The 57,272-nt window shown below is 35.9% G+C and carries 60 protein-coding genes and 1 pseudogene; 48 read left to right on the plus strand and 13 right to left on the minus strand.

The window, feature by feature from the left end:
- A pseudogene (locus FFS26_RS22490) lies at positions 1–201 on the plus strand (hypothetical protein); the annotation flags it as partial.
- A 109-nt stretch (positions 202–310) separates the two neighbouring features.
- Here FFS26_RS22490 and rplI read toward each other — a convergent pair.
- From rplI to FFS26_RS09500, 8 genes are all read right to left on the minus strand, one after another.
- Positions 311–808: a 50S ribosomal protein L9 gene (gene rplI, locus FFS26_RS09465; RefSeq protein ID WP_047429787.1), complete on the minus strand. Its 498-nt coding sequence runs from the start codon at positions 806–808 to the stop codon at positions 311–313.
- Between the two features lie 110 nt (positions 809–918).
- Positions 919–1,221: a 30S ribosomal protein S18 gene (gene rpsR, locus FFS26_RS09470; protein WP_002979091.1), complete on the minus strand. Its 303-nt coding sequence runs from the start codon at positions 1,219–1,221 to the stop codon at positions 919–921.
- A gap of 32 nt (positions 1,222–1,253) precedes the next feature.
- Positions 1,254–1,595, minus strand: coding sequence for a 30S ribosomal protein S6 (gene rpsF / locus FFS26_RS09475; RefSeq protein WP_034695444.1), 342 nt, complete (start codon positions 1,593–1,595; stop codon positions 1,254–1,256).
- Positions 1,596–1,708: 113 nt separating this feature from the next.
- Positions 1,709–3,082, minus strand: a complete 1,374-nt coding sequence (locus FFS26_RS09480; protein ID WP_110010280.1) for a chloride channel protein — start codon at positions 3,080–3,082, stop codon at positions 1,709–1,711.
- A 42-nt stretch (positions 3,083–3,124) separates the two neighbouring features.
- Positions 3,125–3,733 (minus strand): hypothetical protein, encoded by a 609-nt coding sequence (locus tag FFS26_RS09485; RefSeq protein WP_137904914.1) that lies wholly within the window; start codon positions 3,731–3,733, stop codon positions 3,125–3,127.
- 262 nt (positions 3,734–3,995) lie between these two features.
- Positions 3,996–5,429 (minus strand): serine hydrolase domain-containing protein, encoded by a 1,434-nt coding sequence (locus FFS26_RS09490; protein ID WP_110010278.1) that lies wholly within the window; start codon positions 5,427–5,429, stop codon positions 3,996–3,998.
- A 179-nt stretch (positions 5,430–5,608) separates the two neighbouring features.
- Positions 5,609–6,916 carry a dihydrolipoamide acetyltransferase family protein gene (locus FFS26_RS09495; RefSeq protein ID WP_110010277.1) on the minus strand — a complete coding sequence of 436 codons (1,308 nt, stop codon included), beginning with the start codon at positions 6,914–6,916 and terminating at the stop codon, positions 5,609–5,611.
- Between the two features lie 63 nt (positions 6,917–6,979).
- Entirely contained in the window at positions 6,980–7,807 is an 828-nt protein-coding gene (locus FFS26_RS09500; RefSeq protein ID WP_062675025.1) for an S-adenosyl-l-methionine hydroxide adenosyltransferase family protein, read from the minus strand.
- A gap of 133 nt (positions 7,808–7,940) precedes the next feature.
- On the opposite strand from FFS26_RS09500, the gene FFS26_RS09505 reads away from it, so the two are divergent.
- The 5 genes from FFS26_RS09505 to FFS26_RS09525 all read left to right on the plus strand — a co-directional run bounded on the left by FFS26_RS09505 (position 7,941) and on the right by FFS26_RS09525 (position 12,173).
- Positions 7,941–8,900, plus strand: coding sequence for a PhoH family protein (locus FFS26_RS09505; RefSeq protein WP_002979097.1), 960 nt, complete (start codon positions 7,941–7,943; stop codon positions 8,898–8,900).
- A gap of 117 nt (positions 8,901–9,017) precedes the next feature.
- On the plus strand, positions 9,018–9,680 hold the full coding sequence (locus FFS26_RS09510; RefSeq protein WP_110010276.1) for a porin family protein: 663 nt from the start codon (positions 9,018–9,020) through the stop codon (positions 9,678–9,680).
- Between the two features lie 132 nt (positions 9,681–9,812).
- Complete coding sequence (locus tag FFS26_RS09515; RefSeq protein ID WP_110010275.1) at positions 9,813–10,310, plus strand: hypothetical protein; 498 nt, start codon at positions 9,813–9,815, stop codon at positions 10,308–10,310.
- A 460-nt stretch (positions 10,311–10,770) separates the two neighbouring features.
- Positions 10,771–11,427, plus strand: a complete 657-nt coding sequence (locus FFS26_RS09520) for an outer membrane beta-barrel protein (RefSeq protein ID WP_110010274.1) — start codon at positions 10,771–10,773, stop codon at positions 11,425–11,427.
- Between the two features lie 83 nt (positions 11,428–11,510).
- Positions 11,511–12,173 (plus strand): OmpW family outer membrane protein, encoded by a 663-nt coding sequence (locus FFS26_RS09525; RefSeq protein WP_110010273.1) that lies wholly within the window; start codon positions 11,511–11,513, stop codon positions 12,171–12,173.
- A gap of 82 nt (positions 12,174–12,255) precedes the next feature.
- On the opposite strand, the gene ffh is transcribed toward FFS26_RS09525, so the two are convergent.
- Positions 12,256–13,617 carry a signal recognition particle protein gene (gene ffh / locus FFS26_RS09530; RefSeq protein ID WP_110010272.1) on the minus strand — a complete coding sequence of 454 codons (1,362 nt, stop codon included), beginning with the start codon at positions 13,615–13,617 and terminating at the stop codon, positions 12,256–12,258.
- A gap of 175 nt (positions 13,618–13,792) precedes the next feature.
- On the opposite strand from ffh, the gene FFS26_RS09535 reads away from it, so the two are divergent.
- The 31 genes from FFS26_RS09535 (at position 13,793) to FFS26_RS09685 (ending at position 42,406) form a co-directional block, all read left to right on the plus strand.
- The gene (locus tag FFS26_RS09535; RefSeq protein WP_137904915.1) at positions 13,793–14,164 is read left to right on the plus strand and encodes a hypothetical protein; all 372 of its coding nucleotides are present in this window, start codon (positions 13,793–13,795) and stop codon (positions 14,162–14,164) included.
- A 59-nt stretch (positions 14,165–14,223) separates the two neighbouring features.
- A complete protein-coding gene (atpB, locus tag FFS26_RS09540) occupies positions 14,224–15,321 on the plus strand; it encodes a F0F1 ATP synthase subunit A (RefSeq protein WP_110010270.1) in 1,098 nt (365 codons plus the stop codon).
- A 47-nt stretch (positions 15,322–15,368) separates the two neighbouring features.
- Positions 15,369–15,563 (plus strand): ATP synthase F0 subunit C, encoded by a 195-nt coding sequence (atpE, locus tag FFS26_RS09545; RefSeq protein ID WP_002979108.1) that lies wholly within the window; start codon positions 15,369–15,371, stop codon positions 15,561–15,563.
- An 83-nt stretch (positions 15,564–15,646) separates the two neighbouring features.
- Positions 15,647–16,144, plus strand: coding sequence for a F0F1 ATP synthase subunit B (locus tag FFS26_RS09550; RefSeq protein ID WP_047429825.1), 498 nt, complete (start codon positions 15,647–15,649; stop codon positions 16,142–16,144).
- Between the two features lie 2 nt (positions 16,145–16,146).
- Positions 16,147–16,686, plus strand: a complete 540-nt coding sequence (gene atpH, locus FFS26_RS09555) for an ATP synthase F1 subunit delta (RefSeq protein ID WP_110010269.1) — start codon at positions 16,147–16,149, stop codon at positions 16,684–16,686.
- 16 nt (positions 16,687–16,702) lie between these two features.
- Entirely contained in the window at positions 16,703–18,280 is a 1,578-nt protein-coding gene (gene atpA / locus FFS26_RS09560) for a F0F1 ATP synthase subunit alpha (protein ID WP_110010268.1), read from the plus strand.
- Positions 18,281–18,356: 76 nt separating this feature from the next.
- Positions 18,357–19,220 (plus strand): ATP synthase F1 subunit gamma, encoded by an 864-nt coding sequence (gene atpG, locus FFS26_RS09565; RefSeq protein WP_110010267.1) that lies wholly within the window; start codon positions 18,357–18,359, stop codon positions 19,218–19,220.
- Between the two features lie 269 nt (positions 19,221–19,489).
- Entirely contained in the window at positions 19,490–20,848 is a 1,359-nt protein-coding gene (locus FFS26_RS09570; protein WP_110010266.1) for a hemolysin family protein, read from the plus strand.
- Positions 20,849–20,858: 10 nt separating this feature from the next.
- The gene (locus FFS26_RS09575; RefSeq protein WP_099049883.1) at positions 20,859–21,164 is read left to right on the plus strand and encodes an ATP-dependent Clp protease adaptor ClpS; all 306 of its coding nucleotides are present in this window, start codon (positions 20,859–20,861) and stop codon (positions 21,162–21,164) included.
- A gap of 210 nt (positions 21,165–21,374) precedes the next feature.
- Positions 21,375–21,989: a uridine kinase gene (udk, locus tag FFS26_RS09580; protein WP_002979122.1), complete on the plus strand. Its 615-nt coding sequence runs from the start codon at positions 21,375–21,377 to the stop codon at positions 21,987–21,989.
- A gap of 3 nt (positions 21,990–21,992) precedes the next feature.
- A complete protein-coding gene (locus tag FFS26_RS09585) occupies positions 21,993–22,349 on the plus strand; it encodes an FtsB family cell division protein (RefSeq protein ID WP_002979124.1) in 357 nt (118 codons plus the stop codon).
- 104 nt (positions 22,350–22,453) lie between these two features.
- On the plus strand, positions 22,454–23,617 hold the full coding sequence (locus tag FFS26_RS09590; protein WP_137904916.1) for a methylmalonyl-CoA mutase family protein: 1,164 nt from the start codon (positions 22,454–22,456) through the stop codon (positions 23,615–23,617).
- Positions 23,617–24,057 carry a DinB family protein gene (locus tag FFS26_RS09595; protein ID WP_110010264.1) on the plus strand — a complete coding sequence of 147 codons (441 nt, stop codon included), beginning with the start codon at positions 23,617–23,619 and terminating at the stop codon, positions 24,055–24,057. The genes FFS26_RS09590 and FFS26_RS09595 overlap by 1 nt, the downstream gene beginning before the upstream one ends.
- A 57-nt stretch (positions 24,058–24,114) precedes the next feature.
- Complete coding sequence (locus tag FFS26_RS09600; RefSeq protein WP_110010263.1) at positions 24,115–24,498, plus strand: GxxExxY protein; 384 nt, start codon at positions 24,115–24,117, stop codon at positions 24,496–24,498.
- A gap of 191 nt (positions 24,499–24,689) precedes the next feature.
- Complete coding sequence (locus FFS26_RS09605) at positions 24,690–25,835, plus strand: class I SAM-dependent methyltransferase (protein WP_110010262.1); 1,146 nt, start codon at positions 24,690–24,692, stop codon at positions 25,833–25,835.
- A 140-nt stretch (positions 25,836–25,975) separates the two neighbouring features.
- Positions 25,976–26,251, plus strand: a complete 276-nt coding sequence (locus FFS26_RS09610) for a hypothetical protein (RefSeq protein WP_110010261.1) — start codon at positions 25,976–25,978, stop codon at positions 26,249–26,251.
- 157 nt (positions 26,252–26,408) lie between these two features.
- Complete coding sequence (locus tag FFS26_RS09615; protein ID WP_110010260.1) at positions 26,409–27,788, plus strand: dipeptidase; 1,380 nt, start codon at positions 26,409–26,411, stop codon at positions 27,786–27,788.
- A gap of 210 nt (positions 27,789–27,998) precedes the next feature.
- On the plus strand, positions 27,999–28,919 hold the full coding sequence (locus FFS26_RS09620) for a T9SS type A sorting domain-containing protein (RefSeq protein ID WP_110010259.1): 921 nt from the start codon (positions 27,999–28,001) through the stop codon (positions 28,917–28,919).
- 211 nt (positions 28,920–29,130) lie between these two features.
- Positions 29,131–30,054 (plus strand): T9SS type A sorting domain-containing protein, encoded by a 924-nt coding sequence (locus FFS26_RS09625; protein ID WP_110010258.1) that lies wholly within the window; start codon positions 29,131–29,133, stop codon positions 30,052–30,054.
- An 80-nt stretch (positions 30,055–30,134) separates the two neighbouring features.
- Positions 30,135–30,842 (plus strand): SDR family oxidoreductase, encoded by a 708-nt coding sequence (locus FFS26_RS09630; protein ID WP_137904917.1) that lies wholly within the window; start codon positions 30,135–30,137, stop codon positions 30,840–30,842.
- 198 nt (positions 30,843–31,040) lie between these two features.
- Entirely contained in the window at positions 31,041–31,787 is a 747-nt protein-coding gene (locus tag FFS26_RS09635; protein ID WP_047429867.1) for an electron transfer flavoprotein subunit beta/FixA family protein, read from the plus strand.
- A 40-nt stretch (positions 31,788–31,827) separates the two neighbouring features.
- Positions 31,828–32,775 carry an electron transfer flavoprotein subunit alpha/FixB family protein gene (locus tag FFS26_RS09640; protein WP_110010256.1) on the plus strand — a complete coding sequence of 316 codons (948 nt, stop codon included), beginning with the start codon at positions 31,828–31,830 and terminating at the stop codon, positions 32,773–32,775.
- Between the two features lie 190 nt (positions 32,776–32,965).
- Positions 32,966–33,565, plus strand: a complete 600-nt coding sequence (locus tag FFS26_RS09645) for a bifunctional nuclease family protein (protein WP_137904918.1) — start codon at positions 32,966–32,968, stop codon at positions 33,563–33,565.
- A gap of 22 nt (positions 33,566–33,587) precedes the next feature.
- A complete protein-coding gene (locus FFS26_RS09650; RefSeq protein WP_137904919.1) occupies positions 33,588–34,970 on the plus strand; it encodes a nucleoside permease in 1,383 nt (460 codons plus the stop codon).
- 299 nt (positions 34,971–35,269) lie between these two features.
- On the plus strand, positions 35,270–35,674 hold the full coding sequence (locus tag FFS26_RS09655) for a hypothetical protein (RefSeq protein WP_137904920.1): 405 nt from the start codon (positions 35,270–35,272) through the stop codon (positions 35,672–35,674).
- Position 35,675: 1 nt separating this feature from the next.
- The gene (locus tag FFS26_RS09660) at positions 35,676–36,086 is read left to right on the plus strand and encodes a hypothetical protein (RefSeq protein ID WP_110010252.1); all 411 of its coding nucleotides are present in this window, start codon (positions 35,676–35,678) and stop codon (positions 36,084–36,086) included.
- Positions 36,087–36,143: 57 nt separating this feature from the next.
- Positions 36,144–37,322, plus strand: a complete 1,179-nt coding sequence (locus FFS26_RS09665) for an acetyl-CoA C-acyltransferase (protein WP_110010251.1) — start codon at positions 36,144–36,146, stop codon at positions 37,320–37,322.
- 294 nt (positions 37,323–37,616) lie between these two features.
- Complete coding sequence (locus tag FFS26_RS09670) at positions 37,617–39,107, plus strand: MFS transporter (protein ID WP_110010250.1); 1,491 nt, start codon at positions 37,617–37,619, stop codon at positions 39,105–39,107.
- A 202-nt stretch (positions 39,108–39,309) separates the two neighbouring features.
- On the plus strand, positions 39,310–40,236 hold the full coding sequence (locus tag FFS26_RS09675) for a mevalonate kinase (RefSeq protein ID WP_110010249.1): 927 nt from the start codon (positions 39,310–39,312) through the stop codon (positions 40,234–40,236).
- 10 nt (positions 40,237–40,246) lie between these two features.
- Complete coding sequence (locus tag FFS26_RS09680) at positions 40,247–41,176, plus strand: UbiA family prenyltransferase (RefSeq protein WP_110010248.1); 930 nt, start codon at positions 40,247–40,249, stop codon at positions 41,174–41,176.
- Positions 41,177–41,239: 63 nt separating this feature from the next.
- Positions 41,240–42,406 carry a proline dehydrogenase family protein gene (locus tag FFS26_RS09685; RefSeq protein WP_137904921.1) on the plus strand — a complete coding sequence of 389 codons (1,167 nt, stop codon included), beginning with the start codon at positions 41,240–41,242 and terminating at the stop codon, positions 42,404–42,406.
- 433 nt (positions 42,407–42,839) lie between these two features.
- On the opposite strand, the gene FFS26_RS09690 is transcribed toward FFS26_RS09685, so the two are convergent.
- On the minus strand, positions 42,840–43,376 hold the full coding sequence (locus FFS26_RS09690) for a helix-turn-helix domain-containing protein (protein WP_137904922.1): 537 nt from the start codon (positions 43,374–43,376) through the stop codon (positions 42,840–42,842).
- Between the two features lie 969 nt (positions 43,377–44,345).
- Between FFS26_RS09690 and FFS26_RS09695 the strand changes: the two genes are divergently transcribed.
- Entirely contained in the window at positions 44,346–45,455 is a 1,110-nt protein-coding gene (locus FFS26_RS09695) for a M14 family zinc carboxypeptidase (protein WP_137904923.1), read from the plus strand.
- 212 nt (positions 45,456–45,667) lie between these two features.
- On the opposite strand, the gene FFS26_RS09700 is transcribed toward FFS26_RS09695, so the two are convergent.
- A complete protein-coding gene (locus tag FFS26_RS09700) occupies positions 45,668–46,165 on the minus strand; it encodes a DUF4920 domain-containing protein (RefSeq protein ID WP_110010244.1) in 498 nt (165 codons plus the stop codon).
- A 142-nt stretch (positions 46,166–46,307) separates the two neighbouring features.
- Here FFS26_RS09700 and FFS26_RS09705 point away from each other — a divergent pair, with 142 nt between their 5' ends.
- The 6 genes from FFS26_RS09705 to FFS26_RS09730 all read left to right on the plus strand — a co-directional run bounded on the left by FFS26_RS09705 (position 46,308) and on the right by FFS26_RS09730 (position 54,333).
- A complete protein-coding gene (locus tag FFS26_RS09705; protein ID WP_137904924.1) occupies positions 46,308–47,720 on the plus strand; it encodes an APC family permease in 1,413 nt (470 codons plus the stop codon).
- A gap of 157 nt (positions 47,721–47,877) precedes the next feature.
- Positions 47,878–48,318, plus strand: coding sequence for a GPW/gp25 family protein (locus FFS26_RS09710; protein WP_002979175.1), 441 nt, complete (start codon positions 47,878–47,880; stop codon positions 48,316–48,318).
- Positions 48,319–48,342: 24 nt separating this feature from the next.
- Complete coding sequence (locus tag FFS26_RS09715; RefSeq protein ID WP_137904925.1) at positions 48,343–50,226, plus strand: type VI secretion system baseplate subunit TssF; 1,884 nt, start codon at positions 48,343–48,345, stop codon at positions 50,224–50,226.
- 303 nt (positions 50,227–50,529) lie between these two features.
- Complete coding sequence (uvrA, locus tag FFS26_RS09720) at positions 50,530–53,361, plus strand: excinuclease ABC subunit UvrA (protein WP_137904926.1); 2,832 nt, start codon at positions 50,530–50,532, stop codon at positions 53,359–53,361.
- Positions 53,362–53,679: 318 nt separating this feature from the next.
- Positions 53,680–54,084, plus strand: a complete 405-nt coding sequence (locus FFS26_RS09725; RefSeq protein ID WP_137904927.1) for a hypothetical protein — start codon at positions 53,680–53,682, stop codon at positions 54,082–54,084.
- A gap of 114 nt (positions 54,085–54,198) precedes the next feature.
- Entirely contained in the window at positions 54,199–54,333 is a 135-nt protein-coding gene (locus FFS26_RS09730; protein WP_082798797.1) for a bacteriocin-like protein, read from the plus strand.
- Positions 54,334–54,363: 30 nt separating this feature from the next.
- On the opposite strand, the gene FFS26_RS09735 is transcribed toward FFS26_RS09730, so the two are convergent.
- Positions 54,364–54,909, minus strand: coding sequence for a DUF3828 domain-containing protein (locus FFS26_RS09735; protein ID WP_137904928.1), 546 nt, complete (start codon positions 54,907–54,909; stop codon positions 54,364–54,366).
- A gap of 116 nt (positions 54,910–55,025) precedes the next feature.
- Between FFS26_RS09735 and FFS26_RS09740 the strand changes: the two genes are divergently transcribed.
- The 4 genes from FFS26_RS09740 (at position 55,026) to FFS26_RS09755 (ending at position 56,787) form a co-directional block, all read left to right on the plus strand.
- Positions 55,026–55,538 carry a DUF421 domain-containing protein gene (locus FFS26_RS09740; protein ID WP_137904929.1) on the plus strand — a complete coding sequence of 171 codons (513 nt, stop codon included), beginning with the start codon at positions 55,026–55,028 and terminating at the stop codon, positions 55,536–55,538.
- A 5-nt stretch (positions 55,539–55,543) separates the two neighbouring features.
- Positions 55,544–56,035: a GNAT family N-acetyltransferase gene (locus FFS26_RS09745; protein ID WP_110010237.1), complete on the plus strand. Its 492-nt coding sequence runs from the start codon at positions 55,544–55,546 to the stop codon at positions 56,033–56,035.
- A gap of 274 nt (positions 56,036–56,309) precedes the next feature.
- Positions 56,310–56,444: a quinol oxidase subunit 4 gene (locus FFS26_RS09750; protein WP_394361450.1), complete on the plus strand. Its 135-nt coding sequence runs from the start codon at positions 56,310–56,312 to the stop codon at positions 56,442–56,444.
- Between the two features lie 115 nt (positions 56,445–56,559).
- A complete protein-coding gene (locus FFS26_RS09755; protein WP_171006281.1) occupies positions 56,560–56,787 on the plus strand; it encodes a hypothetical protein in 228 nt (75 codons plus the stop codon).
- A 43-nt stretch (positions 56,788–56,830) separates the two neighbouring features.
- On the opposite strand, the gene FFS26_RS09760 is transcribed toward FFS26_RS09755, so the two are convergent.
- Positions 56,831–57,145: a DUF4286 family protein gene (locus FFS26_RS09760; RefSeq protein WP_137904930.1), complete on the minus strand. Its 315-nt coding sequence runs from the start codon at positions 57,143–57,145 to the stop codon at positions 56,831–56,833.
- Between the last annotated feature and the right edge of the window lie 127 nt (positions 57,146–57,272).

The raw sequence follows: 57,272 nt of genomic DNA on the forward strand, positions 1-57,272 counted from the left end.
GAAGGCAGTACCCAAAAGCAAAAAAATAATTATTCAAAGACCGATCTTAAAAGATATGTATGGGTCATTGCCCGCTTGGGAGGATGGAAAGGATACGAAAGCAACAGGCATCCGGGTATTACAACCCTGTGGATTGGACTCAAATGTTTTAAAGATATAGCCAAAGCTTACAAAATCTTTAAAGATCTGTCCACACGATAGTTCTCTGAAGGGGTGGATTTTTGCAAAGCAAAAAGACGGGGTAGTTCAATAAAAAACCACCTCAATAAATTGAAGTGGTCTTGTATTGTGAGAAATTCTCAGTTGCTTATTAAGCTTCTTCAGTTTTAGCTTCTTCTTTTTTAGGAGCTGCTTCCACTGGAGCATCAGATACGATATCAAACTCGTAGTTGTATTCAACATTTCTGTGAAGTCTGATAAGAGCTGCGAATTTACCAGTTCTCTTGATCGTGTTACCAGGAATCTTGATGTATTTTTTCTCTACAGAAACACCAGCTTTTTCTAAAGCAGCAGATAAATCAGCATTGTTGATAGATCCGAATAATTTGTCACCAGCACCTACTTTTGCAGGGATCGTGATAGAAGTTTTCTTCAATTGCTCAACTACAGCGTTAGCAGCAGCGATTAATTTAGCTTCTTCTTCTTTTCTAGCTTCTAATGTAGCTTCTAAAGCAGCTTTGTTTTTAGGGGTAGCTAAAAGAGCAATTCCTTGAGGAATTAAGAAGTTTCTAGCATAACCTGGCTTTACATTTACTGTATCAAACTCAAGTCCTAAGTTTTCTACGTCTTTTTTTAGGATAATTTCCATTGTTGTTGTCCTTTTTTAGATTTTAGGTTGTATCTAAAATCAAGTTAGAATTAATGATGTATTCAGCAACAAAAGAAGAGGAAAAACCTCTTCTCTTATTTATTTTTGTCTTATTTCAATAAGTCAGCTACGTATGGTAGTAAAGCAAGGTGTCTTGCTCTTTTGATAGCAGCAGAAACTTTTCTTTGGTATTTTAAAGAAGTTCCGGTGTATCTTCTTGGTAAAATTTTACCTTGCTCGTTTACAAATTGTAATAAGAAATCAGCATCTTTGTAATCAACGTGCTTAATTCCGTATTTTTTGAATCTACAATATTTCTTTTCAGATTTTGTATTGATATCAAGCGGAGTAAGGAATTTTACTTCTGATTCTCCTCCTGCTGAGGCTTGTTTAGCCATTTCATCTATTGCCATGTCTTGTCTTTTTTAAAAAATAGGGTTAATAATTAAGCTTTAGCTGCTTTTACTTTAGCTCTTCTTGTTACAGCGTACTCTACAGCGTGCTTGTCAAGTTTTGTAGTAAGGTAACGGATTACTCTTTCGTCACGCTTAAATGCTAATTCTAAATCAGCAACTACAGTACCTTCTCCTTTAAATTCGATTAAAGTATAGAACCCATTCTTTTTCAATTGAATCGGGTAAGCTAATTTTTTTAATCCCCAGTTTTCTTTAGCAACGATTTCGCAGTTCTTTTCTTTGATTAGATCTACATACTTGTTCACTGCTTCCTCTACCTGTGCCTCAGATAGAACGGGAGTTAAAATGAAAACAGTTTCGTAATTGTTCATAATGTTAAAAAATTTGTTAATTATTTCGAGGTGCAAAAGTAGAAAATATATTTCTTATATGCAAGAGGATTGGAGAAATAGTTAGCGATTCCTTAGAATGTCTATTCATCTTTTTATGGATTTCTGGATTCAGTTTCATCATTGGATCTGATTTCCGTCAGAAAATTCACCTTCAAAACATCATACAAAGAATGTCTGCTTACTAATATGGAAGCAATAGAGGATACCATTCCGGCAAGCATAAGGTGGAATATCAATGAATGTCTGTCTGTCATTTCCAGCACAATAATCGCTGAAGTAAACGGGGCTCTTGTAATTCCGGTAAGGAAAGCAACCATTCCGCCCAGAATCACCACATTGGTTTCGTTGGGTGTTAAATGAATAATTCCTGAAATAACAGAACCTATACTTGCTCCCGCAGTAAGAGCCGGAGCAAAAATTCCGCCGGCACCTCCGGAAGTAAAGGAAAGGGCAGGCCCCAGCATTCTCAGAATGGGAACATACCAGTCTTCATGTTTATCTTTAGTAAAAAGGACACGCTCCATAATTTCTTTTCCTGATCCCAGAACTTCTCTGTTGATGAAATAGGCGATTGAAGCAATAATTAAAGCACAGATAATCAGGAAAACTACATTCGCCCTATCTGTCTTTAGTTTTTTCTTCTTCCAGCTATTGATTTTAAGCATGGTAACAGCTAGCTGGCTGGCCATAATACCGGCGGTACCTGCCACCAGCATGATCGGAAACATCACCATTAACGAAACGTCATTGGTTTTTGGATATCCTAAATATAAATAAGATCCCGCTAATGTTTGAGCGGTAAGACCTGCAATGATTACTGCTGTAAATAAGGCTGTTTTAAAGTAATTGATATGGGTTTTTGACAGCTCTTCCACAGCGAAAACAATTCCTCCCAACGGAGTATTGAATGCTGCTGCAAGTCCTGCTGCCGCTCCCGTCATAATCATGTTTTTTTTGGAAATCTTTGGCCACCATTCGGGAAGATATTCATTCACTTTTCTGAAAACAGAGCCGGCAATCTGGATGGTAGGTCCTTCACGTCCTACAGCGCCTCCTCCGATGACAAGAATAACGGAGGAAAGGATTTTGAAAAATATAATCTTAATACTTAAAAGATTCCGGATTTTCCTATGTTCTTTCGGATTGGCCAGTTCTACAGCCGCCATCACCTGAGGAATCCCGCTTCCTTTGGCATTGGGAGCAAATTCTTTCACCAGCCACCAGGAAAGTACAAATCCAACAGGTGCAATAATAAAGATCATCCATGCATGCCAGTCGAAAATAAAATTCATGAGATGTTCACCCCATGCAAATATCTGGGCGTACATGACAGCAAAAAAGCCTGTTATGACAGATCCTATCCAAAAGGGAATGGCCTGAAGCAGATTATGCTTCAGCTGTTCGTTCCGGATATTGTCGAAGGAATTTTTAAGAGATTTTTTGATGAGGGCGAAAATTTTCAGCATTTGTTAATTTAGAAGTGTAAAAGTACGTGATTTTTACAGATTTTATATTTCTTCCAGAAATTTTGAAACCATCTCAGCATTTTCAACGGTAAGTTCCTTGGGTAAACCGAAACTTATCATATTGTTTTTAACTACAAGTTTAAAATCTTCATCGGGAAATGATTTTATCACTTCTTTTCTCCTGTTGTCTAAAAATAACATGGTTTTGTATGGATCATTTCCGATCACATAAAAATCTTTAAAACCCTTATTATCTTTAAAATTAATGTTAAAATGACTGAAAATTCCAGCTACTTTATCCGCGAGGCTTTTTTTATTGACAGAAATGAATCCAAAATCGTTGTCCGTTTTTTTTAATCCCCAAATCTGCAGGGTATCAAGTTGGTTGTCCGCACGTGCTCCTCTGAAAGTGGTTCCACCTTTATTGACAATAAAAAGATAAAAAGAATAGGCTTTATTCTTATCTGTTACAAAATAGCAAATCTTAGGTATAAATAACGGAGACAGGTCATCTTGCTCCGATTTGAACTGGTTATAAGGAGAGTTTTCAATATCAATCACAGAAATATCATACATTGCAAAAAGCTTGTCATACACTTCAGAAATTAATTTCTCTTCTTCATTTGAAAAATCAAAAAGCTTGGTTATCATATCTTAATTTAAGTTGGATTGGAGTAAATTGTTTGTTTTAAAATTAATACTAATAACTTAAACTTCCAGGAAAGTCATTATAATATGAAATGAATTGGGTTGAATTGCTGATATTTCATTAAAATTGAATTTTGTTTGAATTGTTTTCAAAATTAAAAATTGAATAGTGTCAGTTTTCAGTAAAATAAAGAAGGTTTAAATCAAATAAAAGAAATTCCAACTTTCGTCAGGACTTTATGTATTGAATGAATGTCAGTTTTAATTAATTTTTCCTGGCCATAAGATCTTCTATTTTCTTAATCATATCAGAACTGTTGTTGTTTTGAGGGTTTAGCTCAAGAGATTTTTTATAATTTTTTAGTGCCAAAGGATAGTTTTTGGCATTGAAATATCCTTCTCCCAGGCTATCGAAAGCATTTCCGGATTGTGGATGTTCCTTTGCATTGAGTTCAAAAACTTTAATTGCTTCTTCAATTCTTGAATTTCCCATTAAAATATAGCCGATATTATTCAATGTTCCATCAAAATCCCACTTTGGATTTTTCGTCTTAATGGCATAGTAGTTTTTTTCTGCGTTTGGATTGTTATTTTGGGCAAATCCGGCAATAATAGATTCTTCAGCAAGAGAATAAGCGTCCGTAAGATTCTTATCAATGATGGCTGCAACATGATTGACAATATAATACTGTGCCGGGAAAAAATTATATCCGTTTGACATCACAATAATAGCCATGTTGTTTTGTGGGAAAATCCTATAAGCACTGACGTTTCCACCGGAAAAACCATAAGACGGAATATCATTCGCTTTACTGATCTCCCATCCATAAGCAAAAACATCTTTTTTGTTGCCGTAATCAAAGGGTTTCCACATCATTTCTTTTGTCTTTGGATTCAATAAATCATTGTTGATGAGATGACTGCTCCATTGTAAAAAGGCAGGAAGGGTAATGGCTAATCCATTTCCGGAATGAGATCTTACACCGTTGTCAAATGGCGTTTTTTCGTATTGTTTTTTCTCGTTGTTGTAGTTGTATTTCTGAACCCTGTTGGGAATCTGCTCAAGGGAATTTGATGAGAAATAGACCTGATTTTTTGTATCAGAAAATTGATTATTAATGATAAAATTATCGAAAGACTGTCCTGTAATCTTTTCAATGATCATGGTGAGCAGCATGTAATTCGTTTGATTGTATCTGAATTCATTTCCTATTTTAAACTCCATTTTTTCTTTGGAAAGACGTTCAATCACTTTTGCATTAGAATCATCAACAGGAATATCTTCGAAAGCAATGAAATTTGGAATTCCGGAAGAATGGGTCAACAGGTTTTTCACTTTTACGTCCTGCCATTCTTTAGGGAAATTTTCAACATATTTGGAGACATTATCCTCTAAAGACAGCTTTCGCTGCTCAATCAGTTGGAAAATGCCGACATTGGCCGTTAATTTTGAAGTAGAATATATCCTGAACATTGAAGTTGGACTTACTTTTTTTAGATCTTCCAGATTTTCTGTTCCATAATATTGCTCAAAAATTACTTTGCCATCTTTTATAATTCCGAGAGCTAATCCCGGTATTTTATTGTTTTTCATGGCTTCTTTTACATAGCTGTCAATTATTTTAGACTGTTTGGTTTGCTGAGAAAAAGCGGTCGTAGAAAATTGTAATGCAAATACTGCTAAAAGGATATGTTTCATTTTGAGATAATTCAGGTTGTTGTTTTTATATAAGACAATTGAGCGATTTGCTCCATTACATCGTTTGTAAACTGTTTGTATAAAACGTTACAGCTTTTTCCAATAAAAAAACCTCCGAATAAATTCGAAGGTTTAATATTTAAAATCAACAAAATTACTCATTGCTGATTACTCATTACTTATATCTCTGTGTTCAGATCCCAGTTTTCAAGGTAGTCGTGAACGTGCTTCAGCATCATTCCTCCTAAAGATCCGTCTACCACTCTGTGGTCATAAGAGTGAGACATGAACATTAAGTTTCTGATAGCGATTACGTCACCATCAGCTGTTTCAAGAACTGCAGGCTTCTTAACGATTGCTCCGATGGCTAGAATAGCTACCTGAGGTTGTGGAATAATCGGAGTTCCCATAAGGTTTCCGAAACTTCCTACGTTAGAAATTGTATACGTAGCTCCCTGAGTGTCTTCTGGTCTCAATTTCTTGTTTCTTGCTCTGTACGCTAAATCGTTGATGGCTTTTGCAAGACCGGAAAGTGATAACTGATCTGCATTTTTTATCACAGGAACAATAAGGTTTCCGTCCGGAAGGGCAGTAGCCATACCAATGTTGATGTTTTTCTTCTTGATGATGTTTTCACCATTTACAGAAACGTTGATCATTGGGAAATCCTGGATTGCTTTCACTACAGCTTTTACGAAAATAGGCATAAACGTAAGTTTTTCACCTTCACGTTTTTCGAATACAGCTTTGTTTTTATTTCTCCATTTTACAACGTTGGTAACGTCTGTTTCAATGAAAGAAGTAACGTGTGGAGCAATTTGTTTTGCTTTCACCATGTTTTCAGCGATGATTTTTCTCATTCTGTCCATTGGAATGATCTCATCACCTGCACTTACCGGAATAGTAGCTGCCGGAGCTGATACTGCCGGTTGTGGAGCAGAAACTGTCTGTACCGGAGCGGCCTGCTGAGCTGGCTGGCTTCCTCTGTTGGCAACATAAGCTAATATATCTTCTTTGGTAATTCTTCCTTCCAAACCGCTTCCTTTGATAGATTTCAGTTCAGTTTCAGAAATTTTTTCCTGTTGTGCGATAGATTTTACAAGTGGAGACAGATAAAGATCTCCCGAGAATTCTACGTTTGAAACAGCTACTGTTTGCAATGGCTCTTCAATCGCTTTTAAAGTTTCAGCATCCGGAGCAGCCGCTGGAGTTTCAGTTTTTACTTCTTCTGAAGTTGTACCTTCTCCTTCAATTTCTAAAATAGCAATGGCTTCACCTACTTTTGCAACTTCATCTTTTTGCTTTAAAATTTTCACAATTTTCCCCGAAACTGGTGTCGGTACGTCTGAATCTACTTTATCTGTTGCAATTTCTACTACGGAGTCATCCTCCTTTACGTTATCACCTTCATTGAATAACCAAGTGATAATTGTCGCTTCCATAACCCCTTCTCCCATGGAAGGAAGCAATAATTTGTATTCTGCCATTTTTGATTTTTAGATTTTGACAAATATATAAAAAAAATCGGTTTTTTTAAGAAATATATAATCTTAGCTGAATTCGATATAAATATTTTCTCCCACATTCAGTCCAAACAGGCTTTTAGCGCCGTTTTTCTTGCTTCCTTTGTAGATGGTAAGCTCCAATAACTGACTATCATTGAAGATCGCTGCAGACTGTCCGTGGAATTCGGTCTCCCTTTTCCAGTCTGAAACAACTTCTGTATGGCTGGAAAATATTCTTGAAAGGCTTAAATTTCTGAATTTTATGGTAAAACTGTTGTAACCTTTACTGATATTCTCAAAAAAATCTTTATTGATATTTGATATTATATTTCCGAAATTATCAATATAGGTCACTTCACCAATAATCATTCCTTCCGATTCATTATAAACCGCCCGCGGGAACATCAGCTGTTTTGCTGTGCTGATTTTTCTTCCTATCACTTCAGGAAGTCCGCCATTGGCAAGATGCACTGCTGCAGGAACAAAAATGTCCGTAGAAGTAAAGTTGATAACGTCGTCAAAACGATTGTTCAGCGTAAGTTCGTAGATGGCTTCCGGTTTTATATCAAAAAATATAAGGCTCAAAAGGCCGTTGTCTGCCGCCAGGAAGTAAGATCCGTCTGCTTTATAGAGGATATTCTTTCTTGATTTGCTGTAAAAACTGTCTACAGAAAGAATGTGAATGCTTCCTTTGGGAAAATATTTATAAGCATTTCTTACAATATATGAAGTCTGTATAAGATTGAATGCCTGGATTTCGTGGGTGATATCAATAATATTAACCTCAGGGTTTAGAGACAGAATTTTGCCTTTCACAGCAGCAACTCTGTAATCTAAATTTCCGAAATCCGAAGTAAGGGTAATAATTGACATGAGCAATTTATAGAATAGTGTAGTATTGCAAAGTTATTTAAAATAAAAAGAAAGCCCGAAAGATTGTTGAAAAGAATTTGATATAAATTTGAAAAAAAGCTTTAATTTTAAAATCTAAAAATAAAAATACTGCATGTTTGAATTAACATATGATTTGGAAGATATCGATGCGAAAATCTTCTATGGAGTTAATAACCAATATTTCAACTTAATAAAATCAAGCTTTCCAACCATTAAAATTACAGGAAGAGATCATTTTATCTTTGCCATGGGAAATCAGGAAGCTTTAGACATACTGAAGCAAAAACTGGATGATATTGTCAGTTTTATCTCCAAAAACAATTCAATAGGACTGAAAGATGTTGAAAATATATTGAATATTAAAGACGAAAACGAGAAACAACTGGTATTCGACCAGGATATTATCGTAAAAGGAGTCAACGGCAAAGTAATTAAGGCAAAGACGACCAATCTTAAAAAGCTGGTAAAAGAAACAGAGAAAAAGGACATGGTTTTCGCCATTGGACCTGCAGGGACAGGAAAAACATATACCAGTGTTGCGTTGGCAGCAAGAGCTTTGAGAGATAAAGAAGTAAAAAGAATTATCCTGACCAGACCGGCTGTAGAAGCAGGAGAGAGTCTGGGATTTCTTCCTGGTGACCTTAAAGAAAAGCTGGATCCGTATTTACAACCTTTGTATGATGCGCTTCGTGATATGATTCCCCATGAGAAACTGGAAGGTTTCATGGAGAAGAAAGTGATTGAAGTAGCACCATTGGCCTTCATGAGAGGGCGTACACTGGATGATGCTTTTGTGATTTTGGATGAAGCACAGAACACCACTCATGCTCAGATGAAAATGTTTCTTACCAGAATGGGAATGAATGCCAAGTTCATTATCACGGGAGATCCAAGTCAGATTGACCTTCCGAAAAACCAGCAGTCCGGACTGAAAGAGGCCATGAGAATTTTAAATGGAGTAAAAGAAATAGGATTTGTACACCTTACAGAAGAAGATGTGGTAAGACACCCGGTGGTAAGAAAGATTATCCTTGCCTATAACGACGAAGAGAAAAGACTAAGAAACGACTAGTAAAATGAGTAAAAGTTTCTGTTAACCTTTTATTAACCTTAAATTAGTTGGTTAAAATTTGTTAATTTGAAAAAAATAGTTAGCTTTGCACACCTTAAATGTAAAAACTAACTAAACATGAAAAAACTTTTACTTGTTGCAGCAGTCGCTGCTATGGGAATTTGTGCCAACGCACAGGAATTTCGATTTGGTCCAAAAGCCGGTTTCGCAATGTCTACTATTAAACTAGACGATAAGCAAGATGATCTTGACGGAAGAAAAATGTCTCCTAAATATACTTTCTATATTGGTGGAATGGCTGAGTACAAATTCAATGATAACTTTGCAGTTCAGGGAGAAGTTTTGTATTCACCACTTGGAGCCAAGGAGAAAATTGATGGAGTAAATGCTGGAGGAATGTATTTTGGTGAATCAACTAAAGTAACTTTTGGAACTCTTTTGGTTCCTGTTTCTGCAAAATACTTTATTACAGAAGGGTTCTCTGTAGCTGCAGGTCTTAACGTAGGAATTATCCTTACTGCTAAACAAAAGACTGTAATAGGTTCAGATTTCCTTGACGTAGAAATGGAAGGAGATACCGGTGATGTAGATATTAAAAAAGATATCAAGTCTTTAAATCTTGCCCCTTTCTTAGGGGTTGAATATATGCTGGAAAACGGACTTTTCTTTGATGCAAGATACAGCTTAGGAGTATCCAACCTATCCAATGACAACAGCGGAGGTACTGTAAAGAATAGTTTTGCTCAGGTTGGTGTAGGTTTCAAATTCGGAGGAAACTAATTCTGAAAAATTTACTTTCAAATGATATTAAAAGCAGGACAAATTTTGTCCTGCTTTTGTGTTATAAGGCAATTTTATTCTAATGATGAAAATAATTAGTATTTTTGCAGGGTAAAATTTAAACTTAAAAAAATGAAAAAACTATTATTACTAGGTGCTTTTGCACTTTTAGGAGGTGTTGCTCAGGCACAGGAAGGTTTCAAATTGGGTGGACATATTGGAGTGCCTGTATCTGATGCAAGTGATGTATCTTCATTTACATTAGGAGTGGATGCAGCTTATATGTGGAATATTGCCAAAGGTTTCGACCTTGGGGTAACAACAGGATATTCTCATTTCTTTGGAAAAGATAACTTTGATGATTTCGGATTTGTTCCTGTAGCTGTTTCAGGGAAATATAAGTTTAAAGGAGCTCCTGTTTTTGTAGGATTAGACCTTGGATATGGTATTTCTACAAAGGATGGGGTAGATGGAGGTTTCTATGCACAACCTAAATTTGGATACCAGATGTCCAAAGGAGAGTTGTATATCGGATATCAGTCTATCAGTAACACACGTGATTATGGTTGGTACAAACATAATTGGAACGTAGGAGCTGTAAACTTAGGATTTAATTTCTTTTTGAAATAAGAAAAAGCAATTGCATATGAGAACTCCGGCCGAAGGCCGGAGTTTTTTGATTATATTATATATAGACTGTGCAGATTTTTTATCAGAACTTTTGTTATAAAGGGGCTGTGACAACCAAGAAAAAGAAAAAATAATCTCAAATAATAAACGTTTGTTTAAATTTTAAGAGTTAATAGCTTTAAAATAAGAAGTTTAAGTTAATGTGCTTTAGCATTTCACCAGAATTTATGGGCTTTTGCTAAAAAATACAAAATTTAAAAAACTAAATATATTAAGCTCTTGTTGAAAAAAAGTGATTTTTTTATTCATAAAATTGTGAAAAACTTAATAACATCTCTTAACTAGGATTTATTTTTATAAAACCCTATATTTTAGTAATGATATTAATCACATTAACAAATTTTAATATTACTGGGGACCACTGTAAATTTGCCCTCAGAAAGTATTAAAATTTTTTACAATGAAAAAAATATTATTAGCGGGTGCTGTTGCACTTTTTGGTTTATCAAACGCTCAGATTGCTAAAGGAACTACATATTTATCAGGATCTGTTGGTTATTCTCAAGAAGAAACTAACAACGGTAACATTAAAAAAGAAAACTTCAACGTATTACCTACAGTTGGATATTTCGTAAACACTAACCTAGCAATCGGTCTAGGAGTTGGTTACCAAACTGAAAAGAACACTGTAACTACTACAGCAACTTTACCAAACACTACAATCGTAAACGACAAAGTAACTAAAACTCCAGCTTTTGTTGTTGCTCCATTCGTAAGAAAATACTGGACTTTATCTGACAAGTTATATTTCTTCGGACAATTAGCAGTGCCTATGCAGTTTGGAAAAACTGAAACTGAAGACAACACTGTAACTACTACTGGAAATACAGTTGTTACAAACTCTACTTCTACTGAAGCTAAATACACTAAAATCGGTGTTACTGTGAAGCCAGGTTTAGATTATTTCTTAAACAAAAACTGGTCTATCGAAGCTACTATCGGTGAGTTCGGTTATAGCAACTACAAGCCAAAAGATGGTGATGCTACAAACAACTACAACTTCGGATTGAATTTATCTTCTGTAACTTTCGGAGTTAAATATGTATTTGCAAAATAATAAACAAAGCATATAACAATAGAACCCTGAGATTTTCTCGGGGTTTTTTTGTATTTTTGGAAACATTTTTTTATATAATAACCATGAAGAAATTATTATTAGCAGGTGCTGTGGCACTTTTCGGGCTTTCTAATGCTCAAATGACTAAAGGAGACTGGGTGATCAGTGGGAACACCGGGATGGGTTTTAACAACACTACAACTACGGTAAAAGTAGGAGGGAACTCTGTTGACGGACCTAAAGTAAACTCATTTTCAATTACACCTTCTGTAGGGTATTTTGTTATTGATAAATTAGCAGTTGGTATCGACTTAGGGTATTTTAATACTACTACTAAATATCAAGGTGTTAAATCTACAAATTCTACGTTCTCTGTAATGCCTACAGCTACTTATTATTTTACCAATTCCAGCAAGCTTGTACCATTTTTAGGTGCAGGTATTGGATATGCATCCAATAAGACGAAATATTCTTTTTATAATAGCAATATCAATAATGAAGGCGTTGATCCTTTATTAATGCAGGATACAGAGAATACTACGGATGGTTTGGCGTGGGGAGTAAAAGGAGGGGTAACTTATATGGCGACTCAGTCTTTAGGAATCAATTTGGGTATTTCCTATGATCAGTTCTCAAACAAAGAAACTATTATGAATACTGATGTTAAAACGAATATCAAAACTTTCGGGGTTAACGTTGGTTTCTCTTATTTTATCAAAGGAAAGGCTCAGAAATCTGATAAATAATCAGCTTATTTAAAGATAAAAAAACAAAAAAATCCGACTCAAATTTTGAGTCGGATTTTTATATTTTAAATATGTTCTTTTGTTATTTTCCAAACATTCCACCCATTCCAGGCATATTCGGCATTTTGCTCATCATCTGCATCATTTGTTTTCCCTGAGGTCCCTGCATCATCTTCATCATTTTACCCATCTGATCAAACTGCTTCATCAATTGGTTCACATCTTCGATTTTTCTTCCTGCTCCTTTAGCAATTCTGGCTTTTCTCTGAGTATTGATGATAGAAGGTCTTCTTCTTTCTTCAGGCGTCATAGAATAGATGATGGCTTCAATGTGTTTGAATGCATCATCACTTATTTCTACGTCTTTAATCGCTTTTCCAACCCCAGGAATCATTCCCATCAGATCCTTCATATTACCCATCTTCTTGATCTGGTTGATCTGCTTAAGGAAATCATCAAAACCAAACTCGTTTTTAGCAATTTTTTTGTGAAGTTTTTTAGCTTCTTCCTCATCAAACTGCTCCTGAGCTCTTTCTACTAAGGAAACAACGTCTCCCATTCCCAGAATTCTGTCCGCCATTCTTTCCGGATAGAAAAGATCCAAAGCTTCCATTTTTTCTCCTGTAGAGATGAACTTAATTGGTTTCTCAACAACAGAACGGATCGTTAAAGCCGCTCCACCACGAGTATCACCATCTAATTTTGTTAAAACAACTCCGTCAAAGTTCAAGGCATCGTTGAATGCTTTTGCTGTATTTACAGCATCCTGACCAGTCATTGAGTCAACTACGAAAAGAGTCTCCTGCGGTTTGATGAAATAATGTACGGATTTGATCTCGTTCATCATCTGCTCATCAATAGCTAGACGACCTGCTGTATCCACGATCACAACATCATGACCGTTTGATTTTGCGAAATTGATCGCGTTTTCAGCAATGGTAGATGGATTGGTAGCGCCTTCTTCAGTATAAACAGGAACTTTGATCTGTCCTCCCAATACTTTCAGCTGGTCAATCGCAGCAGGACGGTAAACGTCACATGCTACCAATAATGGTTTTTTATTTCTTTTTGTCTGTAAATAATTAGCAAGCTTTCCTGAGAAAGTGGTTTTACCAGATCCCTGAAGACCGGCAATAAGGATTACAGTAGGTTTTCCTGAAAGATTAATTCCTTCCTGAGAACCTCCCATCAGGTCTACCAGCTCATCATGAACAATTTTCGTCATCAGCTGTCCCGGAGTAAGGGAAGTAAGAACGTTTTCTCCTAATGCTTTATCCTGAACTCTCTTTGTAAGATCTTTCGCAACTTTATAGTTAACGTCGGCATCTACCAATGCTCTACGGATCTCTTTTACGGTTTCCGCCACATTGATTTCAGTAATTTTTCCTCTACCGGAAATATTGTGTAATGCCTTGTCTAATTTATCCTGTAAACTATTAAACATATTTATTGTAAATTATAGGTTTGCAAAAATAAGGAATTTTTAGGATATCCAAAGTGTTTGAACACGTAATATTATATATACACGTAATATTATTACAAAGAAGAAAAATGATAAATATCAAATCATAGTATAATACGATAGAAAAAGTCTATTTTTGCGATCAATTAAATATAGAATGAAAATTAATCCCAATATTCTTGTTGTCGTTTTATTCTTTCTGACCTTCCTGGTGCATTTTTTCCTTTGGAAATTTGTTTTTCACCTGGATGAGATAGTGGTCATTAAATTTTACCTTTTTCTAAGTGTCATGTTTATGATGATGATCACTCTTATTATCTTAATCAATAGAGTAGCACCGGAATTTTTGGGATTGTCTGTTATTGGTTTGATCCTTTTAAAATTCGGTTTAATGTACTTAATCAGAAAAAAACTGAACTTTGAAGTGATTCCCGGCTACAAATTCCATTTTATCATGCCTTATTTTGTCCTGACAGCACTGCTTACGTACTATGCAATCAAGCTGATTAATCATGATAAAAAACAGTAAAATTATTTATTGAAACTAGAAAAAATATCATATTTTTGCACAACGAAAAAAACCTATCAATGTTTAAGAAATTCGCAGTTTTATTCTACAGTATTTTTGTATTAAACTTAGTGTCTGCACAGCACGGAGAGGCTGCTGCTGGGGCAGCTCCTGCTCAAGAGCTTTCAGAGAAAGACAAAGTAAGCAAAGAAAACAAAGAGTTCATCGATCATCACTTATTGGATGCACATGATTTCACATTGATGGTTGATAAAGAAGGTCACCACATCGGTTTTCCTCTTCCTGTTATTATTTATGATAACGGTTTCCACTCTTTCATGAGTAACAAAGAAGGGTTCATGCACGGGGAGCCTACTGAAGTAGATGGTTCTTTTTATGTATTGCACCACGAGAAAATCTATAAGACTGATGCTGCTGGAACTTTAACACTTGGTGAAGACGGTCATCCTACGAATGTAAAGCCTTTAGATCTTTCTATTACAAAAAGTGTATTGATTATTTTATTAGTGTCAATCTTTATGTTTGTATTGTTTGTTGGAATGGCTAAATCTTATAAGAAGTCAGTAGTTCCTACAGGAGCAGCAAGATTCTTAGAGCCATTAATTATCTTTGTAAGAGACGAAGTTGCTATTCCTAATATCGGGCACAAGTATAAGAGATTCATGGGTTATTTATTAACAGTGTTCTTCTTTATTCTTTTCCTTAACGTTCTTGGATTAATGCCTTTTGGAATCAATGTTACAGGTAATATTACAATGACATTCTTCTTAGCTATCCTTACATATCTGATTACGACATTCTCAGCGAATAAAGATTACTGGAAACATATCTTCTGGATGCCAGGGGTGCCGGTTCCAATGAAACTGATCATGCTTCCAATCGAATTATTAGGAACAATCACTAAACCATTCGCTTTGATGATCCGACTTTTCGCCAACATGACTGCAGGACACATCGTAGTAATGAGTTTGATCGGGCTGATCTATGTATTTAAGAATTTTATCGCAGGTGTTGCATTCCCTTTCCTTACATTGGTGATTTATTTACTTGAAGTATTGGTAGCATTCCTACAGGCTTATATCTTTACAATGTTATCAGCACTGTTTATCGGAATGGCAGTAGAAGAGCACGAGCACGAACATCATGCAGCTCACTAATTGAAATTATAAATTAAAGTAAAACAAATTTTTTAAAATTATATATTATGGAAATCCCTAAAATTGTAGGTGCTGGTATCGTAGTACTAGGTGTAGGTATCGGTCTTGGTAAAATCGGAGCTGCTGCTCTTGAAGCTATCGCTAGACAACCTGAGCAATCTGGAAAAATCCAAACAGCTATGCTTATCGCAGCTGCACTTGTAGAAGGTGTTGCGTTTGCTGCTCTATTCGCAGTAAACTAATTAAATTCAAACCATTATCTGTGACGGTTGGTTACAGATAGTGGTTCTTTAAAAAAAGTAATAATTATTTATACATTTATATAATGGAATTAATTCATCAGTTTTCATCAGGACTATTTATTATCCAGTCTGTTATTTTTCTAGCACTATTATTTTTGTTAGGTAAATTCGCTTGGAAGCCTATTTTAAATTCTATCAATGACAGAGAAACATCTATTGTTGACGCTCTTAATCAAGCTAAATTAGCTAGAAAAGAAATGGAAACTTTAAAAGAGGATAACGAAAGAATCATTCGTGAAGCTAAAATTGAAAGAGATGCGATCCTTAAAGAAGCCAGAGAAATTAAAGACAGAATCGTAGGGGAAGCTAAAGATGCTGCTAAAGCTGAAGGAGACAAAATGATCGAAGCTGCTAAACAGACTATCAACGCTGAGAAAAATGCTGCAATGGCAGACATCAAAACTCAGATTGGTACTTTATCTGTAAACATTGCCGAGTCTATCTTGAAGCAAAAGCTAGATAACAGCGAAGCTCAAAACGAATTAGTTCAAAATTATTTAAACAAATCAAACCTTAACTAAGAATGCTTACATCTAAAGTAGCTAAAAGATACGCACAAGGTTTACTTGACTTCACCAACGAAGCTGGGCAAACGGCTACTGTATTTTCTGAAATGAAAGATGTAGTAAAGGTAATGGCTGGATCTAAAGATTTAAACAGATTTTTCCTTACTCCTTACATCGATTCTAAAAAGAAAATAGAAGTAGCAAACGAAATATTCAAAGGTTTATCTGTTTCTTCTCAAAACCTGATCAGATTGGTTATTAAACACGGACGTGAAAGCCAATTGAAAAATATTGCTCAGGAATTTATCAACAAAGTAGAAGACCTTAGTGGTGTACAAAGAGTAACGCTTACTACAGCAACTCCGCTTTCAAAAGAAAACCTTGACCAGATTTTAAGATCTACAAATCTTGTAAATGCTGATTCAAACTTTGATCTGAAAGTAAATGTGAAGCCTGAAATTCTTGGAGGATATATTCTGAGAGTAGGTGACCAGCAGGTAGATGCGTCTGTGAAGACAAAATTGAACCAAGTTAAAAAAGATTTCCAATTAAATTAAGAAAAACAACCATACAATGGCAGAAATAAATCCGGCAGAAGTATCTGCGATCTTAAAACAGCAATTGGCCAACTTCGATACTCAATCCAACGTTGAGGAAGTAGGTACAGTTTTAACCATCGGTGATGGTATTGCTCGTGTATACGGGTTAGAAAACGTACAATACGGAGAGTTGGTGAAATTTTCTAGTGATGTAGAAGGTATTGTACTTAACCTTGAAGAAGACAACGTGGGGGTTGCTCTACTTGGTGAAAGTAAATTAGTAAAAGAAGGTGATACAGTAAGAAGAACAAACAGAATCTCTTCTATCAAAGTAGGAGAAGGTATGTTAGGAAGAGTAGTAGATACTCTTGGTAACCCAATCGATGGTAAAGGTCCTATTACTGGGGATTTATACGAAATGCCATTGGAAAGAAAGGCTCCTGGAGTTATCTTCAGACAGCCGGTAACTGAGCCTTTACAGTCTGGTATCGTGGCAATTGATGCGATGATCCCTGTAGGAAGAGGACAAAGAGAGCTTATCATTGGTGACAGACAAACAGGTAAAACTACTGTTGCTATCGATACGATCATCAACCAAAAAGAATTCTTTGATGCTGGTCAGCCAGTATATTGTATATATGTTGCTATCGGTCAGAAAGCTTCTACTGTAGCACAAATCGTTAAAACACTTTCTGATAAAGGAGCTTTAGCATATACAGTTATCGTTGCAGCTAACGCATCAGATCCGGTTCCAATGCAGGTATATTCTGCAATGGCAGGAGCTTCTATCGGTGAGTTCTTCAGAGACACTGGTAGACCGGCGCTTATCGTTTATGATGATTTATCTAAACAAGCTGTTGCTTACCGTGAGCTTTCTCTACTATTGAGAAGACCACCGGGCCGTGAAGCTTACCCTGGAGACGTTTTCTACCTTCACTCAAGACTATTGGAAAGAGCTGCAAAAGTAATCGCTGATGATAACATTGCTAAGCAAATGAATGATTTGCCGGAGTCTCTTAAGCCAATTGTAAAAGGTGGTGGTTCATTAACAGCCCTTCCGATTATCGAAACTCAGGCTGGTGACGTTTCTGCGTATATCCCTACAAACGTAATCTCTATTACAGACGGACAGATCTTCTTGGAGTCTGATCTATTCAACTCAGGGGTTCGTCCTGCAATCAACGTAGGTATCTCTGTATCAAGGGTAGGAGGTAACGCTCAGATCAAATCAATGAAAAAAGTATCTGGTACATTGAAACTTGACCAGGCTCAGTATAAAGAATTGGAAGCGTTTGCTAAGTTCGGTTCTGACCTTGACGCTTCTACTTTAGCAGTAATTTCTAAAGGAGAAAGAAACGTAGAAATCCTTAAGCAGCCGGTAAATGCACCACTTCCTGTAGAAAGTCAGGTAGCTATCGTATATGCCGGAACAGAAAACTTAATGAGAAACGTTCCATTGAACAAGATTAAAGAATTCCAACACGAATACATCGAGTTCCTTAGATCTAAGCACCCGGATACAATGGCTGCTATCAAAGCTGGAAAAATCGATAACGATATTACAGGTGTTCTTAAGCAGGCAGCTAACGATTTAGCTTCTAAATACAACTAAAAAATTCAATGTTTAAGGTTTGAAATATAGTGTTTTAAACCTTAAACTTTAGACCTTAAACTTTGAACCCAAATTAATGGCAAACTTAAAAGAAATACGAGGCAGAATTACGTCAATTTCATCTACGATGCAGATTACACGTGCTATGAAGATGGTTTCCGCAGCGAAACTTAAAAAAGCACAGGATGCAATCGTGATGTTAAGACCTTATTCTGAAAAATTACAGGAGCTTATCCAGAATGTAAATTCTAGCTCTGATCCTGATCAGATTTCTGTATATGCTCAGAAAAGAGAGGTTAAAAGAGTACTATTCATCGCTGTTACTTCAAACAGAGGTCTTGCGGGAGCTTTTAACTCTTCTATCGTAAAAGAGCTTAACCTTCAGTTTCAGAACAACGCTCAGTACGAGATTGAAGTTCTTCCTGTAGGTAAAAAAGTATATGATGCTGTGAGAAAAAGCCGTAAGGTATATACTAATGGAAGTACTGTATATGATAATCTGAACTTTGATGCAGTTGCTCATATCACTGAAGGGGTAATGACAAGCTTCAGAGAAGGTAAATTTGACGAAGTTTATGTTATCTATAACAAATTCGTTAATGCTGCTACTCAGGAAGTTACTACAGAACAGCTTCTTCCTATCTCAATGCCGGAAAATACTGAGCCGCAGGTTGAAACGGATTATATCTTTGAACCTAACAGAGCTGAAATCCTGGATAACCTGATTCCAAAGTCTATCAAAACTCAGGTTTTCAAAGCGATCTTAGATTCAGTAGCATCTGAGCACGGAGCGAGAATGACTGCAATGCATAAAGCAACAGACAATGCTCAGGCTTTAAAGAATGATCTTGTGATCTTCTACAACAAAGCAAGACAGGCTGCAATTACCAACGAAATTCTGGAAATTGTTTCCGGAGCAGAAGCTTTGAAAAATTCATAAAGAATTATTTTTACTATACCCATAAAAGCACCGAAATTATCGGTGCTTTTTTGTTTGTGGAAGGCTGAAACGGATATTTACCGCTTAAAAATATCGTTTCTGTTGAAAAATGAGTCGTTGTTCCAATTATTTTTTTTATTTGAAAATAGCGGTATTTTATTGTGTCAGTTTCTGTTCCAAAAATTCCTCCATCGAAATAATCTATCCCGGATTCAGGTTATTTTTATTTTACATATCTTTGTACCTAATAAAATTTATACAATCTCTAAATGGACTCGGACATAGTCAGGCTTTTGCTGGCCTTATTTCTTGTTTTACTCAATGGCTTCTTCGTAGCCGCAGAATTTTCAATTGTTAAAGTTCGTTACTCTCAAATTCAGCTAAAAGCTGCAGAAGGAAACTCTATGGCTAAGCAGGCAGAACATATCATCAAGCATCTTGATGAATATCTTTCCGCTACACAATTAGGAATTACATTAGCATCCCTTGCCCTTGGTTGGGTGGGAGAAAGCGCCTTGCACCACGTGGTTGAAAGCCTCTTTCATTCGTTTAATATAGACTTGACACAAACAACGATTACCACCATTTCAGTGGTAACCAGTTTTGTATTAATTACCATCATGCACATCGTTTTCGGTGAGCTTATTCCAAAATCAATCGCGATCAGAAAATCTGAAGCCACTACAATGGCAACAGCAGTTCCGTTGAGAGTTTTTTACACGATTTTTAAACCGTTTATCTGGTTGATGAATTCCATGTCAAATGGTTTCTTAAGACTGGTGAAAATTCACCCGGCTTCGGAACAGGAAATTCACTCTACAGAAGAACTTCAGCTTTTGGTAAAGCAAAGTGCAGACAGCGGAGAGATAGAAGAAGAGAACTATGAGATCATCAAAAATGCATTTGATTTTACAGATCATTCTGCAAAACAGATCATGGTTCCAAGACAGAATATTACCTCTATTGATTTTGAAGAAGATATCAATGATATTATCAACAAAATAATGGATAGCGGTTACTCTCGTATTCCAGTTTATATTGATTCTATTGATAATGTGATCGGAATTTTCTACACCAAAGAAATTATAAGAGAATTTGTGAAGAGAAAAGGAGATCTGGATCATGAAGATCTTAAAGACTTAATGCGTGACGCCTTCTTCGTGGTGGAAAGTAAAAAAGTTTCAGACCTACTGAAGACTTTCCAGCTTAAAAAACAGCACATCGCCATTGTTATTGACGAATTTGGTGGAACTGAAGGAATTATTACACTGGAAGATATTCTGGAAGAACTGGTAGGAGAAATTCAGGACGAAGAAGACGATGAAGAAAAAATCGTTGATAAAATAGCGGATAATACCTATTGGGTACAGGCTACACAGCCTTTGGAGGAAATCAATGAATTCCTTCCCAGAAAACTTCCTCTTTCCGAAGAAAGCGAGTACAACTCACTGGCTGGATTTATTCTTTATGAGCTCGAAGAAATCCCTGAAGAAAACCAGGAGTTTGATCTTGCAGACTATCACTTTAAAATTCTGAAAATGAATAACAAGAGTGTTGAACTGGTGGAACTTGTTTATCAGGAACCTAATGCGATTGATAATCTGGCAGACAAAATAGGAGAAGTTTAAAAGAATAAAAATGAATTTTTATAACAGCATAAAAGATTACGAAAATCCAAAACGTCAGTACGAAGAAGAAGTACTTGTTCTGGATGATACGGATGAAGTTTATAAACTGGTACTGCATAACGATGATATCCATACATTTGATTATGTGATAGACTGTCTGATCGAAATATGCAAGCATACGCTGGAACAGGCAGAGCAATGCACGATCCTTGTTCATTATAAAGGCAAATGTACCGTAAAAACAGGCTCAATGGATGTTTTGAAGCCTATGCATGAAAAATTAATTTCGCGCGAATTAACAAGCGAAATCGTATAAAATAAAAAACTGGCAAATGAATTGCCGGTTTTTTTTATTAAATCCCAAAAAGAAAGTTGAGTAATACCAATTAATCATAAAGACCTGCCGGTTTCCGGAATGTATTTTAATCTTTAAATACTTTAATCTTTTAATTTCTCAATACTCCTACATTGTCATATTTTATCTAAAATAGTATATTTGTACCAACTATAAAGAAACAAAAAAACAATGCTTGTAATAGGAATTGCCGGTGGTACAGGATCCGGCAAAACTACAGTTGTTGATAAGATACTTCAGCAGCTTGATATTGAAGGAATGAATATCCTCTCTCAGGATAATTATTATCACGACAACCAGGGTCTTACATTGACGGAAAGAGAAGCTCTGAACTACGACCACCCAAAATCAATAGACTTTGACTTACTGATAAAACATGTAAAAGCTTTAAAAAACAATGAGCCGATTGAACAACCGATTTACAGCTTTGTTACACATTCCAGAACAGGAGATCATGTCACTGTAGAACCTAAAAACGTATTGGTAGTAGAAGGAATTCTTGTTTTGACCAACAAAGAATTACTGAAAGAATTTGATCTGAAGGTATTTGTTCATGCAGATTCTGACGAAAGACTGATCAGGAGGATCAGGAGAGATACCCAGGAAAGGGGAAGAGATCTGAGCGAAGTATTGCACCGTTATCAGACCACATTGAAACCAATGCACCAGGAATTCATCGAGCCGTCTAAAAATGAGGCCGATCTTATTATCCCCAATATGAAACAGAATTCCGTCGCGATTGATTTTTTAACTACTGTTATTAAAAACTCGTTGAAAAAACATTAAAAAATGGAAGAAAACAACCTTATCAAAGACATTCAGCCGAAATCTGAAACATTCAAACTTATCCAGAAATATGTTTTGAACAAGTATACCATTACGATCTGTCTGTTTTTGGTATGGATGATTTTTTTCGATAAAACTTCATTTCTTGTTATTAATGAACTGAATGGTGAGATTCATAAATATGAAGAGCAGCTGGATTACTATAAGAAAGAGTACGAAAAAAATGATGCTTTTTATAAAAAACTGATGAACAACAAGTCAGAAAAAGAAAAATACGCAAGAGAAAATTATTTTATGAAAAAACCGAATGAAGAAATTTTCATTCTGGTGGTAGACAGCACAAAAGTGGCTAAAAAGTAATAAAAGTTGAATAGAATTTCGTTGATGATGAAATGTGTTTTTAGTTTTTAAAAATTCACTTGCAAAGCAAAATTCACCATTAACAATTCACAAATAAAAAACTAATGTCAAATACAGATATACTTTCAAACTGGGAAAACCTGGTCAAAAAACAACTTAAAACAGAGGATATCTATCCCGTTTTAGAAAAACAGAATCTGGAAGGAATAGAAGTGAAGCCTTTTTACACTGAAGTTCAGAAGCCTTTGGTAAACCTGCCAAGAGTTGAAGAAAGTACCCATCTGGTTGCAAGATACCACGAAAGTCTGGAAGAAGAAGTATTTGCATTTATGCTGGATCAGAATGTAGAAAATCTGGATCAGAAAACCATTTTTGTGAATAATAAAGATCTTGCAGGGCACATTAGTCCTAAAGAAGAAGACCAGTATTTTTCACTGATTGATGTTTTTAATGAAAAAGATGGAAGTATTGATGATCAGCTGGTAAAAGAATTACTTTCAAAAGATTTTAGAAGAAATATCTGCGTAGATATCTCACTGCATCAGAATGCCGGAGCCGCTATCTATCAGCAGCTTGCAATTGCCCTTGCAAAAGCTAAGGAGTTAGCAGAAGTTTATGGAGCTGAAATTTTAAATAAACTGATTTTCAGAATAGCTGTTGGAGGAAGTTATTTCTTTGAAATGGCTAAGCTGAGAGCTTTTAAGATTATTTTCAACCAGCTTTCAAAAGAATACGGGCTGGATGTAGTTCCTTACATCTTTGCTGAAACTTCGTTACGAAATAAAGCTGTTTCAGATAATGAAAATAACCTGATCCGTTCTACGTTGGAGCTTGCTTCTGCCATGATTGGCGGAGCAGACGCTGTTTTCTCAAACAATTATCTTGTAGACAGAAGTACGGATAACTCGGAAGAGATCTCTTTCAAACAACAGATAGTTCTGGCCTATGAAAGTATCATCAACGTATTTGAAGATGCTTCCAACGGAAGTTATTATGTTGAAGATATCACCCGGCAGTTTGCAGAAAAAGCATGGGCTTTATTTGTTGAAATTGAAGAAGCAGGAGGATATCTTGAATTGTTGAAACAGGGTGTTATTCAGAAAAAAATCTATGATCATGCGATTGAAGAGCAGCAATGGATTGAAGAAGGGAAAATAAAGCTGATCGGAGTGAATCTGTACCCTAAATTAGACGTTAAAAAGTCTATCACGGATCTTTACAGCGAAAAAGAAATAAAAGCCGTCCGCTGGGCTGAGATGTTTGAGTAATGAAAGAAAAACTGATAGATTTATTTGAATATACCTATCATTTCAACGCTGAGATGATTAAAGCTATTTCTGAAAACAGAGAGCTTATTGACGATAAAACGATCAGTTTGATCAATCATACCCTTAATGCGCAACAGATCTGGAATGCCCGGATATTAGGAGAGGAAACCTTTGAAGTATGGCAGATCAATCCCTTCGAATCCCTGGAAGAGATTAATCATAAGAATTTTCTTAAAAGTATTAACATTATCAGTAATCTTGATTTGGATAAAAGAATAGAATATCAGAATTCAAGAGGGACAAAGTTTGAAAACACTATTTTTGAAATGCTTTTTCATGCCGTCAATCACTCCACGTATCACAGAGGACAAATCAATTCTTTGCTTAAGCAAAACGGTATAACTCCGGTAGCTGCTGATTATATTTTTTATAAGAGATAATTTGATCATTTCTAACAAGATTTTGTGTAGATTTATGAAACACAAAATGCAAATGTTATGAAAGAAAATGAGATAAGTTTTTATATCAGAAAATCTATATTTTCTGTTTATAATGAACTTGGACCAGGTTTATTGGAAAAAGTTTATGAGAAGGTTCTGGTTTGCGAATTGGAAAATAATGGTTTAAAAGTGAAGACTCAGGTTCCGATGAAGGTTAAATTTAGGGATATTATTATTGATTCTGGTTTTGTTGCCGATATAATTGTTGAAGATAAAATTATTATAGAAGTAAAAGCCGTAACGGAAATAGCAAATATTCATCATCAACAGTTGTTAACCTATTTAAAGTTAACAGGATTGAAATTAGGAATTTTGGTAAACTTTAATACTGATTTTATCAGTAAAAGTATTTTTCGGAAAGTAAGAGGGAATTTAGACTAATATTCCAAAATGGACCACAGATGATTGCACATATTTTTTTAAACTTTTAATGATTATGCGTATTCTGCTACGTAAAATGAAACATTAAGCATCTATGGTGATTTTTTATGCGGTTAAGAATGAATAAATTCAAATATTTAAAATTACGTAAATAAATAAAACATAAACATCTGTGAAAATCCGTGTCATCTGTGGTTAAATTAATAAATAAGGAAATCCAAAACTACATCAATGCAAATCTGAATACAGATTTACACACATTACTGTTGAAAAAATCCCCTTTTCCGGAGGTTTCCATGCAGGAAATCGTACAGCAGATCAAAGGAAAACAGGTGGCAGAAAGGAAATTTCCGTTTCTCCTGAAAGAAGGAATTCTTTTTCCTCCACAGCTTAATCTGGAACAGTCATCATCAGAAAAAACAGCTCTTTATAAATCTGAAATTCTGAAAGGAAAGAAATTTATTGATCTTACAAGCGGTTTTGCTATTGATGCTTATTATCTCTCCCAAAATTTTGATGATATCACCTTAGTAGAGCAAAATACCGAGCTTTTAAATATTGTTGAAAATAACTGGAACATCCTGGACCGTCAGGCAAAATTTGTCAACAGAAAACTCGAAGATTTTCTGAATGAGAATCAGGAACACTTTGATGTCATTTATCTTGATCCGGCCCGAAGAGACGAGCAAAAAAATAAAGTTTTTCTTTTGGAAGACCTGTCACCTGATATTCTTGAAATTCAGGAAAAATTACGATCTATTTCCGGTCAGGTAGTTGTTAAACTGTCACCTCTTATTGATCTTAAATATCTTGTCTCTGTGCTGCCCGGTATTACAAGAATTGATGTTATTGCCCTCAAAAATGATGTGAAAGAAGTTGTCGTATTTCTTTCCAACGAAAATATGGATAAGATCATCTGTAATTGTGTGAACCTTGAAAGCGGAGAAGAGACTTTTACATTCAGATATGGGGAAGAAGAAACTGCGGAATCGGAATATTCCGAACCGGAAAAATACATTTATATTCCCAATCATTCTATTTTGAAGGCGGGAGTCTTTAATTTGATTTCCCTGAAATTCGGATTGAAAAAACTTCATCCCAACAGCCATCTTTACACTTCCTCCGAAAAGATTGAAAACTTTCCGGGAAGGATTTTGGAAATGGAATCTGTTGATTCTAAAAGTATTAAAAAGAAAGGGCAGTTTAATATCATTGCAAAAAATTACCCTTTAAAACCTGAACAAATCAAAAAGAAATACGGTTTAAAAGACGGAGGAGATCAGTATCTTATTTTTACCCAATCCAAAAAAGGGAAAATAATATTAAAATCAGTATAAAAATGTTGCCGAAAAAAGCAGGATTTCTTACTTTTGGGCAATCAAAAATTGAAGCATGTAATCGCTTGCTGTTTGGAGGGTCAGAATAGATTGAAAATAGTGCGGTTCCATATTATCTTTTAAAAAAAATAATTTTACATATGAAAAAATTAGTTATCTGTTTAGCGATTGCAACGGTAGCGGTAAGCTGTAAAAAAGTTCCGCAAGGAGGAAACAAAGCTACTTTGAAACTTGAAGAAGGAGTAGAAAGATATTCTGACGCTCCTCAGGGAGAAGCTCACGGACATGAAGCTGCTGCAGCAGAGCATAAAGAAGAAGCTCCTGCAAAACCTGAAGAAGCTGCTGCTCCAAAAACAGACAGTACTGCTGCTGCAAAACCTGCTGAAGCTGATAAAGCTCCAAAAGCTGAACACTAATTAGAAGTACAAAATATATAAGTGCCCTGTTTCTGCAGGGCATTTTTTTATTAAAAAGAGGGCTATTGGGTTCATTAGCATGAGATTGGGAAAATCCTTTCTTTTTGTTTGTCCCTGCCAGGCATTTTTTTTAATTTTAACAAAATAAATTTTTACAATGCAAGAGACATTAAATTACATCAACGAAAACAAACAGCGTTTCGTGGATGAATTATTTGAGTTATTGAGAATTCCTTCTATTTCTGCAGATCCGGCGTATAAAGATGACGTTTTGAAATGTGCAGATGTAGTGGCGGCACACCTTAAGAATGCTGGAGCTGACAATGTTGAAGTTTGCCAGACAAAAGGATATCCAATTGTTTTCGGGGAGAAAATTTTAGATAAAAGCTTACCAACAGTATTGGTATACGGACACTACGATGTTCAGCCGGCAGATCCGTTGGAATTATGGACAAAGCCGCCATTCGAGCCTTATATTGAAAAAACTGAGCTACATCCTGAAGGGGCAATTTTTGCCAGAGGTTCTGCTGACGACAAAGGGCAGTTTTTCATGCATCTGAAGGCTTTTGAAGCCATGATGAAAACCAATGCTCTTCCTTGCAATGTTAAATTTATCTTAGAAGGAGAAGAAGAAGTGGGTTCTGTAAGCTTGGGAGAGTGGGTAAACGAGAACAAGGAGAAATTAGCTTGTGATTGTATCTTAATTTCCGATACCCATATCTACAGCAACGAACAACCTACTGTAACAACTGGTTTAAGAGGTTTAAGCTATGTAGAAGTAGAAGTGGAAGGTCCAAACAGAGACTTGCACTCAGGTCTTTATGGTGGAGCGGTTCCAAATCCTATCCATGTTCTTTCAAGAATGATCGCTAATCTGATTGATGAAAACGGTCATATCACTATTGATGGGTTCTACGACAATGTTGAAACAGTTTCAGATGAAGAGAGAGCCGAAATGAATAAATTGAAAGACAATCCGGAAGAATTCAAGAAATCAATCGGGTTAAGCAATATCGAAGGTGAAAAAGGATATACTACTTTAGAAAGAACTTCTATCCGTCCTACTTTAGACTGTAACGGAATCTGGGGTGGTTATACAGGAGAAGGGGCAAAAACAGTAATTCCTTCAAAAGCTTTTGCTAAAATTTCAATGCGTCTGGTTCCTTACCAGACTCCTCAGGAAATCACGGAAAAGTTCACGAAATATTTTGAAAAAATCGCTCCGGATACGGTAAAAGTAAAAGTAACTCCTCACCATGGAGGAATGCCGTACGTTTTACCAACCAATACAAAAGAATTTGCTGCTGCGAAACAGGCAATGGAATCTGCGTTTGGAAAAGAGGTGCTTCCATACAGAGGAGGAGGAAGTATTCCGATTACAGCCATGTTTGAGCAGGTTTTAGGAGCTAAGTCTGTATTGATGGGATTCGGATTGGATTCTGATGCGATCCACTCTCCAAACGAGCATTATGGGCTGTTCAATTTCTATAAAGGAATTGAAAGTATTCCATTGTTCTTTGAGAATTATTCAAAGTAATTGATCAATAATACGATATCATAAGGTATTTCTGGAAAGAGATACCTTATTTTTTTGCTTTATATTATCCTGTTATCAACTGCCGGCAAAGCCTTTTTAAGAATTTGAAAAATTAAATTCACTGAAAATAAAAGGGTTAATTTTTATTTGCAATAAGTTATTTCACTATTCATTGAAAGTTTATATTTTTAATACAAAACTTGATTTACTATGAAAAAATACTACTCAGTTGCAATTTTGCTATCTTCAATATGCATTTTAGCCCAGCAGACCATTTCCTTTGAGTCTAATGAAGGGTTTAACACCGGAGATATCAATGGGCAGACAGGCTGGATCAGTACCCCCACAGGAGGTATACCGCAAAATGTTACCCATCAGACCATCAGCATGGATAAAGCCAGTGATGGTAGCCGTTCCCTTAGAATCGTAAAAGAAAATACATATGGAACTCAGAATGATCCGATCATAGGAGGGTTTTATAATCTTCCGGCACCGTTGGCTTCCAACAATTTTTCTGTGTCATTCGATATCAACATGTCACAGTTCAACGGCTCTGATTTTGGTTTTCAGGGCGTAAACAGTATTGATGACCAGTCTGTGGTGAGATTGGATTTTGAAAAAACAGGATCGGTAAAGATTTTAAACACGGTTTCAGGTATACAGAATCTGATTTCCCTGCCTTCAATCTGGATACCTAACACCTGGTTTCGGTTAAAAATAGTAGGAAGTGCCACAGATGTGCGGTATTACCTTAATAATGTGCTGATCTACACAGGAACAGCCGCCAATTCTTTAAATATAGACCAGCTTCGTTTCGTTCATAATAATTCATTGGGATCAGCTTATATCGATCATATCAAAATTAATAGTGAACTGGGGGTAATGGCGGTACATGATTCTAAAGTAAACACTAAGGAAATTGCGGTTTATCCTAACCCCGCCCATGATTTTATCAATATTAATACAGCCACCAAAGTAAAAAGTATTGACCTCTATGACGAGACAGGAAAACTCATAAAGACGGAAATAAACAACAGTAAAATAGAGGTAAAAGGCTTAAGTGCAGGAATATATAGTGTCAATGTTAAAACCGAAGGAGGAAATTTTACAGAAAAAGTGATCATCCGATAAATTATTTCTTACCTCTGGAAACATGGGATCTTTTTAGCGTTTTAATGTATTCATGGATGATTTTTCGGAATTGATCTTCTTTCTTGGATTTAATATCTTTACTCTTTTTGATTAAAAATATTATGTTAATTTGTTAATATGTGTAAAAAATTAACGTGTTTTGCTTTTTAGGTTTAAATCGTATATATTTGCTTTAAACTAAAAAAATATCATGAAGAAACTTTACATTTTCGCAATTTCGTTGATTTCAATATCATCTTTTGCCCAGCAGACCATTTCTTTCGAAGCCAGCGAAGGATATACAGCAGGAAACATTAATGGACAGCAGGGTTGGGTTACGACCAACGACGGAGGAGTACCGCCGGTATATATAACAACCCAATTGGTGTCATCTGAAATAGCAAGCCAGGGATCAAATAGTTTTAAAATCACTCCGGATCCAGCGTATGGGCCGCAACAGAGCCCGGTAATGGGTGGCTTTTATACCTTTACGACACCACTGATATATAACAGCTTTACACAGTCATTTGATGTAAGACTTACCCAAAAAAGTACATCCAGTTCAGATTTTGTTTTTAGAACAGTAAGTACAACAGGAGCTGGAGGAATTGTTACCTATATCAATTTTTCTTATGACGGAAGTATTTTACTCGCTACAGCAGGATCTGGTAATCTGGTTAATACCAACCAGACCTGGAATGCCAATACCTGGTACAGGGTAAAAATAGTTTCTACGGCTACAGGAATCCAATATTTCCTGAACGATGCTCTGATCTATACAGGACAGCCATTCAGCAACAATAATATTAACAGAATGGATTTTGTACATGACAACTATGGAGGTTCGGCCTATATCGATAATATCAAAATCAATAATGAAGCAGCGTTATCTACGAAAGATGCCGTTAAAAATGATGTGAAACTGTCCATCTATCCAAACCCGGCAACTGATGTTATAAAAATCACAACTTCTAACAAAATCAAACATGTTGAAGTATATGATATGTCAGGAAAAAGAGTGGATGTAACACTCAATGGAGATCAGGTAAACGTTAGAAATCTACCTGCCGGAGCATATTTATTGAATGTGGAAACAGAAGGAAGAAACTTTACAGAGAAGTTCATCAAAAAATAATTACTGATAAATCTTAGTATCAGCAAAACGCTCCAATTGGAGCGTTTTTGTTATTTTAGAGAATTAAAAATTTTAATCATATGTCAGATCATAAAACAGCTTATATAACAGGCGGAACCAAAGGAATAGGTTTCGGGATTGCGAAAATTTTACTTGAAAACGGCATTTCTGTAGCATTTTCAGGAAGAAAAAGAGAAGATGTGATGAAGGCGGAAGAAGAACTTAAGCAATATTCAGAAAATGTTTTGGGAATTGTTTCTGATGTAAGAAGTCTCGAAAGCGAACAGGAAGCTGTAAAATATACCGTTGAAAAGTTCGGAAGGCTGGATTATGTTATTGCTAATGCAGGATTAGGGATTTTTAAGCCCGTAGATGAACTTACCGCAGCAGAATGGAATGATATGATAGAAACCAATCTTACAGGGGTTTTCTATACTTTAAAAGCCTCTGTAGAAGAGTTGAAAAAGACAGAAGGCTACTATATTACCATTTCCAGCCTTGCAGGTGCCAATTTCTTTGAAAACGGGACTGGATACAATGCTTCCAAATTCGGAGTGGTAGGTTTCACTCAGGCTGCCATGATCGATTTAAGAAAATATAATATTAAGTCTACTGTAATTATGCCTGGATCAGTAGCCACTCATTTTAATGGAAATATTCCGTCTGAAAAGGATAATTGGAAGATTCAGCCCGAAGATATGGGGAATCTTGTACTGGATATTTTAAAGATGAACCCAAGGGTTTTGCCGAGTAAAATAGAGTTTAGGGCAACAAAACCAGCGAAGTAACTACATCTAATGTATTGAATAATAATTTACTAAGTATTATGCATGCATAATATATTTTTTATTTATATTAGCAAAAATTAATTCAAACAAAATCTCTGCATAAACCGTCACAATTTTATGCATCAAAAGGGAAAAAATAAAATAGACACATGAAACCTTAAGGTTACATATGACCAATAAAAAAATTAAGAACAACATATGAAAATATTAGTTTGTATTAGTAGTGTTCCGGATACTACTTCCAAAATTAACTTTACAGCAGACAAATCTGCTTTCGACAAAAACGGAATTCAGTGGGTAATCAATCCTCTAGACGAATTTGCGTTGACAAAAGCGGTTAAACTTCAGGAATCTCAGGGAGCAACAGTAACGGTAATCAACGTAGGTGATGCTGCTACAGAGCCTGTAATCAGAAAAGCTTTGGCAATTGGAGCTAATGATGCGGTAAGAGTAAATCTTGACCCGAAAGACAGCTATTCTACAGCAAAAGAAATTGCAGCTGTAGCTCAAAACGGAGGATATGATCTTATCCTTTGCGGAAAAGAATCCATCGATTATAACGGAGGTTCTGTTCCGGGAATGGTAGCTCAGCTATTAAACCAGCCTTTCGTAAACGCTTCTGTAGGACTAGACGTGAACGGAAGTGAAGCTACAGCAGTAAGAGAAATTGAAGGAGGAAAAGAAACTATTTCAGTAAAATTACCGGCAGTTATTGCAGGTCAGAAAGGATTGGTAGATGAGAAAGATCTTATCATCCCAAATATGAGAGGAATTATGTCTGCAAGAACAAAACCTTTGCAGGTAGTAGAGCCTTCTTCTTCAGAAGTAAAAGTTCAGGGAGTATCTTATGACAGCGTTCCGCCAAGAGCTGCAGTGAAAATGGTTTCTCCTGATAATCTGGATGAATTGGTAAGATTACTTCACGAAGAAGCTAAAGTAATCTAATCTTTAAATTTTTCAATCTTTAAATTTTAAATGTAAAACAATGGCAGTATTCGTATACGCAGAAAATATAAACGGAGTTTACAAAAAAGCAGCTTTCGAAGCAGTTTCTTATGCTAAAGCTATCGCTGATAAGGCGGGAGATACCGTTACGGCAATCTCTGTAAACCCAACTGATTCTTCAGATTTATTATACAAATATGGAGCATCAAACGTTATCAATATCAAAGACGAAGGTCTTAAAAATTTCTCAGCAAAAGCATTTGCACAGGCTGTAAGTGAAGTAGCAGACGGAAATATTATCGTTTTCCCTCACACTACTGACGCTTCTTCCGTAGCTCCTATGCTTGCTGTAATGAAGAACTATTCTTTAATTACCAATGCATTGGAAGCTCCAGAAAGCCTTTCTCCTTTCCAGGTAAAAAGAAGAGCATTCTCAGGAAAAGGTTTCATGCATGCAAAAGCAGAAGGAAACGGAGTAATCGTTACTGTTTCTCAAAACGCTTTCGGTGTTAAAGAAAATGCAGTGTCAGGTTCAGAAGAAGTGAAGAACTTATCTGTTGCTAATGAAGATACTAAAGTGATTTCTCATGAGCAGAGTTCAGGTAAATTAGACCTTAAAGAAGCTGAAGTTGTTGTTTCTGCAGGTAGAGGTATGAAAGGACCTGAAAACTGGGGAATGATTGAAGATCTGGCAAACGTTTTAGGAGCAGCTACAGCATGTTCCAAGCCGGTTTCTGATATCGGATGGAGACCTCACACAGAACACGTAGGACAAACAGGTAAAGCAATTTCTCCGAATCTTTATGTTGCAGTAGGAATTTCAGGAGCGATTCAGCACCTTGCGGGAGTTAACTCTTCAAAAACTATCGTAGTAATCAACAGTGATCCTGAAGCACCGTTCTTCAAGTCTGCTGACTACGGAGTAGTAGGAGATGCTTTCCAGATTATTCCTGCACTAACAGAGAAAATTAAAGCAATTAAAGGATAAGAAAGTGAATTGTGAATAGTCAATTCGCTTTGCTTGTCAATTTTTTAATAAAATAATTCACTTGCGAAGCAAAATTCACTATTGACGTTTGACAATCATCAACAATACAGATAAAAGCTCGGCTTTCCGGGCTTTTATTTTTGCGTAAAAAAGTGAAAACACAACAAAAAATTAATCTATATTTGTAGCTATGGATTATAAGCAGCTAATTATTCGCGGAATATCGTACAGCCAGACCCAGTCGGGGGCGTACGCATTGTTACTGGAGCATGAAGAAACACACATAAAATTACCTGTTGTTATAGGAAATTTCGAAGCTCAGTCTATCTCTCTCGGATTGGAGAAAGATATTCATCCACCGCGTCCTCTTACTCATGATTTATTTACAAAATTTATAGTTTCTGCCAATTATGAGTTGGTTTCTGTCATTATCTATCAGATTGTAGACGGAGTTTTCTTCTCCAATATCAACTTTAAAAATAAAGTAACCAACGAAGAACTGATCCTTGATGCCAGAACTTCCGATGCCGTTGCAATGGCCGTAAGATTTGATGCGCCTATATTTACAACACAGCAGGTTTTAAATGAAGCCGGAATTTTACTGGAATTGGAAGATGTTTCAAAAGAAGAACAGTCTTTCTCAGAAACTGTACAGACAGAAGATAACTTAAAATCTCTTTCAATGGAAGAACTTCAGAAATTATTGGATGAAGCCGTTAAAGAAGAAGACTATGATACCGCCCTTGAAATCCAGGAAGAAATCAAGAGGAGGAAAAAGAAAATTGACTAAAGAGATACTTTTTTTATAAACTATGAATTTAAAATTACGACTGACCATCCTCAGTTTTCTCCAGTTTTTTGTTTGGGGAGCCTGGCTGATTACGATGGCTAACTTCTGGTTTGGTACAAAGCATTGGGACGGAACTCAGTTTGGAGCTGTTTTCGGAACAATGGGAATTGCTTCTATTTTTATGCCAACCATTACTGGAATTATCGCTGACCGCTGGGTAAATGCGGAGCGTATATTTTCAGTATTACACATTCTTTATGGGGTTATTCTTTTTATACTGCCTCATTCTGCAGATCCGAATTCCTTCTTTTCGGTAATGCTCGTGGCAATGTGTTTCTACATGCCTACCATCGCATTGGCCAATTCAATTTCATATACAATCCTGAAAAATAACAATCTGGATGTGGTGAAAGATTTTCCGCCGATTCGTGTATGGGGAACTATTGGTTTTATTGTTGCCATGTGGATCACCAACCTTAGTGGAAATAAAGCAACAGAAGGTCAGTTTTATATCGGAGGTGTTGTAGCAATTTTCTTAGGAATTTATGCCCTTACACTTCCAAAATGCCCACCACAAAAACTGATTGATAAAAATTCTCCATTATCTGAACAATTAGGTTTAAATGCTTTCAAGCTTTTCGGAAACTATAAAATGGCATTATTCTTTATGTTTTCAATGCTTTTGGGAGCTGCGCTTCAGCTTACCAATGCCTATGGTGATGTATTCTTAAGTGAATTTGCTAATTTCCCTAAATATGCAGACTCATTCGTGGTACAGAGATCTACCATCATTATGTCAATTTCCCAGGTTTCAGAAACCCTGTTTATTTTGGCAATTCCTTTCTTCCTGAAGAAATTTGGAATTAAAAAAGTAATGCTGATGTCTATGCTGGCCTGGGTGCTAAGATTCGGTTTCTTTGCTTATGGGGTGCCGGACGGATTTGGACTCTCATTAATCATTCTTTCATGTATTGTGTACGGAATGGCTTTCGATTTCTTTAATATCTCAGGATCGCTTTTCGTGGAAACAACTACTGATAAAAAGATACGTTCTTCAGCTCAGGGATTATTTATGATGATGACCAACGGTTTTGGAGCGGTTTTCGGAAGTTATGCTGCAGGATGGGCTATTGATAAGTTCTTTACTCACAAGTTTTCTACGGCTTCAGATCTATCTGCTTATCTGCAAACGACACCTGATAATCCTACTTTCCTGAACATTTTAAAGAACAGCTTCAATGCAGCTGTGAATACAGATGGAACTCTTTCTTCTATAGTAATGGTAAAAGACTGGCAGCAGATATGGCTTTCTTTCGCAATCTATGCATTAATACTGGCGATTTTCTTTGCGGTATTGTTCAAGCATAAACATAACCCGGAAGATGTATCCTCAGTGAAACATTAATTGAAACTTATTTTTTATTAAAATATTAAATTGCATTTTTGAAAAAAGATGCAATTTTTTTATATTCAAATATCCTTTTATCAAATAAAGCTTTGCAGAAGAAAATTATGGACTTCAGATTGATATGGAATAGTAAATGTTAATTTTTAATTTGATAATAAATTGTATTTTTCTTTATATAATAATTAAAAATATTGAATCATTTTTATGACTAACAAGTGTTCGGGTGCAGAATTTCTATTTTTAAATCACCCTATTTAAAAGTGTGTTTTTTTTTGTATTTTGGCACTTTAGTAAATATGAAAAATATTCAGTTATTAGGATTACTGTTAGTAATTGTAGGTAGTTTTCTACCCTTGGTACATGTACCTTTAATAGGAAACTGGAACTATTGGAAGCTTGATCATTATCTGGCTATCGCATGCTGGATTTTCTCCGCTTGTGCCGTTTTTGGGATCGTAAACAATAGTGCAAAGATTGTAAGGTTCTTTGGTATTCTCCTTATTCTTCTATTCGGATTTACCTTAGTTGCTGTGAAAATGCAGTCGCTGCAATACTTTAGCTTTTTACCATTCAAATCCTGGCAGGAAACTTTTGCAGGGATCGTTAAGCTGAAATGGGGCTGGGCAGTTGAGTTTTTAGGTGCTTTTCTGATGGTTTTTGCAGGAGGAAATAAAAAAGTAAATAACAGAACACAAATATAATATGAACTTTTTAAAAATATTTTCAGCAGGAATTTTGTTGACGACCGCTGTACAGGTGCATGCTCAGGCAACAGAACAGAAAAAACCGGATAATCCGCCTAAATGTACTAACATAAAAGAAGGAAAATTTCTAAGACCCAATTATCCGGAAGCAATATGGCATATGACCATTAAAGATAATGTTCAAACCGAATATTTCAATAATGGAAAAGATTATATCAAATCGACATTGGTTTTTGTGGATGACTGCAATTATAAAGCAATCGTGATAGAGAAATCTGATAAAAATGATCCTGCACAGATAGGAGATGTCTTCAATAATAAAATAGTCGCCACTCAGGATAATCTTCTGAAAGTGAATACCAAAATTGAAGGGACTCAATTTGACGTGGTATACATAAAAGTGAAATAAATTCTAACTATAAAAACGGGATTTTTATTCCGTTTCAGCTAAATAAAAATTATATACATGAAAGAAGTATTCATTGTTTCCGCGGTAAGAACACCTATGGGGAGTTTTATGGGAAGCTTATCAACAGTTCCGGCTACAAAACTGGGAGCAACTGCTGTAAAAGGAGCATTAGATAAAATTGGTTTAGATCCTAATATTGTTCAGGAAATCTATATGGGGAATGTTCTTCAGGCAGGAGAAGGCCAGGCACCGGCTCGTCAGGTTGCTTTGGGAGCAGGTCTTTCAATCAATACACCTTCCACTACAGTTAATAAAGTTTGTGCTTCAGGAATGAAGGCTGTAACAATGGCAGCTCAGGCGATCAAAGCTGGTGATGCAGAGGTAATTGTTGCAGGTGGTATGGAAAACATGTCTTTAGTTCCTCATTATTACAATGCAAGAGTGGCTACAAAGTTAGGCGATATCAAAATGCTTGACGGAATGGTACTTGACGGTCTTACAGACGTATACAACAAAGTACATATGGGAGTATGTGCAGAAAAATGTGCTGTAGACTATAATATTACAAGAGAAGATCAGGATAACTTCGCTGTGGAATCTTACAAAAGATCTGCAAAAGCTTGGAGCGAAGGTAAATTTAACGAAGAAATTGTACCGGTTTCTATCCCTCAGAGAAAAGGAGAACCTGTAATCTTTGCTGAAGATGAAGAATATAAAGCGGTTAACTTTGACAGAATTTCAACACTTCCTACCGTATTCAAAAAAGAAGAAGGAACAGTAACTGCTGCTAACGCATCTACTTTGAACGATGGAGCTTCTGCATTGATCCTTGTTTCTAAAGAAAAAATGGAAGAACTTGGGTTGAAACCTCTTGCAAAAATAGTTTCTTATGCTGACGCAGCACAGGAGCCTGAAAACTTTACAACAGCTCCGGCAAAGGCGTTACCAATCGCTCTTAAAAAAGCAGGATTAGAGATTTCTGATATCGATTTCTTCGAATTCAACGAAGCTTTCTCAGTAGTAGGATTAGCCAACAACAAAATCTTAGGATTAGATGCAGATAAAGTAAACGTAAACGGAGGTGCCGTAGCATTAGGACACCCACTGGGAAGTTCAGGTTCAAGAATCATCGTTACATTAATCAACGTATTGAAGCAAAATAATGCGAAATACGGAGCTGCTGCTATCTGTAATGGTGGTGGCGGTGCTTCTGCAATTGTGATTGAAAATTTATAATTGATAAGTATATAACCGCATTTTGTGGTTTAAAATATAAAAATCGGGGTCTTTAAACTCCGATTTTTTAGTTACAGGGCTGAACTTTATAATTCCAGTCAGATAATTTATCGACATAGATATAGGAGGTTGTATACCTTCAACAGATACGGTCTAACCTTTGATGGTATCAAATGTGATTAAAACTTTGCTGAGCTATTTCAATACTTTACAATTATTATTTTCAAAATAATATTAAAAACCGTAGAATATTCCGTAGTTTTTCTATTTTTGTGCTACTAATATATATTTGAAATGTCTGAAACTGAGAATCGACAGCCTAAAAACATAAAGAATAATCCGAAAATTATGAAAGCCTGGGCTGTATATGACTGGGCAAATTCTGTTTATTCCCTGGTGATTACCTCTACCATTTTTCCCATTTATTACTCTATCCTTACTACTGCTTACGAGAAAAAAGAATACGTGGCAGAAACAAAAACATGGATTGATGTTCCGGTAAGACATATGATCAAAATTTTTGGAGAAGAATATCAGCCTGACGCTGTTTACGGGTATTCTCTTACCATATCGTTCTTTATTGTTGTATTGCTGTCCCCGTTTTTGTCTTCTCTGGCCGATACGATTGGAAATAAAAAGTCTTTCCTGCAGTTCTTCTGCTATCTTGGCGCAACATCTTGTATGGGATTGGCCATGTTTACTGGAATGCATAACGTATTTCTTGGGCTGCTTTTCAGTATTACGGCCAGTGTAGGTTTCTGGGGGAGTTTGGTATTTTATAACTCGTTTCTTCCGGATATCGCAACACCAGACAGACAGGATGCGCTTTCTGCAAGAGGATATGTTTACGGATACATCGGTTCCGTAGTTTTGGTGGTGATCTGTTTGGTACTGATTCAGGTTTTTGCTAAAGGAGCCGCGCAGCAGCTGCTGTTTACAAGAATCAGTTTCCTTCTGACGGGAGCATGGTGGTTCGGTTTTTCTCAATATACATTCAAGCACCTTCCTCAGTTTGGGGATGTGAAAGATAAACTGCCTAAAGATTTAGTGCTGCTGAATTATAAAAATATCTTCAAAAAACATGAAGAACAGGGAGGCTTCTTTGAAGTATTTAAAGATAACCTGAGCTTCTATAAAGATATTGCAAAAGAAAGTTTCCACGAACTGTTTAAAGTAGGAGGAGAGCTTTTCAAAGATAAAAATCTGAAATTCTTCCTGTCGAGCTTCTTCTTTTACAGCGTAGGGATGCAGACTATTTTTCTGATGGCAACATTATTTGGAAAAAGTGAAATTAACCTTGCTCAGGATAAGCTGATCGGAACTCTTTTGGTGATTCAGATTGAAGCAATCATTGGAGCGGTTATTTTCTCACGGTTATCAAAGAGAATTGGTAACAAAAATGTTATTTCAATTGCGATCATCCTATGGATTGTAGCTTGTCTTTGGGCTTATTTCCTGAACAAAGAAAACCCAACAGTAGAATACCAGTTTTATGGAGTTGCTGCAGTAGTAGGCTTGGTAATGGGTGGTCTTCAGGCTATGTCGAGATCCACCTATTCAAAACTTCTGCCTGAGAACTCAATGGAGAATACAACCTATTTCAGCTTCTATGATGTGTTGGAGAAAATTGCCATCATTATCGGAACATTCATCTTTGCAACATTGATCGAACATTTCAATAATATGCGTATTGCAGCATTGTCCATGACTATATTCTTCGCCGCAGGATTGGTTTTAATCAGATTCCTGAAGGTTAAAATGAGAAAAGACAGAGAAACATTATAAGATTGAAAGACGTTATTTTTAACGTCTTTTTTTGTCAAGGTAATTCATTGAATTTTATCTATGAAATTATAGTTATTTATCATATTTTTTTCGTATTTTTAATAGAAGAACTAAAGAAAGTAAAATAGAAGACAATTCGGCCTGAGTTTTGCTTATATTCAGCGGAATAATTTTTAACTTTGCAAAAAGATTTATAGTCAATATGACCAATCCTTTATTTTATGCAAAAATAATCCTGTTTGGAGAATACGGAATGATTGAAGATTCCCAGGGGCTTGTTGTACCTTACAGCTTCTATAAAGGGACTTTGAAATTCTCAGATTTGAGTTCTGATTTCGAACTTAATTCCAACAGACATTTGCAGAAATATTCTGAATTTCTTACAGCACTTGATCTTTCCGACGACTTTAAGCTGGATATCGAGAGCTTCAAAAATGATATTTCAAACGGACTTTTCTTTGATTCCAATATTCCTCAGGGGTATGGAGTGGGAAGTTCCGGCGCTTTGGTAGCTGCTATTTTTGAAAAATATTCAATCAGCAAGCTGAATCCTGAAAACATTTCGAAAGATAATCTTAAAAAATTAAAAGCTGTTTTTGGTGAAATGGAAAGCTATTTCCATGGAAAAAGTTCAGGAATGGATCCACTGATCTGTTATATGAATCTGCCAATTCTTATCGAAAATAAAGAAAATTTAGACAGGGTGAATATTCCCGAAGGTGAAGAAGGAAAAGGAGCTATTTTCCTGATCGATTCCGGAATGACTGGTGAAACAGGTCCTATGATTCAGATTTTCTTCGAAAAAATGAAAACAGAAGGTTTCCGTAAAACCCTGAAAGAAGAGTTCATCCGTTATAACAACGCATGTATCGAATCTTTCCTTAAAAAAGACATGAATCCATTCTTCAGAAATCTTAAAAAGCTTTCTCACTGGGCTTATGAACACTTCCGTCCTATGATCCCTGAAAGTATTTTTAACATCTGGAAAAAAGGTCTGGATTCTAACGCTTATTATCTGAAACTGTGCGGTAGCGGTGGAGGCGGCTATATCTTAGGATTTACCAAAGATTATGCAAAAGCAGAAAAAATGCTTGACGGCTTCCAAAAAGAAGTGATTTACAGATTTTAAACAGATTGGAATGAATTCTGAAAAAGAACCTTTCCAATCTAAAAACTATTTATCAAAATCTCTATTTTACAGATTTTCACAATTCGTGGGCTTTCTTCTCGGAGCACGGTTTTTTGTAGCGGCTCTGCTGACGTTTGCTCTCTATGTTTCTACTTTTTTCCTGTTCAATCAGGATGAATCCTTCAGAAAATTTGTCTTCGATTTCAAAGTTCACGGTATTATTTTTTGTACCGTCCTTACAATTCTGGCAGGTGGTATTATCAACCAGTTTTACGATCTCGAGAAAGATCATGTAGTAAAGCCTTTCAGAACAAGGGTTCAGAGTTTCATCAAACAGAAATATTTTCTCTATGCCTACCTGGCACTAAGTGCAATTTCTCTAGGGGTAGCCTGGATAATTTCTCATAATGTATTTGTTTTTTTCCTGGTCTATCAGTTCTTTATGTGGTTTTACAGCCATAAACTGAGCAGAATACTGATCCTGAACAACCTTACTTTTGTCAGTCTGACGCTGTATCCGTTTTTTGGAATGATGGTGTATTACGAAACCTTTTCCAAAAAGGTTTTCCTGATGGCTGTTTTTCTATTCCTTATCCTGTTATGTATTGATATTGTGAAAGATACTCTTACCAGAAGTGTGGATAAAGCTTTCGGGTATACTACCATTCCCAATTATTTTAAAAGCAGAAATACAAAAATTATTCTGACTTCTTTATTGATCATTACCATGGCAGTTTCAATGAATATTATTACGAAAACCAGCACTACCGGATTCATGGCTTATTATTTTGCCGGCGGGCTTTTTGTCATGATTGTATGCATATATCTTCTTTTAAATGCTTCCAGAAGAATTAACTTCCTTACATTGAACGTGTTACGATTCTGGGTTTTTGTCGGAATCATCGCCATGCTTTTAAATGGAATAGAGCATAAATTGTAAAAAAAATCTTTAAATAAACTGAGGTTATTATTACCTTTGCATAACTAAATTTAATAAATAGGAATGCCCATTTTTAATGATACTAAAATTGCATTTGCAGACAAGTCTGATGCACAATTGAGAAAGGCTTACTGGATGTTTAAAATGATTGAACAGCCCGCTCTTACAAGCCTTGGAACATCTGTTCTGAATTTCACAGTACACAATAATTTCCCTTTCGTTACCGGAATTGTAAAAAATACCTTATTTGAGCAGTTCTGTGGTGGTGAAACCCGTGAAGAAAGCATGAAAGTTGTAAAGCAGCTGTTCAAAAGAGGAGTTGGGAGTATTTTTGATTATTCCATTGAAGGAAAAGAAGATGAAGAAACTTTTGATGCGGTTTGCAAAGAAATCAAGGACATTGTACGATTCTCAGTAGGAAATCCGGCGATTCCTTTTATTGTATTTAAACCTACCGCATTCGGAAGAATTGATCTTTATGAAGCTGTTGGAAAAGGAGCTGAGCTTACTACCAGCCAGAAAGAAGAATGGGAAAGAGTGATAAAAAGATTTGATGAAGTATGCAGTCTTTGCCATGAACATGATAAAAAAGTAATGGTAGATGCTGAAGAAACCTGGATGCAGGACGCAGCAGACCATCTTTGTGAAGAAATGATGGAGAAATATAACCAGCAGAAACCTATCGTTTGGAATACCATCCAGATGTACAGAACCGGAAGACTGGAGTATATGGAGGCACACCTTCAGAGAGCAAGAGAGAAAAATTACTTCATCGGTTATAAAATCGTTCGTGGTGCTTACATGGAAAAAGAAAGAGCCAGAGCAGCAGAAAAAGGGTATGCAGATCCTATTCAGCCAACCAAAGAGGCTTCAGATAAAAATTATAATGCAGGAATTGACTTTGTAATGGATCATCTGGATAAAGTGTCAGCATTCTTTGGAACCCATAATGAAATCTCTTCTGAGCTGATTATGGATAAAATGAAGGCAAAATCTCTGGAAAACGGCAATCCGCACGTCTATTTCGGACAGCTTTACGGGATGAGTGATAATATCACCTTCTATTTGTCTGATAAAGGCTACAATGTGGCTAAATATCTTCCATACGGACCTGTAAAGGATGTTGTGCCTTATTTGACCAGAAGAGCCCAGGAAAACACCTCTGTAGCCGGACAAACCGGAAGAGAGCTTGGACTGATCAAAAAAGAATTGGAAAGAAGAAAGAAATAATAGTATTGTCCACAATATATATCGGGCCTGCAGTTTTGCAGGTCTTTTTTATTGGAATTAAAAGACGGAATGGAACAGTAAATTAATGATAATGAATATAATAGTAAGATGTGTTGGTTATAGTGTAAAATAATTCGATTTTTATTGTTGATTTGATTTTAAATGATTATATTTGATAAAACTATAAAAAAACATAAAACAATATCTTCATTTACTAGTACACTTCTGTCCTCTGACAGTAACTCTCCAATACACTAATCACTCTTATTAAAACTAAATTATAAAAATATAATAGGGGATCAGACGATCATAAAAGATAAAAATTCTATCAGCTGGTATCCGTGAAAATTTTTTAAAATAAAATAAAGCAATAGCTTTAGTTTTCTTCTTCAAATATTTTTTTAACCTGATCATTTCCTTGATCAGGTTTTTTTTAAGGCTCAAAACTTTCAAATTTTCCGTTTTCGTAGAACAGAACAATTCGTTTTATTTTACTTTGTTGATTACCAAATAGTTGCCCTAAAATAGGATCACCCGAATTTTCTAATCGCTGAGAATCCGATATTTTTTCCGGACCTTTATCATGGGCCGGTATAAACGATTCTCCAGAACTTGATATTGAAGGTTCCCCTTCCGTTTCATCACTTCCGAATTCATCCTCATCATTCATCATCGTAAAAAGATCGGGTAGTGGAGTTGTCTTTATTTGTTCCTCTTCGGTATGCACTTCGTTAATTTCTGATTCCGGCAGTTGAGATTTCAGCATCTCACCTTCACCAGTCACCAGCCAGTCCCAAAGAAGTTCCGGGAAACGGGATTTTATTTTTATGATAAATTCAAGAGAAGGTTTGTTTCTTCCTGATGTGATATGTGAAATGGATGAACGCTGCACATCAATCTCATCAGCAAACTCGGAAGGAGTAAGACGAGAATACTCTATAATTTTGGAAATTCTTTCATTTAAACTCATAAAAATAAGCTTTTAATTATTTTACAAATGTAACATATGTAATTTACAAATGCAAAATACAAATGTAAATAATTTGAAATTTCTTTTATATACATTTGTAACATTATTTTAATTGTTTTAAAATCAAATCATTATATGTAAATTACAATTGTATTTAATTATCAGGTGAATCTACCATTACCGCTGTAGACAGATAGTTTCGATCTGGTAAAAGACTACTGTTCTTTAAAAAAACTGGTTTAAAAATGTAAATTAAACCCATCGATGGAGCTATTTTATCCATTAAATATCTTTAAAAACAGAATATACATTATTAAACTACTTAAATCGTTTCCGGAAATAAGGTTATCGATAAATACCTTATAAAACACATATAAAAGCAATTTTAATAGAGTTACAGTAGTAAATTACTGATGTAAATACACTATTTTAGGCCCATATTTGGCCAAATTGAGGGGAAAATACTTTTCCTGTTAAGCAACTCATTTTATCAAAGATTAAAGCTCCTGATAAAAGTATTATTTGAATAATTTTCAGAGATCCATTTGATTTTTCTGTGGTTTTACATATGTATACACTAATTAACAACTTGGTTTTCCACAATTTTTATGTTTAGCAAAATAACTCTCAAAGAGCAAAAATACTCTATTTTTACACTTAAAGTACGATTATAAATACAGTTGAATTAAACTTTATAAAGTACTGACTTTTAATATTTTAAATACGTTATATTAAATTATTCGCAATCCACAATTTTATCCACAGACAAATTGTCCTGCAGTGCTGTTTAATAATGTTACAATTGTCAACTTATTTTGATAACTCTCAATTTGAATAATTTAAATCTTGTAAACAATTTTCATAACAGATGTCAAATGTAAATTTGTGAATTTTACTAATATTTACAAATGTTAATTTAACTTTTTGGCTAAAAATGGCTAAATTTGATTCTTGTAAACTATTCCTACAATGAATTTTGAACAGATCTATTCTCAAAACCCCGATTTCTCAAATCGCTATATTTCCCCTGAAAAATTGTTTTCTTATCTACAGGCCAATCTCAGCGATTATATTTGGGAGATCGGAACATCCTATTTAGATAAACCGATTTATCAGTTAAGTATCGGAAACGGAAACATTCAGGTATTGGCCTGGTCACAAATGCACGGAAATGAATCCAATGCTACCCATGCTATGCTTGACCTTCTGATAAGTCTTGATAAAGCTCCCGGAATGAAAGATGATTTGTTCAGTAAAATAACACTTGATTTTATATTCATGCTGAATCCGGATGGATCCGAAAGATGGACCAGACTGAATGCTGTCGATATTGACCTGAACAGAGATTTTCATAACGAAGCAAGTAAGGAGATTAAATTCCTGAAAAAAGCAGCCGCTTCCAAAAAATATGATTATGCTTTAAATCTTCATGAGCAGAGGACCATATTTACCACTGATGGTATTCATCCTGCCACGCTTTCCTTTTTGGCACCTTCTGAAAATGTAGAACGTACTGTTACCGAAAACAGAAAAAAATGTATGGCAGTCATTGGAAGCGTGTACAATCATTTAAAAGAAATGATTCCCAACCAAATCGGAAGATATTCTGATGAATTTTATCCGACTTCTACCGGAGATAACTTTATCAAAGCAGGAATGCCAACCATCTTATTTGAAGGCGGGCACTTTGTAGAAGATTATACCCGGACAGGAACAAGAAAATACTATACAATTGCTCTTTATTATGCATTAAAAGCAATCAGTGAACTGAACTCTGATACTACAGGCTGGGAAACTTACCTTGAAATCCCTGAAAACCAGGAAACCCATTATGACTTGATTTACAGAAATGTAAAGCTGAATACAGAGCATGAATGTATTCTGGATATTGCAGTACAGTACAGGGAAATCAAAGAAGAGGGGAAAAGTGACATCTCATTTATTCCTTTCGTCATGGAAGCCGGAGATGTGAAACAAAAGAAGGGCTGGCTGGAAATAGACTGTACCGGAAAGAAATTTATTTCTGCAACTAAATATCCGAAACTGGACTCAGTTGTGGATTTTAAAATAGAAGATTAAAAGACTTTAAATATCTCCATATAAAAAAGTTTCGGCAGCCCCCTTCAGGGCTGCCGAAACTTTTATTTTTATAACTACTTTCCAAAATTTAAATGGCTATGCACTAAATTATAATGTGATTCAATAGCAGTGGGCTTTAGCCCATTTAATTTAATGAATATTCATCCGGCTTTAGCCAAAACTTAATTTTAGAATGTCGAGTCCTCTAAAGATTAGTTAACCACTTTAATTCCATTCGCTACAAATCTGATTTCTTCTTTGGGCTGAGTGATAGCATCAATTTCAGACTGAGGCTTTTTAGCATCTTCCGCGTAATGTTTCTGTTCATTTACAGAAGTTACTTTTCTTTCTGCGTTCCCCTCCAATACAACATTTTTCCCTTTTAATGCGGTAGGTACAAAGAAAGCGTAATCTTTCATTTTTACAAAAAACTTAGAATTATCTTCGGTCTGGATCGTAAGCCAGCAGCCTTTTTTGTCGCATACGTCTGTTACTTTTCCTTTAACGGAAACATTCTCAACTTTTTTGTTATCTTTTTTAAGCTGCTTATTCAATTTATCTGCGGTGATCGCTTTGGATTCAGCGGATGAAGTTACCTGATCTCCGTAAGTATCACCTACCAACGCTTTCCCTTCCGGTGGTCCGGATTGAGCAAAAGCTAACGAAGAAGCTGTTAAAACTGCACCCAATAATATTGCTTTAAATTTCATGTTTAATATTTTTCTCAAAAATACTAATTAAAATTGAATCATAAAGGAATAAAAAATGACAAAAGACAGGTGTTTTGATGAATTTTCAACAAATTTGAAAATCAAAGACAGATTTGATTATATTTGACCTCTATACTTGACTATGCAAAAAAAACTGAAACTATGGGATGCCATCATGCTTGTGATGGGATCAATGATCGGAAGCGGGATCTTTATTGTAAGTGCTGACATGATGCGAAACCTGGGATCCGGGTTTTGGATGATTATCGTATGGGTAATTACAGGAGTAATGACAGTAGCTGCAGCCATAAGCTATGGAGAACTGTCTGCACTGTTTCCGAAAGCCGGAGGGCAATATACTTACCTGAAAGAAATCTTTGGTAAAAGAATGGGATTCCTTTACGGATGGGGATTGTTTACCGTAATACAGACCGGAACAATTGCAGCCGTAGCAATGGCTTTTGGTAAATTTACAGCGTATTTGATTCCTTCATTAAACGATGCTGCCCCTATTTTCCAGAGTGGTGAATTTAAAATTACCTGGATACAGATTCTGGCAATTGCTGTGATTCTGTTGCTTACGTACATCAATACCAGAGGTGTAGAAAGTGGGAAAATTCTTCAGAATATCTTTACCGGTTCCAAAATTATTGCATTACTTGGGCTGATAGCAGCCGGTTTTATTTTGGTAGACATTTCTCATTTAGCAGAAAACTTTAGCTGGGGAACAGATTCTTTTAATAACCTTAAAAAAGATTTGAGTGGTAATTTCCTTAAAGAAGGCTGGGAACCGATTGGAGGAATGACTCTTTTAGGAGGAATTGCTGCTGCCATGGTAGGATCTGTTTTCAGTTCCGTTGCGTGGGAAAGTGTAACATTTGTTTCCGGGGAGATTGAAAATCCTAAAAAGAATGTAGTCAAATCAATGATTTATGGGACTTCTGCTGTAATGATCCTTTACATCGCTGTAAACTATGTCTACTTAAATGCTCTGGACAGAGATGGAATTGCATTTGCTGCTAATGACAGAGTAGCGGTAGCGGCATCCCAGAATATATTTGGAAGTGCAGGAACTATCATCATTGCCTTATTGGTCATGATTTCTACATTTGGATGTAACAACGGATTGATTCTGGCGGGAGCAAGAGTTTTCCAGACGATGGCCAAAGACGGCATGTTCTTTAAGTCAGCAGTAAAAAATAATAAAAATGAAGTTCCTGAAAATGCATTGTGGATGCAGGGAGTCTGGGCTTCCATTTTGTGTCTGAGCGGGCAGTATGGAAATTTGCTGGATATGATCTCTTTCGTGATCGTTCTTTTCTATATGATTACGGTTTTTGGAGTTATTTATTTAAGAATCAAACAGCCGGAACTGGAGAGACCTTATAAAACATGGCTTTATCCTGTAACGCCGGTTATTTATCTTGTCATAGGAACATGTTTCTGTATCCTGTTGCTTATTTACAAGCAGCAATATACATGGCCTGGTTTTGTTTTGGTATTGCTGGGACTTCCTGTGTACTATTTTATCAATCGAAAAAAGGTGGATAATTAATATAAAAAATAATATAACAGATTCATGGGCCTTTCAATTCAGTTTGAAGGCCCTTGTTTTTGAATAATATTTTAAAGTATATCATTATTATTTGTCGAAAATGTGTAATTTGGTATTTCGTTTTTAGAACAGGACCATGAAGTAAAAACAATAAGTTATGGATACACCAAATTACAGAATGCCTTTCGTACCGTCTACTTTAATGACCGAAGGCGGAAGTATCGATACCTGCGATATGGGCGAAAGTATTGCCCACAATATTATGCTGCTGATCACCACCAAAAAAGGGGAGAACAGATATGATGAAAACTATGGAAACGATGTCTGGAACCTTGAATTCGATAATGGAGTTACAAGTGCCATCTGGGAAAGCGTTTTTATCAAAAGCTTAAGAAGACAGATTCAGGAATATGAACCAAGAATCGTGAACCCGCAGATTGATGCTCACATACAATTTGTAGAACACAGCTACGATACTAAAGAACACACCGAAATTAAAAAGAAAGTAAGAATTGCCATCAATGCAAAAATGGAAGAAACAGGAGAACGGTTCAGTTTCTCAACAGAGCTGTTTCTAAGCCCGATGTCTATTGATTAATATTTTTAACAGCGAAAGAAAATTATGAATTTAGATCAGAATATTTATTCCAAAGAATCTGTAAAAGCAAGAATGCTGCAGAATGCAACTAAAGTATGGGGACTAAGGAGCCCGCAGTCTTTAGATCCTTTTGTAAAACTGCTGATAGACGCATTCAGTACAGAGGTCTTCAAAGCGAATAATGAAATACAGACGGTGAATGCCCGTATATTGGAAAAACTGGCAAAACTGCTTACACCGTCCATTTATACACATCCTATTCCGGCTCATTCCGTAGCTTTTACACAGCCTTATGAGTCTTCTGAAATTTTATTGGAACACACGGAATTCTTTTTCCGTAAACAGATGACTTCCACGGTGAAATCGGAATCGGACAAACAGCTGAACATTCCATTTACTCCCGTAGGAAATGTGAGAATCAATAAAGTTCACACTTCGATCATGTTTGTAGGTAATACCTGCTACAGCATCGACGACAGATTCAACAAAATTCCTATTGCAAGATTTCAGGGAAGACCTGAAGATTACAGAAAAATCACAATAGGAGTAGATGTAAGTAAATATGTAAGTGAAAACTTTCCCAAATATCTGAGCATATTCTGCTCCAATCCTGCTTTCGAGCACCTTGATTTCGTATACAAATTATTACCGTATATCACGGTTTCAAGCAATGGTAACCCTCTGTTTGTAAGAGAAGGATTAAGCTATCTTACAGAAAGTCAGAACGATGGTTATGAGCAGATGTTCAAAGAACAATCCATCAGAAATAAGGTGATTGAAGATATTAAAAGTATCTATCGTCATAAATTTATTGAAGTAACAGGAATCTCTCAAAGCCTGTTTTCAGAACCTGGACAGCTTCCACAGAATCTTGATTTCCTGGCTGGAAAAGAAGAAATTACTAAATTTCTGGATAATAAAAGTTATCTCTGGCTTACGTTTGAGTTTCCACCACAGTTTTCAGCAGAAATCCTGGATAATTTCTCATTTGTACTGAATGCTTTTCCAATCTGTAACAGAGGCTGGAAAAAAACAGAATACAGCCTTGATATCATGGGGAATAATATCCCTTTGGTAACAGACGAAGGCGAGCATTTCCTTTATGTAGATGAGGTACAGGATGGTGACGGCAGAAGATATACCGAAATTCCTTTCACGCCGGCCGATGATCTTAAAAAAGGATTATATACTGTAAGAAAAGGTGGAATGGAACGTTTTACCAGTCGAAATGCAGTAGATATGATTGCCAATGTTCTGGAACTGACAAGAGATGAAATTGCTGCATTTTCCCTTTTGAACAGAGATAATGTAAAAGGAGTTCTCAGCGAAATGTCTGACAAAATGAAATCCATGGTGCAGAAAGTAAATAATGCCAAAAGGAATATCAGACAGGAGCTGAATTACGTGATCATGGAACCGGTAGAAAAAACCGATCATACCTACGCTTCTTTTTGGATTACACACTGTACGCTGGCCAATCATATGCGTCCGGGAACTGAACTTTCCAACCAGCTGAAATCCCAGACTGTGGTACTGCTTACCGAAACATTAGGGGGAGCTGAGGAACAAAAAGGAACGGATAGTATTCAGGCGTATAAATATGCATTAACAACCAGAGATAAGATCATTTCTTTGGAAGACGTTAAAAATTATTGCCGCATGATTCTGAAAGATGAGGTAAGAGAAGTAAGGGTAAGAAGAGGAACGATGATCAGCAACAAGCCAAAAGAAGGATTTGTAAGAACGGTTGAGGTAGAAATCATTCCGCAGAACTATTCTTTCTACGGAAGAGCGTATTGGGAAAATATGGCCAATATTATCAGGAATCAGATTATTGCCAAAGCCATTGATGGAATCGAATATATCGTAAGGATTACCAATGAAGATATTGATTTCCAGGATATGTAATCCTTAAAAAAATAAATCAGTTTAAAATATAAAATGCCGTATCAATTGCGGCATTTTGAATGATATCAATAGGAACGGGCTTTAGCCCGTTTTTTTATAAATAAACATTTCCATTGGCTTCAGCCAAAACATAATGGCTCGAAAATAAGAAACCATTTCAGAAAATTCAATAACATTGGGTTCAATGCATTAACAAAACCTAAGAATTTTTTATGAAACTTTTATCCCTTTTATATTCAAAAAAAGTCTATAAAATTTCGTATTTTTGCACGTTGTGATTTTCAGGCAAAATCACCCCAAATTATGAGTAAATCAACAGAATATATAGAAGTTTACGGAGCCCGTGAACACAATCTTAAAAATATTAACGTAAAAATTCCGCGCAACGAATTGGTCGTGATTACCGGCCTTTCCGGAAGTGGAAAATCGTCGTTGGCTTTTGATACTATTTTTGCAGAAGGCCAGCGTCGTTATATCGAAACTTTTTCTGCCTATGCACGCCAGTTTTTGGGCGGATTGGAGCGTCCCGATGTAGATAAAATCGAAGGTCTTTCCCCGGTTATTGCCATTGAGCAGAAAACAACCAATAAAAACCCGCGTTCCACCGTAGGAACGGTTACCGAACTGTACGATTTTCTGCGTCTTCTGTATGCCAGAGTTTCGGATGCGTACTCTTTGTCCACAGGGCAGAAGTTGGTAAGCTATACTGAAGATCAGATCCTTGAAACCATCAAAGAAAATTATAAAAAAGAGAAAATCATGCTTTTGGCGCCAGTTGTGCGTTCCAGAAAAGGACATTATCATGAGCTCTTTGTTCAGATGGCCAAAAAAGGTTACGGGCAGGCAAGAATTGATGGCGAACTGCAGGATATTGAATATGATTTAAAACTTGACCGTTATAAAACCCACGACATCGATATCGTTATCGACCGTTGGATCATCGGGGAGAATGCTTCGGAAAGCAGAATGGAAAAATCATTACGTACTGCAATGGAAATGGGAGAAGGCATTATCGGAATTCAGAAACTGGGAAGTACAGATATCGAATATTTTTCCAAAAACCTTATGGATGCTGAAACCGGACATTCTTTGGCGCTGCCTGAACCCAATACCTTCTCATTCAACTCTCCAAAAGGAAGCTGTCCGAATTGTAAAGGTCTGGGAACCATTAAAAAGATCAATACCGATTATTTCATCGATAATCCTAAACTGTCAATTAATCAGGGAGGATTATTACCATTGGAAGATATCAAGTCCAACAAATGGATTCTGTCACAGATCAAAAACATTCTTGAGATCTTTGGATTAGGATTAACAACGCCATTGCAGGATATTCCTGAAGAAGCATTGGATTATATCTATAACGGATGTCATAAAGAGTTTAATAAAGACCTGAAATACGCCGGAATTACTAAAAAAATAAAAATTGGTTTCGATGGTCTGATTGCTTTCATGGAGGAGATTATTGATGATAGAGACTCATATGAAGCTGTTTTATTGGAAAGACATTTTACTACAGAAGAAATATGCCCTGAATGTCATGGTACCCGCCTTCAGCCTTCAAGCTTAAGTTTTAAAATTGATGGAAAGAACATTGCAGAGGTCAATGCTTTAAGCTTAGCGGATTTAAAAGACTGGCTGGCTGATGTTAAAGATAAATTCTCAGAAAAGAATAAAATCATTGCTCACGAGATCTTAAAAGAAATTGAAACCAGACTTCAGTTTTTGCTGGATGTAGGATTGGATTATTTAAGTCTGAGCAGAAGTTCAAAAACACTTTCCGGAGGAGAATCACAGAGAATCCGTCTGGCAACACAGATCGGATCTCAGTTGGTGAATGTATTGTATATTCTTGATGAACCAAGTATCGGGCTTCACCAGAGAGATAATGAAAGATTGATCCATTCTCTGAAAAACCTGAGAGACATTGGAAACTCTGTATTGGTGGTAGAACATGATAAAGACATGATCCTGGAAGCCGATGAGGTGCTGGATATTGGTCCGAGAGCAGGAAAATTCGGAGGAGAGATTCTTTGGCAGGGAAAACCAAAAGATCTTTTGAAAGCTGATACCATCACGGCGCAGTATATTAATGGAAAAAGAAAAATAGAAATTCCGGCAGAAAGAAGAGCTGGAAGCGGTAAAAATATTGTTTTAAAAGGAGCTACTGGGAATAATCTTAAAAATGTAACCCTGGATATTCCTCTTGGAAAACTGGTTGTAGTAACCGGAATTTCAGGAAGCGGAAAATCTTCTCTGATTAACGGAACATTATATCCGATCCTTAACAAGCATTTCTACAGAGCGGTTCAGGAACCGTTACCATACAAAAAGATTGAAGGGTTAGAAAATATTGATAAAATTGTAGATGTAGATCAGACTCCAATCGGAAGAACGCCACGTTCGAATCCTGCAACCTACACCGGAATGTTTACCGATATCAGAAACCTTTTTGCAGAGCTGCCGGAAAGTAAAATCCGTGGATATAAACCGGGAAGATTCTCTTTCAACGTGAAAGGCGGAAGATGCGAAACCTGTCAGGGTGGAGGATTAAAAGTGATCGAAATGAATTTCCTTCCGGATGTATACGTACACTGCGAAACCTGCAACGGAAAACGTTTCAACAGAGAAACCTTAGAAGTTCGTTACAAAGGAAAATCAATCTCTGACGTATTGGATATGACGATTGATGAAGCCGTAGATTTCTTCCAGCCGATTCCTAAAATTTTTGCAAAAGTAAAAACATTACAGGATGTAGGTTTAGGGTATATTACCCTTGGACAGCAGTCGACAACCCTTTCAGGAGGTGAAGCACAACGTATCAAGTTAGCAACTGAATTAGCAAAAAGACAAACCGGAAATACCCTTTATATCCTTGATGAACCCACTACAGGACTTCATTTCGAAGACGTAAAAATCCTGATGGATGCCATCAATCAGTTGGTAGAACTCGGAAACTCATTCATCATTATTGAACATAATATGGACGTGATTAAATTAGCAGACCATATTATTGACGTAGGACCAGAAGGAGGAAAACATGGCGGGCAGATTGTAGCACAGGGAACTCCTGAGGAAATTGTGAAGTCCAAGAAGAGCTTGACAGGGAAGTTCCTGAAAAGAGAACTGGAGTAAGTATTCATAAAATTATGAAGCTTTTTTGTTATTCCAAAGAATCTAAATAATTTACTTCAGAATATTGATCAACGTTTAAAATAAAAATTGAGATAATAATTGGCTAAACTCATCAGGTTTAGCCTTTTTTATGCCTAAAATAACCCTCCAATATTAAATTTTCAATTATTTTTAAAATTTATTAAACTGATAATCAATTAATTAAGTTTTAATGTTAATCCAATGTTAACTGAATGTAAAATTAATATGAATTATTTTTAATAACTTTGGTTAAGAGATACAAAAATAGGTTAGTATAACATTTAAAACCAGTTAGTTATGAAAAATAGAATTCAAATATTGATGGCTTCACTTTTCGTTTGCGGATTTGCTGCTGTTTTGAACACTGCTAAAGCTCAGACTACAGATCATAATACCATTCAGGAAATTCAGTTGAACAGGAGTGAAACATTTAATGATATCAGAAATAAACTAGAAGCTAATTTTGATCTTACCAATCCTGATTACAAACAGGGAACGGTAAATTCTGTGGTGAAGTTTGATATTGCTAAAAACGGAAAAATCGTTAATGTTCATTCCAGTGGTGACTGTAAAACCGTAAGCAAGGAAATTGAAGCAGTGTTAAGCGATCTTGACTATAGAGTAGACCGCAAAAAACTAACTGATAACATGGTTGCTTACACCTATGTAATGCCTGTGACAGTAGAGATCCACAGCAGATAATATTTATTGCATATTATTCATGAATGTGTGAATAATGAAACCTTATCAGATTAAATTGTAATAAAGAATAAACAGATATGTTTTAGTTTTGGGCTACCATAAAATTAAAACGATATGAAAAATTTAAAGAAGCTGACAAAGTCAGAGTTGAAGTCAGTGAACGGAGGAGAACCTGTAAAATACTGTACGTTTTGCGAGTGGGCAAATAAAGTAATCTGCAGCGATATTCCAATCGTTCAATGTCCGTAAAAAATAAAGCCGCTTACAAAAGCGGCTTTTCTATTGTTGTGTACTCTGAACAAACTCTGTTAATCTTGCTTTAAGATCTTTAGAATTTCCTATTGTATCAAAAGTAACATTATCTATTCTCCATCCTTTCTCTGTATTGATAAGATGCACGGTGTCCATCCAGGTTTCTTTGGGGGAAGCTTCATTATATTCGAAGGCTACCAATGCTTCAGCAGTCTTATCCTGTATCTTAACAGACTTGATTTTATAAGCTGTAAATCCTTCATACAGACTGGAAAACATAGCACCTTCGAATATTAAAGGTTTCTCATCAGGATGATCACTTTTTTTTACCTTTTCAATATCTGCTTTTGATGCATTGATGGCCTCGTCTAAAACTTTTTTTAGCTCCTGAGAAAATAAAGTATTGGGAATCGGCTGGTTATAAACAGCTTCGTTGGATTTTCCATATTGAGTATACAGTTCAGTTACTTTTTCAATAATGGCAGTTTCTGAAAACCGGGTAGGTTGAGGTTCATTCTTTTTGCAGGATACAAAAAACAGAAATATTCCTAAACAGAGAAAAAAATTTTTCATTGGTGTTATTTTGTGGTATTATTTGAATTTCAGGCTCAAAATGTATACCAAAATCTGTCTGTAAATATTTCTCACGAATCACAAAAATCAATACATTTGAGTAGATAAAAAAAATTGTGGATCCTATTCTTAACGTTGCTGTCCGTTCCCTCTGCGTTTACCTTTTCATGGTAATTGCCATCCGTTTATTTGGTAAAAACCAGCTTTCTCAGCTCAATGCAGGGGATGTTGTATTGCTGTTGTTAATTTCAAATGCTGTTCAGAATGCAATGGTAGGTCCTGATACCTCTCTTCAGGGAGGAATCGTGGCGGCATTGGTTTTGTTTGTTGCTAATTTCATTGTGAAGAGATTCATGTTTTCCAGCCGCTCCTTTCAGACTTTTATGGAAGATGAGCCGGTTATTCTGATCAGGGATGGAATTGCCGATCAGGCAGCCCTGAATCGGGTAAAGATTACAGAAAGCGAATTGGAAGAAGCGATAAGAGAACACGGAATTGAAAACATAAACAATGTAAAGCTTTCCGTTCTGGAAGTGGATGGAAATATCAGTGTGGTTTCTCAGGATGAAAAAAGCAAGCAGACACACTACTCAAGAATTAAAAGAAAAATCAAAAGAAAATACCATTAAATACGATGAATTACGAATTAAGAGAAATGCTTCCCACTGATGAAGCCAGGGTTCTTGAAATTTTCCGCCAGGGAATAGACGGCGGAATTTCCACTTTTGAAACAGAAGTCCCAACTGCTGAGGCATGGAGCATGGGCTATTTTAACGACTGCCGCTGGGTACTGGAAAATGAAAAAAATGAAGTAGTAGGATGGTGTGCCTTAAAACCGGTGAGCAAAAGAGAATGCTATAAAGGAGTTGCAGAGGTAAGCATTTATTTTGATAACGAATATCAGGGAAAGGGATTGGGTTCCGTATTGCTTAAAAAATTGATTTTGGATAGTGAGGATCACGGATTCTGGACATTACAGACCAATATCTTCTCTGAAAATGAAACTTCTATCAAATTTCATCAGAAAAACGGTTTCAGAATCGTAGGCGTCCGTAAAAAAATCGGAAAACTCAATGGAGAGTGGAAAGACATTATCCTGATGGAAAAAAGAAGCGAAATCATCTAGAGAACTATAATAGATAATAGATAATAGATAATAGATGATTGGTGATTTTGTTTGGTAATATAATTCTCCACAACAAAATTCACTATTGACTTGCGAAGCAAAATTGACCATTGACAATAAAAGCCCATCTATTCCAGCCTTAAACCTTAAACTTTGAGCTTTGAACTTTAATTTTTTTAACTTTTGGCACTACCATTGTTATATTAAATAAAGTTGAAAAATAGAAATAATGAAAAATTTGATTAAAATTACAGGAGTTCTTATCGTAGCGTTCATGTTATCATCATGCGTGGTGCATGACAATGGACGTCGGGTGAAAACAGTTCCGCCTGGACAGGCTAAAAAAGTGTTTGGAGGAAGTGCAAAAGACTATGCTCCTGGGCAGGTGAAAAAAAGAAGCGGCTATTAACTGGCACAAAAAATAAAAAATTAGCAGTCAGTTTTAACATACATTAGCTTAATTTCAATTTCTTTTGGCATTAACATTGATATATTTCGCTATCGAAATTGAAAAAGTGAAAATAATGAAAAGTTTGTTTAAAATGGCTGGGGTAGCAGTGGTAGTTTTAATGCTGTCATCTTGTGTGGTACACGATCATCATGGAAGAAGAATGCCACCGGGTCATGCAAAAAGGTATTATGGCGGAAGTGCAAGGTACTACGCACCAGGACAGGTAAAGAAAGTGTATATTTATGACGATCGCGGGCATCATCACAAAGGTAAGGGCCGTGGTCATGGACATCACAGATAAAAAAGAAAAGCACTGAAAAAATTCAGTGCTTTTTTATGATCTGTTATAATCTCGATTTTTTGGGATTAAGGAAAGTGTTGAAAACCATTACTTCCTGTCCGAACTTTTTCTCAATCCTTTCGGAAATATTTAAAAGTTCACTTTTAATAAAATCTTCCCTCAGTTCATTAGTATCAAAAATTAACAGGAGATTATAATTTTTACCTTCGTCGATAAAGTCACTGTGCACCTCAGAAAGAATATATTTGTTAACATCCATAAGGTTTTCAGTCATTAAAACCAGGGTTTCATCAATATAATTTTCCCATTCTTCCAGGTTATCTTTTGTGCAGTGGAAAGTTATACTTAATACGCTCATATTTTTATGAATTTTTAAGATTTTTTGGATAAATTCTACCACAAAAATCGGCTTTTTTTTCGTAAATTAGCCCGTTAATAAAAATTGGAAATAAATAATTTTCAAACTTACAGCTAAGAGTTTGAAT

It is taken from the genome of Chryseobacterium sp. 2VB, from assembly GCF_005503635.1.
GTDB classification, from domain to species: Bacteria; Bacteroidota; Bacteroidia; order Flavobacteriales; family Weeksellaceae; genus Chryseobacterium; species Chryseobacterium cupriresistens.

Excerpts from the sequence above, each read along its gene's own strand:
- rplI (WP_047429787.1), bottom strand. The coding sequence starts at position 808 with ATGGAAATTATCCTAAAAAAAGACGTAGAAAACTTAGGACTTGAGTTT.
- rpsR (WP_002979091.1), bottom strand. The coding sequence starts at position 1,221 with ATGGCAATAGATGAAATGGCTAAACAAGCCTCAGCAGGAGGAGAATCA.
- rpsF (WP_034695444.1), bottom strand. The coding sequence starts at position 1,595 with ATGAACAATTACGAAACTGTTTTCATTTTAACTCCCGTTCTATCTGAG.
- FFS26_RS09480 (WP_110010280.1), bottom strand. The coding sequence starts at position 3,082 with ATGCTGAAAATTTTCGCCCTCATCAAAAAATCTCTTAAAAATTCCTTC.
- FFS26_RS09485 (WP_137904914.1), bottom strand. The coding sequence starts at position 3,733 with ATGATAACCAAGCTTTTTGATTTTTCAAATGAAGAAGAGAAATTAATT.
- FFS26_RS09490 (WP_110010278.1), bottom strand. The coding sequence starts at position 5,429 with ATGAAACATATCCTTTTAGCAGTATTTGCATTACAATTTTCTACGACC.
- FFS26_RS09495 (WP_110010277.1), bottom strand. The coding sequence starts at position 6,916 with ATGGCAGAATACAAATTATTGCTTCCTTCCATGGGAGAAGGGGTTATG.
- FFS26_RS09500 (WP_062675025.1), bottom strand. The coding sequence starts at position 7,807 with ATGTCAATTATTACCCTTACTTCGGATTTCGGAAATTTAGATTACAGA.
- FFS26_RS09505 (WP_002979097.1), top strand. The coding sequence starts at position 7,941 with ATGTTTGAATTAACATATGATTTGGAAGATATCGATGCGAAAATCTTC.
- FFS26_RS09510 (WP_110010276.1), top strand. The coding sequence starts at position 9,018 with ATGAAAAAACTTTTACTTGTTGCAGCAGTCGCTGCTATGGGAATTTGT.
- FFS26_RS09515 (WP_110010275.1), top strand. The coding sequence starts at position 9,813 with ATGAAAAAACTATTATTACTAGGTGCTTTTGCACTTTTAGGAGGTGTT.
- FFS26_RS09520 (WP_110010274.1), top strand. The coding sequence starts at position 10,771 with ATGAAAAAAATATTATTAGCGGGTGCTGTTGCACTTTTTGGTTTATCA.
- FFS26_RS09525 (WP_110010273.1), top strand. The coding sequence starts at position 11,511 with ATGAAGAAATTATTATTAGCAGGTGCTGTGGCACTTTTCGGGCTTTCT.
- ffh (WP_110010272.1), bottom strand. The coding sequence starts at position 13,617 with ATGTTTAATAGTTTACAGGATAAATTAGACAAGGCATTACACAATATT.
- FFS26_RS09535 (WP_137904915.1), top strand. The coding sequence starts at position 13,793 with ATGAAAATTAATCCCAATATTCTTGTTGTCGTTTTATTCTTTCTGACC.
- atpB (WP_110010270.1), top strand. The coding sequence starts at position 14,224 with ATGTTTAAGAAATTCGCAGTTTTATTCTACAGTATTTTTGTATTAAAC.
- atpE (WP_002979108.1), top strand. The coding sequence starts at position 15,369 with ATGGAAATCCCTAAAATTGTAGGTGCTGGTATCGTAGTACTAGGTGTA.
- FFS26_RS09550 (WP_047429825.1), top strand. The coding sequence starts at position 15,647 with ATGGAATTAATTCATCAGTTTTCATCAGGACTATTTATTATCCAGTCT.
- atpH (WP_110010269.1), top strand. The coding sequence starts at position 16,147 with ATGCTTACATCTAAAGTAGCTAAAAGATACGCACAAGGTTTACTTGAC.
- atpA (WP_110010268.1), top strand. The coding sequence starts at position 16,703 with ATGGCAGAAATAAATCCGGCAGAAGTATCTGCGATCTTAAAACAGCAA.
- atpG (WP_110010267.1), top strand. The coding sequence starts at position 18,357 with ATGGCAAACTTAAAAGAAATACGAGGCAGAATTACGTCAATTTCATCT.
- FFS26_RS09570 (WP_110010266.1), top strand. The coding sequence starts at position 19,490 with ATGGACTCGGACATAGTCAGGCTTTTGCTGGCCTTATTTCTTGTTTTA.
- FFS26_RS09575 (WP_099049883.1), top strand. The coding sequence starts at position 20,859 with ATGAATTTTTATAACAGCATAAAAGATTACGAAAATCCAAAACGTCAG.
- udk (WP_002979122.1), top strand. The coding sequence starts at position 21,375 with ATGCTTGTAATAGGAATTGCCGGTGGTACAGGATCCGGCAAAACTACA.
- FFS26_RS09585 (WP_002979124.1), top strand. The coding sequence starts at position 21,993 with ATGGAAGAAAACAACCTTATCAAAGACATTCAGCCGAAATCTGAAACA.
- FFS26_RS09590 (WP_137904916.1), top strand. The coding sequence starts at position 22,454 with ATGTCAAATACAGATATACTTTCAAACTGGGAAAACCTGGTCAAAAAA.
- FFS26_RS09595 (WP_110010264.1), top strand. The coding sequence starts at position 23,617 with ATGAAAGAAAAACTGATAGATTTATTTGAATATACCTATCATTTCAAC.
- FFS26_RS09600 (WP_110010263.1), top strand. The coding sequence starts at position 24,115 with ATGAAAGAAAATGAGATAAGTTTTTATATCAGAAAATCTATATTTTCT.
- FFS26_RS09610 (WP_110010261.1), top strand. The coding sequence starts at position 25,976 with ATGAAAAAATTAGTTATCTGTTTAGCGATTGCAACGGTAGCGGTAAGC.
- FFS26_RS09615 (WP_110010260.1), top strand. The coding sequence starts at position 26,409 with ATGCAAGAGACATTAAATTACATCAACGAAAACAAACAGCGTTTCGTG.
- FFS26_RS09620 (WP_110010259.1), top strand. The coding sequence starts at position 27,999 with ATGAAAAAATACTACTCAGTTGCAATTTTGCTATCTTCAATATGCATT.
- FFS26_RS09625 (WP_110010258.1), top strand. The coding sequence starts at position 29,131 with ATGAAGAAACTTTACATTTTCGCAATTTCGTTGATTTCAATATCATCT.
- FFS26_RS09630 (WP_137904917.1), top strand. The coding sequence starts at position 30,135 with ATGTCAGATCATAAAACAGCTTATATAACAGGCGGAACCAAAGGAATA.
- FFS26_RS09635 (WP_047429867.1), top strand. The coding sequence starts at position 31,041 with ATGAAAATATTAGTTTGTATTAGTAGTGTTCCGGATACTACTTCCAAA.
- FFS26_RS09640 (WP_110010256.1), top strand. The coding sequence starts at position 31,828 with ATGGCAGTATTCGTATACGCAGAAAATATAAACGGAGTTTACAAAAAA.
- FFS26_RS09645 (WP_137904918.1), top strand. The coding sequence starts at position 32,966 with ATGGATTATAAGCAGCTAATTATTCGCGGAATATCGTACAGCCAGACC.
- FFS26_RS09650 (WP_137904919.1), top strand. The coding sequence starts at position 33,588 with ATGAATTTAAAATTACGACTGACCATCCTCAGTTTTCTCCAGTTTTTT.
- FFS26_RS09655 (WP_137904920.1), top strand. The coding sequence starts at position 35,270 with ATGAAAAATATTCAGTTATTAGGATTACTGTTAGTAATTGTAGGTAGT.
- FFS26_RS09660 (WP_110010252.1), top strand. The coding sequence starts at position 35,676 with ATGAACTTTTTAAAAATATTTTCAGCAGGAATTTTGTTGACGACCGCT.
- FFS26_RS09665 (WP_110010251.1), top strand. The coding sequence starts at position 36,144 with ATGAAAGAAGTATTCATTGTTTCCGCGGTAAGAACACCTATGGGGAGT.
- FFS26_RS09670 (WP_110010250.1), top strand. The coding sequence starts at position 37,617 with ATGTCTGAAACTGAGAATCGACAGCCTAAAAACATAAAGAATAATCCG.
- FFS26_RS09675 (WP_110010249.1), top strand. The coding sequence starts at position 39,310 with ATGACCAATCCTTTATTTTATGCAAAAATAATCCTGTTTGGAGAATAC.
- FFS26_RS09680 (WP_110010248.1), top strand. The coding sequence starts at position 40,247 with ATGAATTCTGAAAAAGAACCTTTCCAATCTAAAAACTATTTATCAAAA.
- FFS26_RS09685 (WP_137904921.1), top strand. The coding sequence starts at position 41,240 with ATGCCCATTTTTAATGATACTAAAATTGCATTTGCAGACAAGTCTGAT.
- FFS26_RS09690 (WP_137904922.1), bottom strand. The coding sequence starts at position 43,376 with ATGAGTTTAAATGAAAGAATTTCCAAAATTATAGAGTATTCTCGTCTT.
- FFS26_RS09695 (WP_137904923.1), top strand. The coding sequence starts at position 44,346 with ATGAATTTTGAACAGATCTATTCTCAAAACCCCGATTTCTCAAATCGC.
- FFS26_RS09700 (WP_110010244.1), bottom strand. The coding sequence starts at position 46,165 with ATGAAATTTAAAGCAATATTATTGGGTGCAGTTTTAACAGCTTCTTCG.
- FFS26_RS09705 (WP_137904924.1), top strand. The coding sequence starts at position 46,308 with ATGCAAAAAAAACTGAAACTATGGGATGCCATCATGCTTGTGATGGGA.
- FFS26_RS09710 (WP_002979175.1), top strand. The coding sequence starts at position 47,878 with ATGGATACACCAAATTACAGAATGCCTTTCGTACCGTCTACTTTAATG.
- FFS26_RS09715 (WP_137904925.1), top strand. The coding sequence starts at position 48,343 with ATGAATTTAGATCAGAATATTTATTCCAAAGAATCTGTAAAAGCAAGA.
- uvrA (WP_137904926.1), top strand. The coding sequence starts at position 50,530 with ATGAGTAAATCAACAGAATATATAGAAGTTTACGGAGCCCGTGAACAC.
- FFS26_RS09725 (WP_137904927.1), top strand. The coding sequence starts at position 53,680 with ATGAAAAATAGAATTCAAATATTGATGGCTTCACTTTTCGTTTGCGGA.
- FFS26_RS09730 (WP_082798797.1), top strand. The coding sequence starts at position 54,199 with ATGAAAAATTTAAAGAAGCTGACAAAGTCAGAGTTGAAGTCAGTGAAC.
- FFS26_RS09735 (WP_137904928.1), bottom strand. The coding sequence starts at position 54,909 with ATGAAAAATTTTTTTCTCTGTTTAGGAATATTTCTGTTTTTTGTATCC.
- FFS26_RS09745 (WP_110010237.1), top strand. The coding sequence starts at position 55,544 with ATGAATTACGAATTAAGAGAAATGCTTCCCACTGATGAAGCCAGGGTT.
- FFS26_RS09750 (WP_394361450.1), top strand. The coding sequence starts at position 56,310 with ATGTTATCATCATGCGTGGTGCATGACAATGGACGTCGGGTGAAAACA.
- FFS26_RS09755 (WP_171006281.1), top strand. The coding sequence starts at position 56,560 with ATGAAAAGTTTGTTTAAAATGGCTGGGGTAGCAGTGGTAGTTTTAATG.
- FFS26_RS09760 (WP_137904930.1), bottom strand. The coding sequence starts at position 57,145 with ATGAGCGTATTAAGTATAACTTTCCACTGCACAAAAGATAACCTGGAA.